General features: G+C 60.3%; 43 protein-coding genes and 1 other RNA gene. 24 read left to right on the plus strand and 20 right to left on the minus strand.

What is annotated here, in order from left to right; all coding sequences use genetic code 11:
- Positions 1 to 61: 61 nt before the first annotated feature.
- Positions 62 to 1,129, minus strand: a complete 1,068-nt coding sequence (gene rlmM / locus B3I26_RS22615; RefSeq protein ID WP_296260972.1) for a 23S rRNA (cytidine(2498)-2'-O)-methyltransferase RlmM — start codon at positions 1,127 to 1,129, stop codon at positions 62 to 64.
- Positions 1,130 to 1,364: 235 nt separating this feature from the next.
- Between rlmM and acnA the strand changes: the two genes are divergently transcribed.
- The 4 genes from acnA to B3I26_RS22635 all read left to right on the plus strand — a co-directional run bounded on the left by acnA (position 1,365) and on the right by B3I26_RS22635 (position 8,276).
- The gene (acnA, locus tag B3I26_RS22620; protein ID WP_296260975.1) at positions 1,365 to 4,106 is read left to right on the plus strand and encodes an aconitate hydratase AcnA; all 2,742 of its coding nucleotides are present in this window, start codon (positions 1,365 to 1,367) and stop codon (positions 4,104 to 4,106) included.
- Between the two features lie 219 nt (positions 4,107 to 4,325).
- On the plus strand, positions 4,326 to 5,117 hold the full coding sequence (locus tag B3I26_RS22625; RefSeq protein WP_296260976.1) for a CPBP family intramembrane glutamic endopeptidase: 792 nt from the start codon (positions 4,326 to 4,328) through the stop codon (positions 5,115 to 5,117).
- A gap of 104 nt (positions 5,118 to 5,221) precedes the next feature.
- Positions 5,222 to 6,787, plus strand: a complete 1,566-nt coding sequence (locus tag B3I26_RS22630; RefSeq protein WP_296260978.1) for a methyl-accepting chemotaxis protein — start codon at positions 5,222 to 5,224, stop codon at positions 6,785 to 6,787.
- Between the two features lie 1,012 nt (positions 6,788 to 7,799).
- Positions 7,800 to 8,276 carry a hypothetical protein gene (locus tag B3I26_RS22635; protein WP_296260980.1) on the plus strand — a complete coding sequence of 159 codons (477 nt, stop codon included), beginning with the start codon at positions 7,800 to 7,802 and terminating at the stop codon, positions 8,274 to 8,276.
- A 338-nt stretch (positions 8,277 to 8,614) separates the two neighbouring features.
- On the opposite strand, the gene B3I26_RS22640 is transcribed toward B3I26_RS22635, so the two are convergent.
- Positions 8,615 to 9,292, minus strand: a complete 678-nt coding sequence (locus tag B3I26_RS22640) for an alpha/beta family hydrolase (RefSeq protein ID WP_296260981.1) — start codon at positions 9,290 to 9,292, stop codon at positions 8,615 to 8,617.
- A gap of 907 nt (positions 9,293 to 10,199) precedes the next feature.
- Between B3I26_RS22640 and ccoN the strand changes: the two genes are divergently transcribed.
- From ccoN to B3I26_RS22700, 12 genes are all read left to right on the plus strand, one after another.
- Positions 10,200 to 11,642, plus strand: coding sequence for a cytochrome-c oxidase, cbb3-type subunit I (gene ccoN, locus B3I26_RS22645; RefSeq protein WP_296260985.1), 1,443 nt, complete (start codon positions 10,200 to 10,202; stop codon positions 11,640 to 11,642).
- The gene (gene ccoO, locus B3I26_RS22650; protein WP_296260987.1) at positions 11,642 to 12,253 is read left to right on the plus strand and encodes a cytochrome-c oxidase, cbb3-type subunit II; all 612 of its coding nucleotides are present in this window, start codon (positions 11,642 to 11,644) and stop codon (positions 12,251 to 12,253) included. The genes ccoN and ccoO overlap by 1 nt, the downstream gene beginning before the upstream one ends.
- A gap of 3 nt (positions 12,254 to 12,256) precedes the next feature.
- Positions 12,257 to 12,448, plus strand: coding sequence for a cbb3-type cytochrome oxidase subunit 3 (locus B3I26_RS22655; protein WP_296260988.1), 192 nt, complete (start codon positions 12,257 to 12,259; stop codon positions 12,446 to 12,448).
- Complete coding sequence (gene ccoP, locus B3I26_RS22660; RefSeq protein ID WP_296260990.1) at positions 12,445 to 13,425, plus strand: cytochrome-c oxidase, cbb3-type subunit III; 981 nt, start codon at positions 12,445 to 12,447, stop codon at positions 13,423 to 13,425. Before B3I26_RS22655 ends, ccoP begins: the two co-directional genes overlap by 4 nt.
- Before the next feature lie 405 nt (positions 13,426 to 13,830).
- Entirely contained in the window at positions 13,831 to 15,246 is a 1,416-nt protein-coding gene (gene ccoG, locus B3I26_RS22665; RefSeq protein WP_296260992.1) for a cytochrome c oxidase accessory protein CcoG, read from the plus strand.
- A 12-nt stretch (positions 15,247 to 15,258) separates the two neighbouring features.
- Positions 15,259 to 15,798, plus strand: coding sequence for a FixH family protein (locus B3I26_RS22670; protein WP_296260993.1), 540 nt, complete (start codon positions 15,259 to 15,261; stop codon positions 15,796 to 15,798).
- Between the two features lie 4 nt (positions 15,799 to 15,802).
- The gene (locus B3I26_RS22675; protein WP_296260995.1) at positions 15,803 to 18,292 is read left to right on the plus strand and encodes a heavy metal translocating P-type ATPase; all 2,490 of its coding nucleotides are present in this window, start codon (positions 15,803 to 15,805) and stop codon (positions 18,290 to 18,292) included.
- Positions 18,271 to 18,510: a cbb3-type cytochrome oxidase assembly protein CcoS gene (gene ccoS, locus B3I26_RS22680; protein ID WP_296260996.1), complete on the plus strand. Its 240-nt coding sequence runs from the start codon at positions 18,271 to 18,273 to the stop codon at positions 18,508 to 18,510. Before B3I26_RS22675 ends, ccoS begins: the two co-directional genes overlap by 22 nt.
- Positions 18,503 to 19,198, plus strand: a complete 696-nt coding sequence (locus B3I26_RS22685) for a sulfite exporter TauE/SafE family protein (protein ID WP_296260998.1) — start codon at positions 18,503 to 18,505, stop codon at positions 19,196 to 19,198. Before ccoS ends, B3I26_RS22685 begins: the two co-directional genes overlap by 8 nt.
- 202 nt (positions 19,199 to 19,400) lie before the next feature.
- Positions 19,401 to 20,783 carry an oxygen-independent coproporphyrinogen III oxidase gene (gene hemN, locus B3I26_RS22690; RefSeq protein WP_296261000.1) on the plus strand — a complete coding sequence of 461 codons (1,383 nt, stop codon included), beginning with the start codon at positions 19,401 to 19,403 and terminating at the stop codon, positions 20,781 to 20,783.
- A 121-nt stretch (positions 20,784 to 20,904) separates the two neighbouring features.
- Positions 20,905 to 21,639 carry a fumarate/nitrate reduction transcriptional regulator Fnr gene (gene fnr, locus B3I26_RS22695; protein ID WP_296261002.1) on the plus strand — a complete coding sequence of 245 codons (735 nt, stop codon included), beginning with the start codon at positions 20,905 to 20,907 and terminating at the stop codon, positions 21,637 to 21,639.
- 66 nt (positions 21,640 to 21,705) lie between these two features.
- A complete protein-coding gene (locus B3I26_RS22700) occupies positions 21,706 to 22,254 on the plus strand; it encodes an adenine phosphoribosyltransferase (RefSeq protein ID WP_296261004.1) in 549 nt (182 codons plus the stop codon).
- Positions 22,255 to 22,334: 80 nt separating this feature from the next.
- Here B3I26_RS22700 and recR read toward each other — a convergent pair whose 3' ends face one another.
- From recR to dnaX, 4 genes are all read right to left on the minus strand, one after another.
- Positions 22,335 to 22,937 (minus strand): recombination mediator RecR, encoded by a 603-nt coding sequence (recR, locus tag B3I26_RS22705; protein ID WP_296261006.1) that lies wholly within the window; start codon positions 22,935 to 22,937, stop codon positions 22,335 to 22,337.
- 69 nt (positions 22,938 to 23,006) lie between these two features.
- Positions 23,007 to 24,035 carry an NADP-dependent oxidoreductase gene (locus B3I26_RS22710; protein WP_296261008.1) on the minus strand — a complete coding sequence of 343 codons (1,029 nt, stop codon included), beginning with the start codon at positions 24,033 to 24,035 and terminating at the stop codon, positions 23,007 to 23,009.
- A 219-nt stretch (positions 24,036 to 24,254) separates the two neighbouring features.
- Entirely contained in the window at positions 24,255 to 24,581 is a 327-nt protein-coding gene (locus B3I26_RS22715; RefSeq protein ID WP_296261010.1) for a YbaB/EbfC family nucleoid-associated protein, read from the minus strand.
- 66 nt (positions 24,582 to 24,647) lie between these two features.
- On the minus strand, positions 24,648 to 26,762 hold the full coding sequence (dnaX, locus tag B3I26_RS22720) for a DNA polymerase III subunit gamma/tau (protein WP_296261012.1): 2,115 nt from the start codon (positions 26,760 to 26,762) through the stop codon (positions 24,648 to 24,650).
- A gap of 255 nt (positions 26,763 to 27,017) precedes the next feature.
- On the opposite strand from dnaX, the gene B3I26_RS22725 reads away from it, so the two are divergent.
- The 3 genes from B3I26_RS22725 to B3I26_RS22735 all read left to right on the plus strand — a co-directional run bounded on the left by B3I26_RS22725 (position 27,018) and on the right by B3I26_RS22735 (position 30,306).
- On the plus strand, positions 27,018 to 28,739 hold the full coding sequence (locus tag B3I26_RS22725; protein ID WP_296261013.1) for an acid phosphatase: 1,722 nt from the start codon (positions 27,018 to 27,020) through the stop codon (positions 28,737 to 28,739).
- Between the two features lie 116 nt (positions 28,740 to 28,855).
- On the plus strand, positions 28,856 to 29,341 hold the full coding sequence (locus B3I26_RS22730) for an N-acetylmuramoyl-L-alanine amidase (protein WP_296261015.1): 486 nt from the start codon (positions 28,856 to 28,858) through the stop codon (positions 29,339 to 29,341).
- 125 nt (positions 29,342 to 29,466) lie between these two features.
- Entirely contained in the window at positions 29,467 to 30,306 is an 840-nt protein-coding gene (locus B3I26_RS22735) for a PhzF family phenazine biosynthesis protein (RefSeq protein WP_296261017.1), read from the plus strand.
- A gap of 84 nt (positions 30,307 to 30,390) precedes the next feature.
- Here B3I26_RS22735 and B3I26_RS22740 read toward each other — a convergent pair whose 3' ends face one another.
- From B3I26_RS22740 to ffs, 8 genes are all read right to left on the minus strand, one after another.
- Positions 30,391 to 31,614 (minus strand): MFS transporter, encoded by a 1,224-nt coding sequence (locus tag B3I26_RS22740; RefSeq protein ID WP_296261018.1) that lies wholly within the window; start codon positions 31,612 to 31,614, stop codon positions 30,391 to 30,393.
- 135 nt (positions 31,615 to 31,749) lie between these two features.
- Complete coding sequence (locus B3I26_RS22745; RefSeq protein ID WP_296261020.1) at positions 31,750 to 32,115, minus strand: Rap1a/Tai family immunity protein; 366 nt, start codon at positions 32,113 to 32,115, stop codon at positions 31,750 to 31,752.
- Between the two features lie 129 nt (positions 32,116 to 32,244).
- The gene (coaA, locus tag B3I26_RS22750) at positions 32,245 to 33,171 is read right to left on the minus strand and encodes a type I pantothenate kinase (protein WP_296261021.1); all 927 of its coding nucleotides are present in this window, start codon (positions 33,169 to 33,171) and stop codon (positions 32,245 to 32,247) included.
- 46 nt (positions 33,172 to 33,217) lie between these two features.
- Positions 33,218 to 33,433: a hypothetical protein gene (locus B3I26_RS22755; RefSeq protein WP_414707655.1), complete on the minus strand. Its 216-nt coding sequence runs from the start codon at positions 33,431 to 33,433 to the stop codon at positions 33,218 to 33,220.
- A 431-nt stretch (positions 33,434 to 33,864) separates the two neighbouring features.
- Positions 33,865 to 35,823, minus strand: a complete 1,959-nt coding sequence (locus tag B3I26_RS22760; RefSeq protein ID WP_296261022.1) for a hypothetical protein — start codon at positions 35,821 to 35,823, stop codon at positions 33,865 to 33,867.
- A gap of 35 nt (positions 35,824 to 35,858) precedes the next feature.
- Positions 35,859 to 36,233, minus strand: coding sequence for a hypothetical protein (locus tag B3I26_RS22765; protein ID WP_296261023.1), 375 nt, complete (start codon positions 36,231 to 36,233; stop codon positions 35,859 to 35,861).
- Positions 36,226 to 36,687: a hypothetical protein gene (locus B3I26_RS22770; protein WP_296261025.1), complete on the minus strand. Its 462-nt coding sequence runs from the start codon at positions 36,685 to 36,687 to the stop codon at positions 36,226 to 36,228. The genes B3I26_RS22765 and B3I26_RS22770 overlap by 8 nt, the downstream gene beginning before the upstream one ends.
- A gap of 154 nt (positions 36,688 to 36,841) precedes the next feature.
- An RNA gene (gene ffs, locus B3I26_RS22775) (signal recognition particle sRNA small type) lies at positions 36,842 to 36,938 on the minus strand.
- A gap of 231 nt (positions 36,939 to 37,169) precedes the next feature.
- Here ffs and B3I26_RS22780 point away from each other — a divergent pair.
- Entirely contained in the window at positions 37,170 to 37,658 is a 489-nt protein-coding gene (locus tag B3I26_RS22780) for a GNAT family N-acetyltransferase (protein ID WP_296261027.1), read from the plus strand.
- A gap of 22 nt (positions 37,659 to 37,680) precedes the next feature.
- Here B3I26_RS22780 and B3I26_RS22785 read toward each other — a convergent pair whose 3' ends face one another.
- From B3I26_RS22785 to B3I26_RS22810, 6 genes are all read right to left on the minus strand, one after another.
- Positions 37,681 to 39,486 carry a putative bifunctional diguanylate cyclase/phosphodiesterase gene (locus tag B3I26_RS22785; protein WP_296261028.1) on the minus strand — a complete coding sequence of 602 codons (1,806 nt, stop codon included), beginning with the start codon at positions 39,484 to 39,486 and terminating at the stop codon, positions 37,681 to 37,683.
- A 164-nt stretch (positions 39,487 to 39,650) separates the two neighbouring features.
- On the minus strand, positions 39,651 to 40,817 hold the full coding sequence (locus B3I26_RS22790) for a zinc-binding metallopeptidase family protein (RefSeq protein ID WP_296261030.1): 1,167 nt from the start codon (positions 40,815 to 40,817) through the stop codon (positions 39,651 to 39,653).
- Positions 40,818 to 41,077: 260 nt separating this feature from the next.
- A complete protein-coding gene (gene ligA, locus B3I26_RS22795; RefSeq protein WP_296261032.1) occupies positions 41,078 to 43,438 on the minus strand; it encodes an NAD-dependent DNA ligase LigA in 2,361 nt (786 codons plus the stop codon).
- A gap of 82 nt (positions 43,439 to 43,520) precedes the next feature.
- On the minus strand, positions 43,521 to 44,378 hold the full coding sequence (zipA, locus tag B3I26_RS22800) for a cell division protein ZipA (RefSeq protein WP_296261034.1): 858 nt from the start codon (positions 44,376 to 44,378) through the stop codon (positions 43,521 to 43,523).
- A 264-nt stretch (positions 44,379 to 44,642) separates the two neighbouring features.
- A complete protein-coding gene (gene smc / locus B3I26_RS22805; protein WP_296261035.1) occupies positions 44,643 to 48,131 on the minus strand; it encodes a chromosome segregation protein SMC in 3,489 nt (1,162 codons plus the stop codon).
- A 3-nt stretch (positions 48,132 to 48,134) separates the two neighbouring features.
- The gene (locus B3I26_RS22810) at positions 48,135 to 48,794 is read right to left on the minus strand and encodes a GntR family transcriptional regulator (protein WP_296261038.1); all 660 of its coding nucleotides are present in this window, start codon (positions 48,792 to 48,794) and stop codon (positions 48,135 to 48,137) included.
- Between the two features lie 282 nt (positions 48,795 to 49,076).
- Between B3I26_RS22810 and xdhA the strand changes: the two genes are divergently transcribed.
- The 4 genes from xdhA to guaD all read left to right on the plus strand — a co-directional run bounded on the left by xdhA (position 49,077) and on the right by guaD (position 55,262).
- Positions 49,077 to 50,549, plus strand: a complete 1,473-nt coding sequence (gene xdhA, locus B3I26_RS22815; RefSeq protein WP_296261039.1) for a xanthine dehydrogenase small subunit — start codon at positions 49,077 to 49,079, stop codon at positions 50,547 to 50,549.
- Entirely contained in the window at positions 50,542 to 52,962 is a 2,421-nt protein-coding gene (gene xdhB / locus B3I26_RS22820; protein WP_296261040.1) for a xanthine dehydrogenase molybdopterin binding subunit, read from the plus strand. The genes xdhA and xdhB overlap by 8 nt, the downstream gene beginning before the upstream one ends.
- Positions 52,963 to 53,080: 118 nt before the next feature.
- A complete protein-coding gene (gene xdhC, locus B3I26_RS22825; RefSeq protein WP_296261041.1) occupies positions 53,081 to 53,932 on the plus strand; it encodes a xanthine dehydrogenase accessory protein XdhC in 852 nt (283 codons plus the stop codon).
- Positions 53,933 to 53,957: 25 nt separating this feature from the next.
- Positions 53,958 to 55,262, plus strand: coding sequence for a guanine deaminase (gene guaD, locus B3I26_RS22830; protein WP_296261043.1), 1,305 nt, complete (start codon positions 53,958 to 53,960; stop codon positions 55,260 to 55,262).
- The last annotated feature ends 238 nt before the right edge of the window (positions 55,263 to 55,500 follow it).

Consider the following 55,500-nt stretch of genomic DNA (forward strand, 5'->3'; position numbering starts at 1 on the left):
ACCGACTTTCGTGCCCTGCGCGCCCCTCACATCGCAGCAGTAACATCGCTTCCCACCACCATCATCCCTTGCGCTTTACATCCAGCCGACGCAAATGGCAGGTCACTTCCTCACGATCGTGGTACAGCTGCTTGCAACCGATCGAAACCTTAACGCCCCGGGCCTTGAAGCCTTCCTCGATGCGCGCTAGCAGACGTCGCACTTCGGCGTAGCGCTGCTTCATCGGCAACTTAAGGTTGACCACTGCCTCGCGGCACAACCCCTCGCCCAGCCAGGTTTCCAGCAGTGCCGCATTGCGTGCGGGCTTTTCGACGATGTCACAGACCATCCAGTCCACCGGTTGACGCGGCTTGTAGGTAAAACCGTCGGCCATCAAATGCTGCACCAGGCCGGTGTCCATCAGACTTTCGGCCATCGGGCCATTATCGATCGCGGTGACGAGCATTCCCCGCCGGACCAGCTGATAGGTCCAGCCGCCGGGTGCCGCCCCCAGGTCAACGCCGGTCATGTCACCGGACAGACGCTCATCCCACTGGTCGCGGGGAATGAAGTGATGCCAGGCTTCCTCCAACTTGAGCGTCGAACGGCTTGGCGCCTCACGGGGGAACTTGAGCCGGGGAATGCCCATCGGCCACATCGCCGAATTACCGCCATCAGCCAAGCCCAGAAACACCTCGCGTCCGCTTTTGAAGGTCAGCAGCAGACGTGGCAGGCTCGGATTGTCCAGCAGCTTGCCCGACTTTTCCAAGGCCTTGCGCAGCGGTCCTTCGAATTTGCGGCAGAAGGTCGAAAGCTCCTTGCCGTCGTTGGTGTCGACCACTTCCAGCCACAGGCTGCCACACGCCCCGAAGCCGGCCATGTGCTCAAGGATGATGCTGATGCGATCGGTCTCGGGCAACTGCACGAACACCCCGCGAGCCCACTGCCTTGGGAAGATCAGATCGCAAAAGCGCACACCACTCATCAGACGTTCGGCACCGTCCGGCTCAGTGCAGACGAATTCGGCACAGGCCGCTCCGGGCTTGGCTTTGGCATAGCCCGCCACGCCAAGCAGCGCGGCGTGCTCGCTGATTTCCGAGCAGACCTCACCTTCGAAACCGGGACGGCAATGCATGAAAAGGGTATTCACTGGGAGGTCTCCTCGGGCGCCGGAGGGTCTCACGGCGCGCTCTATACTTGAGGCTGTACCTCAATGACTCGAAAACCGCGCATGATAGCGGAATCAGGAACCACTGGCGCAGGCCAAAGGTCCAGTACTACTCAATGACCGTTAAGAGCCGCCTGTCAGAGGGCCTATCAAGTCGTCTTACCGTTTCGCGTGTTTCACCCGTCCGTACCGTGCGGACTCGTCAAGGAGTTAGTTCATGCCCTCCCTCGATAGCCTGAAAAGCCTCAAGACACTCGACGTCAACCACAAGACCTACCACTACTTCAGCCTGCCCGATGCCGCCAAATCCCTGGGTGACCTGGACAAGCTGCCGATGTCGCTCAAAGTGCTGCTGGAAAACCTGCTGCGCTGGGAAGACGACAAAACCGTCACCGGCGAGGACCTGAAGTCCCTGGCGGCCTGGCTTACCGAACGCAAGTCCGAGCGGGAAATCCAGTACCGCCCTGCCCGGGTGTTGATGCAGGACTTCACCGGCGTTCCAGCGGTGGTCGATCTTGCCGCGATGCGCGCCGCCGTGGCCAAGGCAGGTGGCGATCCGCAACGCATCAACCCGCTGTCGCCGGTGGATCTGGTGATCGACCACTCGGTGATGGTCGACAAGTTCGGCGACAAACAGGCCTTTGGCGAGAACGTGGACATCGAAATGCAGCGCAACGGCGAGCGTTATGCCTTCCTGCGTTGGGGCCAAAGTGCATTCGATAATTTCAGCGTGGTGCCACCGGGCACCGGCATCTGCCATCAGGTCAACCTTGAATACCTGGGCCGCACGGTGTGGACCAAGGAAGAAGATGGCCGCACCTATGCCTTCCCGGATACGCTGGTGGGTACCGATTCCCACACCACCATGATCAACGGCCTGGGCGTACTGGGCTGGGGCGTGGGCGGGATCGAGGCCGAAGCCGCGATGCTCGGCCAGCCGGTGTCGATGCTGATTCCCGAAGTGATCGGGTTCAAACTCACCGGCAAGCTCAAGGAAGGCATCACCGCCACTGATCTGGTGCTGACCGTGACCCAGATGCTGCGCAAAAAAGGCGTGGTCGGCAAATTCGTCGAGTTTTACGGCGACGGCCTGGCAGACCTTCCCCTGGCGGATCGCGCGACCATTGCCAACATGGCCCCTGAGTACGGCGCGACCTGCGGCTTCTTCCCGGTCGATGACGTGACACTGCAATACCTGCGCCTGTCGGGCCGCCCGGACGACACCGTGCAACTGGTCGAAGCCTATTGCAAGGCCCAGGGTCTGTGGCGCCTGCCAAGCAAAGAGCCAGTATTCACCGACGCGCTGGAGCTGGACATGGGCTCGGTGGTCGCCAGCCTCGCAGGCCCCAAGCGGCCGCAGGACCGCGTCGCCTTGCCGGATGTCTCGCAAGCGTTTACCGACTTTCTCGGTCTGGCACTCAAACCCAGCAAACATGAGGAAAGCCGCCTCGAAAGCGAGGGCGGCGGCGGTGTGGCAGTGGGCAATGCCGAACAGGTCGCAGAGGCGGAATACGAATACCTGGGCAACACCTATCGCCTGAAAAATGGCGCCGTGGTCATTGCTGCGATCACTTCCTGCACCAACACCTCGAACCCTAGCGTCATGATGGCGGCCGGTCTGTTGGCGAAAAAGGCCGTGGAAAAAGGCCTGCAACGCAAACCCTGGGTGAAAAGCTCGCTGGCACCCGGCTCGAAGGTGGTGACTGACTACTACAACGCGGCGGGCCTGACCGAGTACCTGGACAAGCTGGGCTTCGACCTGGTCGGTTATGGCTGCACCACCTGTATCGGCAACTCAGGGCCATTGCCCGACCCTATCGAAAAAGCCATCCAGCAGTCGGACCTGACCGTCGCATCGGTGTTGTCCGGCAACCGCAACTTCGAGGGCCGCGTGCACCCGCTGGTCAAGACCAACTGGCTGGCGTCGCCGCCGCTGGTGGTCGCTTATGCCCTGGCAGGCAGCGTACGGGTGGATTTGAGCAGTGAACCATTGGGCGAAGGCAATGATGGCCAGCCGGTCTACCTGCGCGACATCTGGCCGACACAGCAGGAAATAGCCGACGCGGTGTTGAACGTCAGCACCGGCATGTTCCATAAGGAATACGCCGAAGTGTTCGCCGGCGATGAGCAGTGGCAGGCGATTGAAGTGCCGCAAGCCGCGACTTACGTGTGGCAGGACGATTCCACCTATATCCAGCACCCACCGTTCTTCGATGACGTCGCAGGTCCGTTGCCCGTGATCGTGGATGTGCAGAAGGCCCGCGTGCTGGCAATTCTGGGCGACTCGGTGACCACCGACCACATCTCGCCAGCTGGCAACATCAAGGCCGACAGCCCTGCAGGTCGCTACCTGCGCAGCAAGGGCGTGGAACCCAAGGACTTCAACTCCTACGGATCGCGCCGCGGCAACCATGAAGTGATGATGCGCGGCACGTTTGCCAACATCCGCATTCGCAACGAAATGCTCGGCAACGAAGAAGGCGGTTACACCCTGCATGTACCAACCGACGAAAAACTGCCGATCTACGACGCGGCCATGCGTTATCAACAGGAAGGTACGCCGCTGGTGGTCATTGCCGGGCAGGAATACGGCACCGGCTCCAGCCGCGACTGGGCGGCCAAGGGCACCAATCTGCTAGGGGTCAAAGCGGTTATCGCCGAGAGCTTCGAACGTATTCACCGTTCCAATCTGGTGGGCATGGGGGTGCTGCCGCTGCAGTTCAAAAACGCTCAGAGCCGCAAAACCCTGGAACTGACCGGGACAGAAGTGGTGAACATTACCGGGCTGACGGGCGCAAACCTGCAACCGGGCATGAACCTGACCCTGCAAATTACCCGGGAAAACGGCCAGCAGGAAAACGTCGATGTTCTGTGTCGGATCGACACCTTGAACGAAGTGGAATATTTCAAGGCCGGAGGGATTTTGCACTATGTATTGCGCCAGCTGATTGCGGCGTAACTTGATGTTCTGTAGCCGTACCACGTGCGGCTACAGATCCTGTGCTGTGCACAGGCCTGGTCAACCACCGGACGATCGACGCCCCTCGTGAGAAAAGACCTACACCATCGCGCAGAAATCCTCACCCGATTTTCAGACGCCTTTCATCCTCTTTGCACATACACACCCGTTTAATCAACGTTAAACTCGCCGCCCTTACCCCACCTTCAAGGACCACCCATGCTGGCGCAGCGCTGGAGCACGATCACGCTCCTGACTCTCGGCTACTGCATCGCGCTGGCGTATGGCCAACTGAGTATTCCGGTCGCGGTCATCGTCGGGCTGCTGATCATGGCCGGGATCTGCGTCAGTCATTTCAAGCACTGGGCGGTTCGCGCCTTCGGTCACCTGCTGTTTATCGCCCTGGCTGCGGGGCTGGCGAGCCACTGGCTTCCCGGCTTCATCAGTACCCGGGTTATCGCGGCCGTACGTTTCACCCCGGAAGCGGCACCGTTCTCGATGTACATGCATCTGGACAAACCCCTGATCGGCTTCTGGATTGCCCTGGCATGTCCTTGGGTGTTCACGGCCATGACGCTGCGCCGTGCCCTGATCACCGTCAGCTTCACATTGCCGATTACCGTTGTGCTGTGCCTGACCTCCGCCTTGTCGATGCGGCTGATGGGCTGGGTACCGAAATGGTCCGAGCAAGGCGTCATCTGGGTGCTGAACAATCTGCTGCTGGTGACCCTTACAGAAGAACTGATTTTCCGCGGCTATCTCCAGGGTGGCCTGAGCCGGCTATTACAGCGAGTGCCATACCACCAGGCGCTGGCCCTGCTCGTCGCATCGCTGCTGTTCGGCCTCGCCCACATTGGTGCCGGATGGCAATGGATGGTCCTGGCAGCAATGGCCGGTGTCGGCTACGGCATCGCCTACCGTTTTGGCGGGCTGGCTGCCTCCGTAATCACCCATTTCGGACTCAATCTCGCGCATTTCGCCCTGTTCACCTACCCGATGTTCAATCGCTGACCATTGACCTGCCGCAATGTGCATCATGACGCACTCCACAAAGCGCTTAATTTTCTGGCAGGCGGGCCGATAACTCGTCAAAGCCTTCCCGGATAGAACAGCTTATGCGTAATAACCAGCCCGTCACCCAACGCGAACGGACCTTCCCGGCGCAGCAACGGTTGATCTCGACCACCGATGCGAGGGGGGTGATCACCTACTGCAACGACGCGTTTGTCGAGATCAGCGGTTTCTCCCGCGCCGAACTGCTCCAGGCACCGCACAACACCGTGCGCCACCCTGACGTTCCTGCAGCCGTGTTCGAACACATGTGGGGGACCCTCAAGCAGGGTCTGCCGTGGATGGGCATCGTCAAGAACCGTTGTAAGAACGGCGATCATTACTGGGTCAACGCCTACGTCACGCCGATTTACGACGGCCAGCAACTGGTGGGCTTCGAGTCGGTGCGGATCAAACCCACTGCCGAGCAGATCCGCCGTGCCGAGGCACTTTATAAACGCCTCAACAGCGGTAAATCCGCAGTGCCCACCCGCGACACCTGGCTGCCGGTGCTGCAGGACTGGTTACCGTTCATTCTGGTCAGCCAACTGAGCTTTCTGATCGGTGCGTGGCTCAACTCCCATTGGGGTTTTGCGCTGGCGGCCGCCCTGTCCGTGCCGCTGGGCCTGCTCGGCCTGACCTGGCAGCAGCGCGGCATCAAGCGCCTGTTGCGCCTGGCCGAACAAACCACTTCAGACCCGCTGATCGCGCAGATGTACACCGACAGTCGTGGCCCGCAGGCGCGTCTGGAAATGTCCATCCTCAGCCAGGAAGCCCGTTTGAAAACCTGCCTGACCCGCCTGCAGGACACGGCCGAACACCTGAATTCGCAAGCGCGACAATCCGACAGCCTGGCGCAAGCCAGCTCCAATGCGCTGGATCGTCAACGCGTGGAAACCGAACAGGTTGCCACCGCCATCAACCAGATGGCGTCCACGACGCAGGACGTCGCCAACCACGTGCAACGCACAGCCGAGGCCACGCAGCAAGCCAATGCCCTGACCCGCCGCGGTCGTGACATCGCTAGCGAGACCCGCGAAGCCATTCAGCGCCTTTCGTCCTCCGTGGGCGAAACCGGCGCGACTGTCACCCAACTGGCCAAGGACAGTGACGAAATCGGTGGCGTGGTGGACGTGATCAAAGGCATTGCCGACCAGACCAACCTGCTAGCGCTGAACGCTGCCATCGAAGCCGCTCGCGCAGGTGAAATGGGCCGTGGTTTTGCGGTCGTAGCCGATGAAGTCCGGCAGCTGGCACAACGCACTACCGAATCCACCGGACAGATCCACTCCCTGATTGCCAAGCTGCAGGCGACCGCCAACAATGCCGTGCAGACCATGAACACCGGTCGCCGTCAGGCCGAAGAAGGCGTCGAACAGGTCATGGAAGCCGACAAGGCGCTGATGGGCATCAGCGATGCGGTCGCGAACATTACCGACATGACCACACAAATCGCCGCCGCCACCGAAGAACAAAGCTCAGTCGCCGAGGAGGTCAGCCGCAACATCAGCACCATCGCCCACCTGGCCGATCAAACCTCCGACGAGGCCCGCCGCTCCGCTACCCTGAGTGCCGAGCTGACCAACACTGCCAACACTCAGTATTCGCTGGTGGAGCGCTTCAACCGCTGATAACCGAAACGCTCTACGCGAGGCCCCGGTAATCAAGCGCGGGGCTTTTTTATGCGTGGTGCAGTCGTAGGAAATTTTTGAAGTGACAGGTCGACATTGTTGGGATGTGTAGGAAAGTGCAGGGTTCACGTGGGGTGTAGATCGCCATTAGTTGAATTCAGATAGCGATAAACAACTCTACCAATGTGCGTGCGCTGACCTAGAACCATGGACGCTCTGGTCCGCGGCACGACTTGCACAGTGCAGCCCACGATCTGACCCTGCGCCCCACCGAAATCGTGGTCGAACGCTACGTTCTGCAGAACTTGCAGCCCAAACCGTGGCCATCGACCACTCGCTCATCGACCGCGCCGGCAATGAACCGAGTCACTCCTGACCGGGCACCCGCTCCTAAACTTTGTAACAAGATAGTTTTAATAGGCGTTCGAATATTTGACGCATGGCACTCCATGCAGATGCGTGTAAGTCAGCGTGAAAGGTGCACAATTCGTCGGGTCCGAAATTATTTTTTGCGCGCTTATTTCCCTAAAGCCTACAGCTATCTACGAAAGCTCTCGAGTGCAAACACAATTCGGAAGAGCGAGTGCAGTACATATGTAATTACAACACCCTTAAAAGAGCAGAAACATGCTGAAATTCATAGTTCTGCGTGCTCTTCAATAGGTACGATCGAGCGTGAAAAGCCATGTAAACCTCTGCAAGCCACCTGATTGACAGTCGCTTTCGTCGAATCGAACATATGCCTCCTAGATACTCATGTCCTACAAATCAGACTGTCATCGTCTGAGTTTCTAAACACCCGCTACAACTCTCTGATCTAGGAGCCTCCATGGAAGACGAAACGGACATCCAACCGCCCGTTAACCCGAAACACACCGCCCCGGATAACATTCAAACACCAGCAAAGCATCAGTTAATAAAAAAAAACCAACCATCTGATGGATCAACTCTGCGCAAGGCGTCAGTCCCCCACTACGAGGAACTGCACGCGACGCCAATGCCCGGCGTCTCGGTGAATGAAACTGCCAATTGCTACTCCGAGCACCTGCAGGATGCACTGGGCGTACCTTGGGAAGTTGCTCAGCAGGCCACGAAAGCCGCCCCTACGCTCCCCGCCCCGTTCCTCACCGGCGTCAACGATGGCGTCGTCACCGAGGAGCAGCTTATTACCGGTGTGTATATCAACATCCCGCGCACGCCGAGAATCTGGGCAGGCGACCAACTGAAGATGCGTTGGGGCAACAGCACCTTCTACACCACCATTGGCGAAGCCAACGGACGCACCGGGCCACGACTGATCCAGTACCTGAACGCCGAGAAACTGGGCAGCTACAAAACCGGCGCAGTGGAAATTCGTTACGAAGTGGTCCGTCGCGCGCGGCTGGTGGGGGTATCGGAAACCTTGCAGATCGTGCTGCGCAGCGACGGCAAAACCCATCCGAAGACCCTGCGCGGTCGGGCAATTCGACGACGCAAACTGCAGGAGTAGTACGAGGCGGCGTCCAGGTGTTCGGGACCCTAATGCGACCGGGCTGAACTCCACCGTGAACGAAAGCCCCCTGCTGCCTTGCCGCATTGGGGGCTTGTCGAACGACAGAACGAACCGGCGCCAAGCCCTGACCTTGCGGACAACCGATCACGCCTGACAGGTATTGGCCTTGTCGCTGTCGCTTCCGCGACTTCAGAAAGGCGTGCGTCACGTTGCTCGCCTGCAACATTCAAACCGCCCGACGGCGCGGAGCAATCGAGTTATCGATGTCAGCGATCGATTTCACCGTACCGGAGGGTGTTCGGTCGACGCTGCCGTCTCGAAAAGTACTGGCCGACTCAGCCGATGACTCGTTTGGCGACCTGTTCGGCCGTGGCCTGCATACAGTCCTGATAGCTGACGCCCGCCGCCTTCAGCGGCTTGAGGTCATGGTTGGCGGTGGGCAACCAATGCACACGAATGTGCTTGGAGAGCGTATAGCCTTCAACGGCTTCGCGATTACCAAGGGTGTCGCGTTCGCCCTGAACAATAAGGGTGGGGGTAAGCAAATCGGCCAGATGCGCAACTCTGGGTTTTTCCGGTTTGCCCACGGCGTAGAACGGGTAGCCCAGGCAGACCAAGGCATCAGCCTTGAGCTCGTCGGCGAGAAGGCTCGCCATGCGCCCGCCCATGGACTTGCCACCGATGGCCAGACGACCGCTGACATGGGGGCGTAATGTCGCGTAGACCTGGCGCCAGCAGTCGAGCAATTTCGCCTGAGGATTGGGGGGCCGTTTGCCGCCGTCGATGCGACGCTGCGCCATGTAGGGGAATTCGAAACGCATCACACCGATGCCCAGTGCGGCGAGACGTTCAGCCATGTCATTGATGAACTGACTGTCCATGGGCGCACCTGCACCGTGGGCGAGAATCAGCGTTGCAGGCTTGCCGTGACCTACGGCTGCAGCGGCGTTCCACAACCAGCCTTGGGTGTGGGCCAATTGTGCACAAGGGTCTGCATCGTGTTTTCTACTCATGCTTGCGGGGTATCCAGAACTCTACGGCGAGGGCGACATTATGCCAGCCACGGGCACAGCAGTCCGGCTTGCCATCGGGCGTGGGTCTTGCTTGCGTCAGGTCGTGGGAACAAGGGTTTGCCAGGAGGGAGGAGTAAATGAAGATCCTGCCCGAGACAGCCGCGGTTCAGCTTCGGGCACTTAACCTGCCAGCACACTTGGGCAGAAAACCCTCGTCAACATGAGCGCCCCAACCCACACGCAACCGGGCGGCTTCATGGACGGGGCAGCATTTCCTGTCCGGTGCCGGTCGATCCACCGCGACGGTCGCCGGCCATGTCTGCCAGCTCGGGCCAAAATATTTTGGGCAGTAACAAAGTGCAAATGTCAGCGTCTTTTGTATACAACTTTCGATACAGACATGGTCAACCCAGATGCATGGAATGCAGGGAGAGAACCGTTTCAGCGACTATCGAAACCAGGTAAAGGCCGCGTCCCGCATAGGGCGCGGCAACTTGCCCCATTCGCGCGACCAAGTGTCGCAGCGCTCGTTGCTACGGCTTCCATCGCCGGCCAAACGCGTCTAAGCTAAGGCCCACAGTGGTCCGGCAACAGCTGGCCACAGGCTCAGTGAAAGGATTGTGCACGACCCCTCAGCCCTCTTGCAGACAGACAGCGCAGCCATGTCAGTCACCCGCAGGGTTGTATCCAATTTCCCATCCACGGGCGCTGCCTCACCGACCTGTTCCCCGTCCCATCGGCCCACTTGGGCAGACCGCCTTGGCGCACCTTCGCCCAGGCATCTGCCGTAGTTCCACAGCAGTCGACCCTGACCTGCCCCAGCTTGGCCAAGCGAAAGGTTTAAGCTCAGCTCGACGTTGCGGCCGTTACCCACACTAATAAAATACTCAAACCGTGGAACCTGAGAATGAGCACTGCAATCACTCCGACTGCTTATAACTATAAGGTAGTCCGCCAGTTCGCCATCATGACGGTGGTCTGGGGGATCCTTGGCATGGGGCTCGGTGTCTTCATCGCCTCACAGCTCGTGTGGCCCGACCTGAACTTTGGTCTCGAGTGGACCACGTTCGGACGCTTGCGCCCGCTGCACACTAACCTGGTGATCTTCGCCTTCGGCGGCTGCGCGCTGTTTGGCACCTCCTATTACGTGGTGCAGCGTACCTGTCAGACGCGCCTGGTCTCCGACCGCCTGGCCGCCTTCCACTTCTGGGGCTGGCAGGCAGTGATCGTCGGCGCCATCGTCACACTGCCGATGGGGTACACCACCACCAAGGAATACGCCGAGCTCGAATGGCCGATCGCGATTCTGCTGGCCATCGTCTGGATGGCCTACGCGGCGGTTTTTTTCGGCACCCTCGTCCAGCGCAAGACCAAACACATTTATGTCGGCAACTGGTTCTACGGCGCCTTCATCCTGGTCACCGCCATGCTGCATATCGTCAACCACATGTCACTGCCGGTGAGCCTGTTCAAATCCTATTCGGCGTACTCGGGTGCCACCGATGCGATGATCCAATGGTGGTACGGGCACAATGCCGTCGGCTTTATCCTGACCACCGGTTTTCTCGGCATGATGTACTACTTCGTGCCCAAACAAGCCGAACGCCCGATCTATTCATACCGCCTGTCCATCGTGCATTTCTGGGCGTTGATCACCCTCTATATCTGGGCCGGCCCACACCACCTGCACTACACCGCCCTGCCCGACTGGGCGCAGTCGCTGGGCATGGTGATGTCGATCATCCTGCTGGCGCCAAGCTGGGGCGGCATGATCAACGGCATGATGACCCTCTCCGGCGCCTGGCATAAATTGCGCACCGATCCGATCCTGCGTTTCCTGGTGGTCTCACTGGCGTTCTACGGCATGTCCACGTTCGAAGGGCCGATGATGGCGATCAAGACCGTCAACTCGCTCTCACACTACACCGACTGGACCATCGGCCACGTTCACGCCGGGGCACTGGGCTGGGTGGCGATGATTTCCATCGGTTCGGTTTATCACATGATCCCGCGCCTATACGGCCGGGCGCAGATGCACAGCATTGCATTGATCAATGCGCACTTCTGGCTGGCCACCATCGGCACCGTGCTGTACATCGCCTCGATGTGGGTCAACGGCATCACCCAGGGCCTGATGTGGCGTGCGATCAACGATGACGGCACGCTCACTTACTCCTTCGTCGAAGCGCTGCAAGCCAGCCACCCGGGTTACATCGTGCGCGCAGTGGGCGGCGCAATCTTTGCCAGCGGCATGCTGTTTATGGCCTACAACGTGTTCCGCACCGTGCGCGCCTCGAATGCACAGGAAGCCGACGCTGCCACCCGGATCGCTGTCGTGGGAGCCCACTGATGATCAAACACGAAACCCTTGAGAAGAACATCGGCCTGTTGGCCATCTTTATGGTCGTCGCCGTGGCGGTGGGCGGCTTGACGCAGATCGTCCCGCTGTTCTTCGAGGACGTCACCACCCAGCCGGTGGAGGGCATGAAGCCGCGCCCGGCCCTGGAAGTTGAAGGGCGCGATGTGTTTATCGCTAACGGCTGCGTCGGCTGCCACTCGCAGATGATCCGACCGTTTCGCGCCGAAACCGAACGCTACGGACACTACTCGGTGGCGGGTGAAAGCGTCTGGGACCATCCGTTCCTGTGGGGCTCCAAGCGCACCGGCCCGGACCTGGCCCGGGTTGGCGGTCGCTATTCCGACGACTGGCACCGCACGCACTTGTACAACCCGCGCGACGTCGTGCCCGAATCGATCATGCCGGCTTATCCGTTCCTGGTGGATAACAAGCTCGACGGCCAACTGACCGGCCGTAAGCTCCAAGTGCTGCGCAGCCTTGGCGTGCCCTACACCGATGCGGACATCGCCGGCGCCGCGGACGCCGTTAAGGGCAAGACCGAAATGGATGCGCTGGTGGCCTATCTGCAGGGCCTTGGCACCCTCATCAAGAGCAAACGGTGATCTATGGATATCGGAATGATTCGAGGCCTGGGCACCGTCGTGGTGATGGTGGCCTTCATCGGTCTGGCGCTCTGGGTGTTCAGCCCCCGACGCAAGGCCGAATTCGACGACGCGACGCTGCTGCCTTTTGCCGATGACCCCGAGGCCATCAAGCAGCTCGAGCAAGCGAAAACCGCCAGGAGCCCTAAAGAATGAGTACGTTTTGGAGCCTGTACGTCAGCGTGCTGTCGTTAGGGACACTTGTGTGCGTGACCTGGCTGCTGCTGGCCACCCGTAAGGGCCAGCGGGCCGATACCACCGAAGAAACCGTAGGCCACGCCTTCGACGGCATCGAGGAGTATGACAACCCGCTGCCCAAATGGTGGTTCATGCTCTTCATCGGCACCATCCTCTTCGCTTTGGGTTACCTGGCGCTGTACCCGGGGCTGGGCAACTGGCAAGGTCTGCTGCCCGGTTACGACTACGCCGATAATGACAAGAAAATCGCTTTCTCCGATGGCAAGCAAGGCTGGAGCGGCGTGCACGAATGGGAAAAGGAAATGGCCCGGGCCGAAGCGCGTTTTGGCCCGATCTTCGCCAGGTTCGCGGCGATGCCGATCGAGGACGTCGCCAAGGACCCGCAAGCACTGAAAATGGGTGGTCGGCTGTTCGCCTCCAACTGCTCGGTCTGCCACGGCTCCGATGCCAAAGGCGCATACGGCTTTCCCAACCTGACCGATGACGACTGGCGTTGGGGCGGCGATGCGCAAACCATCAAGGCTACCATCATGGGCGGTCGCCACGCGGTGATGCCCGCTTGGGGTCAAGTGATCGGCGAGCAAGGCGTGAGCGACGTGTCGGCCTATGTGCTGACCCAACTGGCCGGTCGTAAGCTACCGGAGGATGCCCAGGCCGATCCCGTAGCCGGACAGAAAATTTACGCCACTAACTGCGTCGCCTGCCACGGCCCCGAGGGCAAAGGAACCCCTGCCCTGGGCGCGCCCAACCTGACACATGCCGACGGGTTCATCTACGGCGCAAGCTTCGCGCAACTGCAGCAAACCATACGCTACGGTCGCCAGGGCCAGATGCCTGCGCAAGAGTTGCTGCAGGGCAACGACCGGGTGCACTTGCTGGCGGCGTATGTGTACAGCTTGTCCCATGGGGATAAGGCCACGCAGGTGCAGGAGTGAAGAGGCTGCGCACTTGAGTTCGCCGGACAGGCCGCGCGTAGATACCGCGCTTCTGGAGCAAGCGTCGCTGGAGGTCTGCAGGGGACTCAGCGCACGGCTGCATCAGCAGAATCAGTCACTGCGGTGTAAGACCCCGCCCCAGGTGTGGGGTTGCACGACTGCTTTCGCAGCTACGCCTCAGTCAGCCGGACTCCTGCGCCCTTCGGGCAACGGCAGGTTCGCGACAGGCACCGGGTGTCCCGCGCGCCACTGCCGGCCAGAATCAAAAACAACTGGCACACCGTGGCGACGCTGCGGCCCGAGTGTCGGGCGACCCTATGACACGCCCCTGGACTAAAATCCCAGGGGTAACATGTGCGGCATTGCACATACCAATACCCGGGACCTTTCGGTGAGCACGCTTCGATGAGTAACCAGATTCCGGTTCACAACGTCACGCCACCTGCCAACACGGAGGGTGACAGTGTCGACCTCTATGCCTCCCGGCGAAAGATCTACACCCGCGCCTTCACGGGTCTATTTCGCAATCTGCGAATCGGCGGCGGTGTGCTGCTGTTTCTCCTGTACTTCGGCACGGTCTGGCTCAACTGGGGCGGGCATCAGGCAGTCTGGTGGGATCTGCCGGAGCGCAAGTTCTACATCTTCGGGGCGACGTTCTGGCCCCAGGATTTCATCCTGCTGTCCGGCATCCTGATCGTCAGCGCGTTCGGGTTGTTTTTCATCACCGTTTTCGCCGGCCGGGTGTGGTGCGGCTACACCTGCCCGCAGAGCGTCTGGACCTGGATCTTCATGTGGTGCGAGAAGGTCACCGAGGGCGACCGCAACCAACGCATCAAGCTCGACCGCGCGCCGATGAGCGCCGGCAAGTTCGGGCGTAAATTTGCCAAACACGGCCTGTGGCTGCTGATCGGCCTGGTTACCGGATTGACCTTCGTTGGCTACTTCGCCCCCATCCGTGAACTGACTTCGGCATTTTTTACCGGCCAGGCCGATGGCTGGTCATATTTCTGGGTCGGGTTCTTCACCCTGGCCACCTATGCCAATGCAGGCTGGTTGCGCGAGCAAGTGTGCATTTACATGTGCCCTTATGCGCGCTTTCAAAGCGTGATGTTCGATAAGGACACCCTGATCGTTTCCTACGACCCCCGTCGCGGCGAGAAACGTGGGCCGCGCAAGAAAGACATGGACTACCAGGCTCAAGGACTGGGCGATTGCATCGACTGCACCTTGTGCGTGCAAGTCTGCCCCACCGGCATCGACATTCGCGACGGCCTGCAGATCGAGTGCATCGGCTGCGCGGCGTGCATAGACGCCTGTGACACCGTCATGGACAAGATGAACTACCCGCGCGGGCTGATCAGCTACACCACCGAGCACAACCTTTCCGGCCAGGTCACGCGCAAGCTGCGGCCTCGCCTGGTCGGTTACGCGGTGGTGCTGCTGGTGATGATCGGGGTACTGACCGGGGCCTTTCTCACGCGTTCGCTGGTGGGCCTGGACGTCAGCAAGGACCGCATGCTGTATCGCGAAACGGCCGAGGGCCGGATCCAGAATGTCTACAGCCTGAAAGTCATGAACAAGGATCAGGTCGAACACACCTACGTGCTCGACGCCACCGGCTTGCCCGACCTGAAACTGCAAGGCCTGCGCGAGATCAAGGTGCCCGCCGGCGACATATTCACCATGCCGTTGGGGTTGTCGGTTGCCCCCCAAGCGCTGCCTTCGGCCACCAACGAGGTCAGGTTCATCCTCAGGGACGTTCAAAACGGCGACATCCAAGTGCAAGCCAAGAGCCGGTTCATCGGCCCACACGTTCGTTGAGAGAAGCCGGACATGACCCTAGCAACGCCTGCAAGCCCCTGGTACAAGCATCGCTGGCCGTGGATCATTATCGGCATTCTGGCCTGCTCGGTGACCCTGACCCTGACGATGGTGACAATCGCCGTAACGCACCCGGACAATCTGGTGAGCGACAACTATTACGAAGCGGGCAAAGGCATCAACCGCTCGCTGGACCGCGAATTGCTCGCCCAGTCCCTGAAACTGCGCGCCGTTGTGAGCCTGGACGATGTCACCGGTGAAGCGAACCTGCACCTGACCGGTGACAGCCTTCCGGAAACGCTGGTGCTGAACCTGATCTCGCCGACCCAGCCGGAAAAGGATCGCAAGGTGGTCATGGCGCGCGCCCCGGCGCAACCAGGACGCTATGTCGGGCAGTTGAGCGAGCGGGTCGAAGGGCGTCGCTTCGTCGAATTGCTCGGTGTGGAAAACGGCCAGACCTGGCGCCTGTTCGAAGAGGAATCCATCGTGCGCGACAAGGACCTGATTCTGGGCGACGAGCCGATTCAGGGCGCCGAAGCCCGTATGAAGTGATGACGTGAACGCACCCGATTCCTGTTACCACTGCGCCCTGCCCGTTCCCCGTGGTGGCCGTTTTACCGCCGTCGTGCTCGGTGAACCGCGGGATTTCTGCTGTCCGGGCTGCCAGGCGGTGGCGCAGGCAATAGTCGAGGGCGGCCTGGAAAGCTATTACAGCCATCGCAGCGAGGCATCGACCAATCCCCACACGCTGCCTGTGCAGCTGGCGGACGAACAAGCGCTGTACGACCGCCCCGATGTACAGGCACCGTTCGTGCGTCACGACGACAACCTGGCTGAAATCACACTGCTGATCGAAGGCATCAGCTGCGCAGCGTGCGGCTGGCTGATCGAGCGTCATTTGCGCACCTTGCCGGCGGTGGTCGAGGCTCGGCTGAACCTGTCCAACCATCGGCTGCACCTGCGCTGGGACGACGCAACACTGTCGCTGAGCCAGGCGTTGAACGAGGTGCGCCATATCGGCTATGCCGCGCACCCCTATCAAGCCGATGTGGCCACCGAGCAGCTGGCACAAGAAAACCGCCGCAGCCTGCGCCAATTGGGTCTCGCGGGGTTGCTATGGTTTCAGGCGATGATGGCGACCATGGCCACGTGGCCGGAATTCAACATTGATCTGAGCCCGGACATGCACACCATCCTGCGCTGGGTGGCGATGCTTCTGACGACCCCCATCGTGCTCTACAGCTGCGTGCCGTTCTTTAAAGGTGCGTTGCGGGATCTGCGCACTTGCCACCTGACCATGGACCTGTCGGTGTCGCTGGCCATCGGCATGGCGTATCTGGCCGGTGTCTGGACGGCGATGACCGGCAACGGCGAGTTGTACTTCGACGCAGTGGGCATGTTCGCGCTGTTTCTGCTAAGCGGGCGCTATCTTGAACGTCGCGCGCGCGAGCGCACCGCAGCGGCGACGGCACAGTTGGTCAGTCTGTTGCCAGCGTCCTGCCTGCGCCTGATTGAAAACGGCCAGAGCGAGCGCATTTTGCTTAGCGAACTGCGCGTCAAAGACCGGGTGCTGGTACACCCCGGCGCGGTAGTGCCCGCCGATGGACGCATCGTGATCGGCCAGTCGAGCATCGATGAATCGCTGTTGACCGGGGAATACTTGCCTCAGCCACGCACCCCTGGCGATGCGGTCACCGCTGGCACGTTGAATGTCGATAGCGCAATCACGGTAGAGGTTCTGGCCCTCGGCCATGAGACTCGCCTTTCGGCCATCGTCAGGCTGCTGGAGCGGGCACAATCGGAAAAGCCACGGGTGGCGCAGATCGCTGACAGCGCGGCGCAATGGTTCTTGCTGATATCGCTGATTTTTGCGGCAGGTATCGGGCTGGTGTGGTGGCAACTGGACCCTGCCCGCGCCTTGTGGATCGTGCTGGCGATGCTGGTTGCCACCTGCCCTTGTGCGCTGTCGCTGGCAACCCCGACGGCGCTGACCACGGCCACTGGCACGCTGCACTCGCTGGGCCTGTTGCTGACCCGGGGGCACGTACTGGAAGGGCTGAATCAGATCGACACGGTCATTTTCGACAAGACCGGTACCTTGACCGAAGGTCGCCTGACGCTACGGGGCATCCGCGGTCTGGGTACGCTAAGCAGCGACGAGTGCCTGAGCCTGGCGGCAGCGCTGGAAAGCCATTCGGCACACCCCATCGCCCGGGCCTTCGGCAGCACACCCTTGAACGCTGATCAGGTGACCAGCGTGCCGGGCCGCGGCCTGGAAGGTCGCATTGGCGACCGCTGGCTGCGCATCGGCCAACCGGCGTTCGTCTGCGCCTTGAGTAACGCCACGCAGCCAGCGATGCCGGATGAGCCAGGGCAGTGGCTGCTGCTGGGCGATGAGCAGCAAGCGCTGGCCTGGTTGGTACTCGACGATCACCTGCGCGATGACGCCGCGTCGTTGGTCCAGGCCTGCAGGCAGCGGGGATGGAAAACGCTGCTGTTGTCGGGGGACAGTTCGCCGATGGTGGCCCGTGTCGCCACGCAACTGGGCATCGACGAGGCCCGTGGCAGCCTGCAGCCGGATGAAAAACTTAAAATGCTCCAGCAACTCAGGGCCCAGGGACGCAAGGTCCTGGTGCTTGGCGACGGCATTAACGACGTACCTGTGCTGGCGGCGGCCGACATCAGCGTGGCGATGGGTTCGGCCACTGACCTGGCCAAAACCAGCGCTGATGCCGTGTTGCTGTCCAATCGCTTGCAGACATTGGTAAAGGCATTCGAGCTGGCCCGGCGCACCCGGCGCATCATCATCGAGAACCTGCTGTGGGCGGGGCTGTACAATGGCCTCATGCTGCCCTTCGCCGCGCTCGGCTGGATCACGCCGCTGTGGGCAGCGGCGGGCATGTCGTTCAGCTCACTGATCGTCGTGCTCAACGCATTGCGTCTTACCCGGGTCAAGCCCAACGATGCCTCAGCCGCTTCGACGGGCCAACGCCCGCTCACCGCAGAACCGACTCCGGAGGCACAATGGCCGCGCTCTACATCATGATTCCGGTGGCCCTGCTGATCGTGGCAGTGGCGATCTATGTGTTCTTCTGGGCGGTGGACAGCGGCCAGTACGACGATCTGGATGGGCCGGCGCACAGCATTCTGTTCGATGACCAAGACCCGAAACACCAGGCAGGGGTAGATGAGGCGTCGAGTAAGGATGTGCACAAGCCTGAAGCGAAGCATACCGGGTGCGCGATAGGCCGATTTGATGAGTGAAACCCTCTACCACCTGCTCCCCCAACTCCTCTCGGCGCTGATCCTTGGGCTGCTTGGCGGTGGCCATTGCCTGGGCATGTGCGGCGGGTTGATGGGAGCACTGACACTGGCGATTCCCAGGGAGCAACGCAGTCGACGCTTCCACCTGCTGCTGGCCTACAACCTGGGGCGAATTTGCAGCTATGCCTGTGCCGGGCTGCTCATCGGAATGGCAGGCTGGGCAGTGGCCAATAGCCCGGGGGCCATGCTGATGCGTGTGCTCGCCGCGCTGCTGTTGATCTGCATGGGGTTGTATCTAGCGGGCTGGTGGAGCGGGCTGACGCGCATCGAAGGGCTGGGACGCTGGTTATGGCGCTCTATACAGCCGCTGGCCAGCCGGATGCTGCCAGTGTCGAACCTGCCACGGGCGCTGTTGCTCGGCGCGCTATGGGGCTGGCTGCCGTGCGGGCTGGTTTATAGCACGCTGCTGTGGGCGGCCAGCCAGGGCAACGCGCTGTCCAGCGCGCTATTGATGCTGGCATTTGGCATCGGCACCTGGCCCGTGCTGCTGGCCACGGGCCTCGCCGCCGAGCGCACCACCGCTTTGCTGCGCAGGCGCGGGGTGCGCATCGCCGCAGGGTTGCTGGTGATGATTTTTGGCCTATGGACCCTGCCGGGACCACATCAGCACTGGTTAATGGGGCATTGAAACGCTTTTGCTTCAGACCGAAGAGCGCGGTAATTAGGCGCCAGCTGACGGCTGCTGCGGCCTGCAAGTAGGTTCAAACGCACCGGGCGCGGTGGTCTTATAAACACCGTCCCCGGTTAATAAACACTGACCCCGATCAATAAACACCACCCGTTCACTGCCTAGACTGCCTTTACCGCCAGCCCTTTCGAGAATACCCCCCATGCTCGACGACCTTCGTTGGGATTCTGAACTCATCCGCCGCCACGATCTGACAGGACCGCGTTATACGTCCTACCCTACCGCGGTGCAGTTTCACAATCAGGTGGGGCCTTTCGACCTGCTGCATGCACTGCGCGAAAGCCGCAAGGCGCTGCGCCCATTGTCGCTGTACGTGCACATCCCGTTCTGCGCCAACATTTGCTACTACTGCGCTTGCAACAAAGTCATCACCAAGGACCGCGGCCGCGCCCAGGCCTATCTGCAGCGTCTGGAACAGGAAATCCAGATGATCGCCTGCCACGTGGACGGCCGTCAGGTGGTTGAGCAACTGCACTTCGGGGGCGGCACGCCGACGTTTCTCAGCCACGTCGAACTGCGTCAATTGATGGCGCATCTGCGCAAGCATTTCACGCTGCTGGATGACCACTGCGGCGATTACGGCATTGAAATCGACCCGCGCGAGGCTGACTGGTCAACCATGGGGCTGCTGCGTGAACTGGGCTTCAACCGGGTCAGTCTCGGTGTCCAGGACCTCGATCCGCTGGTGCAGCGAGCCATCAACCGCCTGCAAAGCCTGCAAGAGACACGCGCCATCGTTGAAGCGGCCCGTACCCTGCAGTTCCGCTCGGTGAACATCGACCTGATCTACGGCCTGCCGTTGCAGACCCCGGATGGTTTCGCGCGTACCGTGGACGAAGTTATTGCCCTGCAGCCCGACCGTCTCTCGGTGTTCAATTACGCGCACCTGCCCGAGCGCTTCATGCCACAGCGTCGCATCGACACCGCACAGCTGCCCAGCGCCGAGCACAAATTGCAGATGCTTGAGCGCACCATCGACCAACTGACCAGCGCCGGCTACCGCTATATCGGCATGGACCACTTCGCCCTGCCCGATGACGACCTGGCCATCGCTCAGGAAGAAGGCACGCTGCAACGCAATTTCCAAGGCTATACCACCCACGGCCACTGCGACCTGATCGGTCTGGGCGTGTCGGCCATCAGCCAGGTGGGCGATCTCTACGCGCAGAACAGCAGCGACCTTGCCGACTATCAGACCCTGCTCGGCAACGATCAACTGGCCACCAAGCGCGGGCTGGTGTGCAACGTCGACGACCACATCCGGCGAGCGGTCATCGCGCAGCTGATCTGCCATTTTTCGCTGGACTTCGCTTGCGTCGAAGACCGCTTCGGCATCGATTTTCGCGGCTATTTCAACGATGTGTGGCCCAGATTACTGACATTGGCCCGGGACGGGCTGATCCATCTGGACGCCAACGGCATTCGCGTAACGGCGGCCGGGCGCCTGCTGGTGCGCTCGATCTGCATGGTCTTCGACGCCTACCTCGATCTACAAAACCGCCAAAGATTTTCCAAGGTCATCTAGGCAAATCTACACAGAAGCGGCAGTCATCATTTTCACGTCACACAGGACACATGCTGGCCTGAGCGGGAACCCTTGGGTTACCCTTGCGGTCAATGTGTGTTTTCTTACAAGGAATTACCCGATGTCTGAGCCAGTCAAGTTGCGTGCTCATGCCCAGGCTCACTGCAAGGATTGCAGCCTGGCCCCGTTGTGCCTTCCACTTTCGTTAAACCTGGAAGACATGGATGCCTTGGATGACATCGTCAAGCGTGGCCGTCCCTTGAAGAAAGGCGAATTTCTGTTTCGCCAGGGCGATGCCTTCGATTCAGTGTACGCCGTGCGCTCCGGTGCCCTGAAAACCTTCAGCCTAAGCGACAGCGGCGAAGAACAGCTCACCGGTTTTCATTTGCCCAGTGAGCTGGTGGGCCTGTCGGGCATGGATGCCGAAGCGTATCCGGTATCCGCTCAAGCCATGGAAACCACCTCGGTGTGCGAAATTCCCTTCGAGCGACTGGATGAATTGTCGGTGCAACTGCCGCAGTTACGTCGCCAGCTGATGCGAGTGATGAGCCGGGAAATTCGCGACGATCAGCAAATGATGCTGCTGTTGTCGAAAAAAACCGCCGACGAGCGCATCGCCACGTTCCTGGTCAACCTGTCCGCACGCTTTCGCGCGCGGGGCTTTTCCGCCAACCAGTTCCGACTGAGCATGTCGCGCAACGAGATCGGTAACTACCTGGGGCTGGCCGTGGAAACCGTTTCTCGGGTGTTCACCCGCTTTCAGCAAAACGAATTAATCGCCGCCGAGGGCAAGGAAATCCACATTCTGGACCCCATCCAGCTGTGCGCGTTGGCCGGCGGTTCGCTGGATAGCTGATGGCAGTCCGGGTCGGGCAGGCTTAAACTACGCGCTTTGCGCATGTTTCCTGCCCAGGACCTTTTGATGATTTTCGATGAATTGAGCTTTAAATCCCTGATCCGTCCGGTGGTGGACTTCCCCAAGCCGGGCGTTGTCTTTCGCGATATCACCCCACTGTTCCAGTCGCCCAAGGCACTGCGCCTGGTGATCGACAGCTTCGTACAGCGTTATATCGAGTCGGATTTCACCCATGTGGGAGCGATGGATGCGCGGGGTTTTCTGATCGGATCGATCATCGCCTATGAACTGAACAAGCCTTTGGTGCTGTTTCGCAAGCAGGGCAAGCTGCCGGCGGATGTGCTGGCCGAGGCTTATCAGACTGAATATGGCGAGGCGTTTCTGGAAGTCCACGCCGACAGCCTGTGTGAGGGCGACTCGGTGGTGATGTTCGATGACTTGATCGCGACCGGCGGCACGCTGATCGCCGCTGCCAGCCTGATTCGCCGCATGGGCGCCAGGGTCCATGAGGCCGCTGCGATCATCGATTTGCCGGAACTGGGCGGCTCGGATCGCCTGGAGGACATGGAAATTCCCACGTTCTGCCTGACCCGGTTTGCCCTGACGGACAAATAATAACGCTGGTGTGATTTAACTGATGGCCTCGTCGGTTTTTGATTCCGGCCCTGGATCGCAGGAGCAAAAGCGGGGCATTCTTACAGCTTGATTGGCTTGCGCCCCGCAAACGAATGCGCCAGCGTGCCGCCGTCCACCAACTCCAGTTCGCCCCCCAGGGGCACACCATGGGCGATGCGCGAGGCGACCAAGCCCTTGTTACTGAGCAACTGTGCAATGTAATGCGCAGTGGCCTCCCCCTCCACCGTCGGGTTAGTGGCCAGGATCACTTCGCTAAACGTGCCCTGTTCTTCGATCCGCGACATCAATTGCGGAATGCCGATTGCTTCAGGCCCCAGGCCATCGAGCGGCGACAGGTGCCCCTTGAGCACGAAGTAGCGCCCACGATATCCGGTCTGTTCTACCGCATAGACGTCCATTGGCCCTTCCACCACGCACAGCAATGCGTCGTCACGACGGATATCCGCACACTGCGGGCAAAGCTCGTCTTCGGTGAGGGTGCGACATTGCTTGCAATGACCAACGCCCTCCATGGCCTGTCTCAGCGCTTGAGCCAGCCGTGCGCCACCGCTGCGGTCACGCTCGAGCAACTGCAACGCCATGCGCTGTGCGGTTTTCTGACCGACCCCGGGCAAAATGCGCAAGGCGTCGATCAATTGGCGAATCAGAGGGCTGAAGCTCATTGAGGAAAAGTCTCACAAAAACACGAGACGCGGTTTATACCCGCGCCTCTGGCAAGCGTCAAATCACCCTTAAGACACCTTGACGACCAGCTTGCCGAAGTTCTTGCCCTCCAGCATGCCAATGAACGCATCCGGGGCCTGCTCCAGCCCCTGTACCACATCCTCGCGGAACTTGACCTTGCCGTCCTTGACCAAAGGCAGCATGGCGTGCACGAACTCTTCCAGGCGATGGTAATACTCTTCGTAAACGATAAAACCTTGAATCCGTGCGCGTTTGGTCAGCAGCGTGCGCATCAGCAGTGGCAAGTGATTCGGGCCCTCCGGCACGCGTTGAGCGTTGTACTGGGCGATCAGGCCGCATAAAGGAATCCGTGCGTGCTGATTGAGCAGCGGCAGGACCGCTTCGAAAACCTTGCCGCCTACCAGCTCGAAATAGATATCGATGCCGCTGGGACAGGCCTCGCCGAGCTGTTCGGCGAAATGCTCGCTCTTGTGATCGATGCATGCGTCGAACCCCAGTTCGTCCATCACGTAGCGGCACTTGTCGATTCCGCCAGCGATGCCGACTACCCGCAACCCATGCAGCTTGGCCACTTGTCCGACCACCGAGCCCACGGCCCCGGACGCGGCCGCCACCACCAGGGTTTCTCCGGCCTTGGGCTTGCCGATGTCCATCAAACCCATGTAGCCAGTGATGCCCGGCATACCTAGCACGCCCACGGCCATCGACGGACTTGGCAGATCCTTGGGCACGGCCAACAGATTATTGCCATCGGAAATACTATGGGTTTGCCAACCGGTCTGGCCGACCACCCAATCGCCCTCCTTGAACGACGGATTGCGCGACTGCTCGACCACACTGACCGCCCCGCCCTCCATCACCGCATCAATTTCCACCGGCGGCGCGTAGGACGGCGCATCACTCATGCGACCGCGCATATAGGGGTCAAGAGACAGGTAAAGCGTGCGTAGCTGCACCTGGCCATCTTCCAGATCGGGCAACGTTTTGCGCTCAAGCCGAAAATTCTCGGGCGTCGGCGCACCGTCCGGCCGGGAAGCAAGGACCACACGCTGGTTGAGGATCAATTCTTGCGACATCGGGATTAACTCCTTGAATGATCGATTCGGGACTATAGAAAGCAGACCGTTGGTGCCGGATGGGGTTCGCACGGATGTGGGGTTGATAGGACGCCGGAAATACGGTGATGGGACGCGATCACTGCCCAAAGGCGAATCACGAGGGCATCAAAACCCAACCATGAGCCACAAACAAAAATGCCAGGCACTGGGCCTGGCATCCGTTACAACGCACGCCTATCAGAACGGCAGTTTCATGCCCGGCGGCAGTTGCATGCCAGCGGTCATGCTCGCGGTCTTTTCCTGGCTTGCGGCTTCGATCTTGCGCACCGCGTCGTTGACGGCAGCAGCGATCAGGTCCTCAAGGATGTCCTTGTCTTCCTGCATCAGGCTGTCGTCCAGGGTGACGCGCTTGACATCGTGGCGACCGGTCATCACCACGCTGACCAAACCTGCGCCCGATTGGCCGGTCACTTCGGCATTGGCCAGTTCTTCCTGCATCTTGGCCATTTTTTCCTGCATTTGCTGAGCCTGCTTCATCAGGCCAGCCATGCCACCTTTCATCATGGGAGTTCTCCTCGAAAGTCGATGGGTCTTTGCGCAGCGCCAAACCAGGTTGACGCCTCGCGGTCATTAAGGGGTTACCGGAGCATCCACGGGTGCGATGGTATCTTCGCGGATGCTCGCGCCAAACTGCTCCATCATCTGCTGGATGAACGGATCGCCGTGGATCGCCGCCTCAGCCTGGCGCTGACGATCGGCACGCCGACGGGCAGCGGCCTGGGCCGGGGTTTCCTGCTCGGGCTTGATCAGCTCGATACTCAGGTTGATGGTGCGTTCATGGTATTGGTTCAGCGCGTCGTTCAAACGACGCTGCTGCGTCGAGTTAAACAGCGCACTGTGCGCCGGATCCAGATGCAACAGCCAGTTATCGCCGTTAACCGAAATCAGCGTGCAGTTGGCGGCGATGCTACCGGTCATGCCGGAGATCGGCAGTTTAGGGAACAGCTCCAGCCAGTCAGCGGCCAGCCCGGTCGCGGGTGCGGCGGCAGGTAATAGCTCAGGCTCCTTCTCCACCGCCTCAACGGTTTCGACGGTCTCGTGGGCCAGGTCGTCGAGATAGGCGAACGAGGCCGGATCAATGTCGACATCCGGTTCGTAATAGTCGTCATCCGGCGGCGGCTCGTCATCGCGCTCCATCGGTGCAGGCACGTAAGGAGCAGCATCGGGCACGTGTTCAAGCATGACCGGGGTAACCACATCCGCCGCTGCTTGCAGTTGCTCCGCGGATTCGACCTCCGGTGCATCCGGCACCGGGCTGGCGGGTGCCGGCGCTGGCATCGGCGTGAGTTCGGGCTGCTCGGCCACGGTATCAAGCATCGGTTCCGGGATTTCTTCGGCAGCGGGCGCCGCGACCGGCTCGGACAGGGGCTCGCTGACCGGCGGCGCGGCCTTGGATTCGTTCCAGGGCAGGTCGATTTCTTCGGTAGGCGCGACCGCAGGCTCAGGTGCTGCTGAGGATGCGGGGGCCGATGCAGCCGCCACCGGAACATATGCGGGTGCCGACGCAACAGGCGCTGCACCGGCCACCGTTGCCTGGGAATCAACCGTGGCCGGATTGATCCCCGCCGACTTTAACGGCTGCCTCGGCGCGTTCTCGGTATCGGCCGGGCGGAAGGCCAACATGCGCAACAGCACCATCTCGAAGCCCCCACGCGGCTCGGGCGCCAAGGGCAGGTCTCGACGACCGATCAGCCCCATCTGGTAGTAGAACTGCACGTCTTCAGCGGGCAAAGCCTGAGCCAGCGCCAGCACACGTTCGCGATCACCGTGGCCGTTGTCGACGCCTTCTGGGAGTGCCTGGGCGATGGCCACCCGATGCAGCACGTTGAGAATCTCCGACAGCACACCGCCCCAATCCGGCCCCTGCTCTGCCAAGTGACGCACGGCTTCAAGCAGGGAGCGCGCGTCGCCATCGATCAGTGCAGTTAGCACATCGTAGACCTGGCCGTGGTCCAGGGTACCGAGCATGGCACGCACATCGGTGGCCAGCACCTTGCCTTCGCCAAACGCGATGGCCTGATCGGTCAGGCTCATGGCGTCTCGCATCGAGCCATCGGCAGCGCGACCGAGCAGCCACAGCGCATCGTCTTCGAACGGTATGTTTTCCGCACCCAATACGTGGCTTAGGTGCTCAACCACACGCTCGGGGGTCATGTTCTTGAGGGAGAATTGCAGGCAGCGCGACAGAATGGTCGCTGGCAATTTCTGCGGATCGGTGGTTGCGAGGATGAACTTGACGTAGGGGGGCGGCTCTTCCAGCGTCTTGAGCAAGGCATTGAACGAGTGGCTGGAGAGCATGTGCACTTCGTCGATCAGGTAGACCTTGAAGCGCCCGCGACTTGGCGCGTATTGCACGTTATCCAGTAGCTCGCGGGTGTCTTCGACCTTGGTGCGGCTGGCGGCGTCGATCTCGATCAGGTCGACGAAACGGCCCTCGTCGATCTCCCGGCACACCGAGCATTCGCCACAGGGGGTAGACGTGATCCCCGTTTCGCAGTTCAGACACTTGGCGATGATCCGCGCGATGGTGGTCTTGCCGACCCCCCGTGTGCCGGTGAACAAATAGGCGTGGTGCAGGCGCTGGCTGTCGAGCGCGTTGATCAAGGCCTTGAGCACATGGGTCTGGCCGACCATTTCGCGGAACGAGCGCGGACGCCATTTACGTGCAAGAACCTGATAACTCATTGAAAACCGTCGCGACTGGGTTGCGGAAGACCGCTAATGCTAGCGGAGCGGGGGCAAAATTGCATCCGGGCAATAGGCGTGCACGCATATAAACCCTCTCTCGCCAGGCGCCCGCCCCTGCCCGGCGCGGGTTGTTGCCACGCCACAGGCCGGCTCGGGTGCAACACCGCAAGCTGTAGCAAGACCGTCACACTCGCGGATTAGGCTCGCTCGACATGTGTGTTAACACCTTCAGCCGAGCGAGCAGGAACCGTGATGAGCGATACACCCGACTACCCCGCCAAACCGCCCGTCAGCGAAATCTCCAACAATATGCCCACCGATACCAGCCGACGTCGTTTCCTGGGCGGGGTTGCGCTGCTGGGCGCAGGCGCGACGCTCAGCAGTGTCGTCGCGGCCAGCGATCCAGGCGGCGATGGCAACATCGCTGCTCCACCGTCCACGCTCAGCGGTGCCGAACTGGACAAGGCGCTGCAGGACAACGTCAAGACCATCGTGGTGATCTACGCCGAGAACCGCAGCTTCAACAACCTGTTCGCCAACTTTCCCGGCGTGGAAAAGCCGCTGTCGGCGGTCCGACCGGACGCCTACCGGCAGCGCGACCGCGACGGCAGCCTGCTGCAAGGCCTGCCCTCGTGCTGGGGTGGGGTGTGCCAGACCGGACCGCAGACCCTCGATGGTGTGACCTACCCTAGCGGCGTGCAGTATCAGGAGCACCTGCCAAACGCACCTTTCGCCCTCAAGGGCCCAAGCGGCGAAGACCTGCCGCTGGGTGTGGTCACCCGCGACCTGTGGCACGTCTTCTATCAAAACCAGATGCAGATCAACGGTGGGAACAATGACGCCTTCGTCGCCTGGGCCGACGCCGGTGGTCTGCCGATGGGTTACTACAACCAGAGCCAGTACTCACTGCGCTTGTGGGACGTTGCCCGGGAGTTTGTGCTGTGCGACAACTTCTTTCAGGGTGCCTTCGGCGGCTCGTTTCTCAATCATCACTATCTGATTTCGGCAAGGGCACCGTTTTACCCGAACGCCGCCAGTTCCGCAGCCAAGTCGCAGATCGCCACCCTGCAGAGCAGCGACCCTCTGGACTACCGACTCAAACCGCTGGAAAAATCCCCGGCCAGTGCTATCTCCGGTCCCCCGCAGTTCGGTCCCAGCGCCCTAACCCCGGATGGCTTCGCGGTCAACACCATGGCCCCGCCCTACTGGCCGACCTGGTTGCGCGACAAGGCAAAGCCCGATTACTCGCAACCTGATCTGGCCAACGTGCTGGTGCCGCAAAGCCATGATCACATCGGCGACAAGCTGTCGAAGAAGAACGTCGACTGGGCCTGGTACGCCGGTGCCTGGCAAGTCACGCTCGACGAGTACAAGGACTCGCCAGGCATCCCCAGGATTCCCAACTTCCAGTACCACCACCAACCGTTCAATTACTTCACTCAGCAAGGCCCGGAGAATCCGGCGGAACGTAACAAGCGCCTGCGCGACGGCGGGCTGGGGGACGAGTCCAGCACCAATCGCTTCCTCGCCGACGCCGAAGCGGGCACGCTGCCTGCCGTCACCTTCTACAAACCCCAGGGCAACCTGAACATGCACGCCGGCTACGCCGATGTGGCTGCCGGAGACCGACATATCGATCGCGCCGTGAAAGTGCTGCGCAACAGCCCGCAATGGAAAAACATGGTGGTCGTCGTTACCGTCGATGAGAACGGCGGCTGGTGGGATCACGTCGCGCCGCCCAAGGGCGATCGCTGGGGCCCCGGCACTCGTATTCCGGCCATTGTCATCTCGCCGTTCGCACGCAAGGGAACCGTGGACCACACCGTCTACGACACCGCTTCAATCCTGCGCCTGATCACCCGCGTGCATGGTCTGGAGACGCTCGACGGTCTTGTCGAACGGGACAACGCCATGCTTGCCCGCGGACAGACGCCCATGGGCGATCTGACCGCTGCATTGAAGTTTCCCGCCTGATCCAAGGGTGGCCCTGCATCGCGCGACGAGACCTTCTGCAACGTTTGCGCCGTTGACCTGTCGTCGCGATGCGTATTCCTTTCAGGACTCCAATCACCCTGCAAGGAAGCGACACCATGAATGCATCACACCCTCCTTATGTACCGAGCTATCGCAAGACAACCGAGCTACTGGTCGTGCATTGCTCGGCCACGCGCCCCACGCAAGACATCGGCGTGCGAGAAATCACCCACTGGCATCGCCAGCGCGGGTTCGACACGGTCGGTTACCACTACGTCATCCGCCGCAACGGCGAGATGGAAACGGGCCGACCGGAAAAGGCCATCGGTGCCCACGTTAAAGGGCACAACGCCAACTCCATCGGCGTGTGCCTGGTCGGCGGAATAGACGCAGCGGGCAAACCGGCGAACAACTTCACGGCAGCGCAGTTCGTGACCTTGCACCGGTTGCTTGGGCAACTGCGTGAGCACTACCCAGAAGCTCGTGTTCTGGGGCATCGGGACTTGTCCCCGGACCGCAATGGTGACGGCATCATCACACCCAACGAGTTCATCAAGGCCTGCCCCTCGTTCGATGTCGCAGCCTTGCTGAAACCGCGTTGACGCGGGCTTGATCAGGCTCCGGCCGACCACACACATCTGCCCTGAATGACTGCGAAACTGTGCATATACGGCGCGGTTGCTCCTCACTAGAGTGACCGTGCCCTACCGCATATCAGGAGAGTGCTATGCCCCAGACACTGAGTTTCCAGCAGGTTGACGTCTTTTCCAGCGCCGCTACCCAAGGTAATCCGCTCGCCGTGGTGCTTGCCGCCGATGACGTGTCCGACGCGCAGATGGCCGCTTTCGCACGCTGGACCAACCTCAGCGAAACCACTTTTCTGCTGCGCCCTGCACACCCGGAAGCCGACTACCGGGTGCGTATTTTCACCACCACCCGCGAGCTGCCATTTGCCGGTCATCCGACACTGGGCAGCTGCTTCGTCTGGCTGGACAACGGCGGCACGCCCAAGGCCGAAGAGATCGTGCAGGAATGCGGCGTCGGGTTGGTGCGCATTCGTCGCAATGGTTCGCGCCTGGCGTTCGCCGCGCCACCGTTGCTGCGCAGCGGTCCGGTCCAAGCGCAGGTGCTGCACGACATCGCCGCAGGCCTGCGCGTGGCACCTGAGCGCATCGTCGCCAGCCAGTGGGCCGATAACGGGCCGGGGTGGGTCGCGGTCATGCTCGAAAGTCGCGAAGAACTGCTGACAATCCGTCCTGATTATCCGGCGTTCAATGGCCTGAAGGTCGGTGTCGTCGCACCGTGGACGGGGCCTGACGCCGAGGCCGATTTCGAAGTGCGCGCCTTGATAGGCAGCGACAACGGCGTCGAAGATCCGGTCACCGGCAGCCTCAACGCCAGCCTCGCCCAATGGTTGATCGGCGCAGGCCTGGCGCCGAGCAAGTACACCGCACGGCAAGGGACAGTCATGGGTCATCGCGGACAGATCAGCATCGAGCGCATTGGCGAGCAGATCTGGGTAGCGGGTGATGTGCAGCAGTGTGTAGTGGGAAGCGTGCGCCTGTAGCCGTGAAAAAGCCGACCTGCGTAAGGTCGGCGTTTTGCCGATCGCCTGACCCTTGGTTCAAGCACTCTGTCGCTGAATATTCCCTCAAGCTTCGCTGCAGAGGCAGGCTGCCTCGCCAGACACCTCGCAGCCCTCCCGGGGCAGCCGCGCCGTCAGCAAAGCCAGCAGCACCGCAACCAGCGCAATCGCTGCATACACCCCCACGAACGAGCCGTTGAAACCGGCCAATACCCCACCGCTGAAGTTGCCGATCATCCCGCCCACGCCTTGCAGAATATTGGCGACGCCGAAGATGGTGACGGCTAACGTCGCGCTGCCGGCCATCTTCGAAACATACGCGGGAATCAGGCCGAAGATGGGATAGAACGCCAGGGCAAACAGCACTCCCGCCACCAGCGGCCAGTAGCTGGCAGGATGGATGACGAGTATGACTGCCGCGAGGGCCACGCAACTGTAGACCAGCATCATGGCAATGCGCAGACCTATGCGGTCTGACAGCCAGCCGACGGCAAGCCCGGCGAACATGCCGACAAAACCAATGCTGGCCCAGATGTGCGCGGTGTAGGTCACGTCGAAACCCAGCTCGCTGCGCAGGTAAGAAGACAGGTAGTTTTGGAAAGGAAAGGTAGAGAAGCCCAGCAGGAAATTCATCGCCCATACCGTCAGCACCCAGGGCTGCATGAGTGCGGCTTTGCCGACCTTGGTTGTCGGATCAGTCGCCGACGCGACTTCTGCCCTGATGACGAACAACTGCGCCCGTTTGAACACCAACGCCACGCCGATCGCCATGACCACGGTGATCAGGCCAACGATCCACCAGACCACACGCCACTGACCCTGGGGCGCGTACAGCGGTACTAACAGGCTATTGATGAACACGCCATAACTGGTGCCACTGGACACCAGCCCCATCGCCATGCCGCGGTACTTGAAGGCCACCGTGCGCGAAATGACATCGACCATCGGCACGAACACCGTGGCAGCCGTGCCAGCCAGTACCGTCAGCAGTGCACCGATCAGCAGAATATTCTGCGCCAGCGGTATCAACAGCAAGGCTGCTGCGCACACCACCCCTGAGCCGAAGATGACCCAGCCGCCTCCAACGCGAGGTGTTATCCAGGCTGCCAGCAACGCGCACAGCAGGAACCCGAACTGCCCTGCCGCGGTGATGGTCCCGACATACGAGATGTCAAAACCGAGGCTGGCACGCATGTCCGGCACCAGCTGCGCAAACAGGTAGATCCCGAATCCGAACGTGGCGGCGACCAGCCCGGTGAGCAACAGCACAATCAATCCATTGACGCGCATCGTCAGCATCCTTACCTGAGAAGAATAGGCAAAAGCCTAGTGCAAGTTACGCTGCGTCGATCAGCAGCGCAGCCGCAATCCGCTCTTTAACCGAATGGTGGCTTAGCGGTCGGCGCGCATGGCGAGGGTTGAGCGCTATCGGCAGGGAAAGGCGTTCTTCAGCGCCGAGACGACCAGTACGGACTCATTCAAATGCAGGCTCTGCGGATGGGCTTCGAGAGACTGAACCACGATGCGCATCGACTGGATCATCGGGATCCCGCCTTCGGGCACGCACACAAGCTCCGGCGTACCGCCGGCTTCGTGGATCAGATCCAGGGTATCGATGGTGGCTTGCAGCACGCCGACGCAGTGGCCGATGCCCACTGGGTTCCTGGCCACACCACCGCTCATGCTGCTGATACCGTCCTGGCATTCCTGCAACAGCTTGTTACCGTCAGCCTCGGCGACAGCACTGAAACACAGGACGAAAGCGATCGAGCACAGAACTCTCCTGACCATTTATCCCTACTCCTCATCCTGCATAACCCTCGTAGCGGTCCGGCTTGCCGGCGGCAACGTCGCTGATTTCACCAGGCAGCCGTGCTGTCGCACATTATGTGAGTGGATATCCAGCGCCTGGCCCAACCCCTAGCGGAGCCACAACTCCTTGACCGAGTGATCCGCCGCCTTGCGCACCACCAGGCTTGCGCGCTCGCGGGTCGGCAGGATGTTTTCCAACAGGTTCGGGCGATTGATATCACGCCAGATCTTGCGCGCGGCGTCCGGGGATTTTTCCGGCGGCAGGTCGGCCAGCTCGCGAAAGTATGCGCCACGGGCGCGAAACGCAGTGCGTTGCAGCATCAGGAAACGCTCGACGTACCAGCGCTCGATGTCGCCTTCGTCGGCGTCAAGGTAGATCGAGAAATCGAAAAAGTCCGAGACGATACTGCCCGGCTTCTGACCATCGTTGCCTTCGGTCTGCAGCACGTTCAAGCCCTCGAATATGAGGATGTCCGGCTGGCTGATCTGCAAAAACTTATCCGGCACGATGTCGTAGCTGATGTGCGAATAGACCGGCGCACTGATATCGGCAACGCCAGCCTTCAGGTCGGAAAGAAATTTGACCATGCGCTTGCGATCGTAACTTTCCGGGAAGCCTTTGCGATGCATGATGCCGTTGCCATCGAGCCTGGCATTGGGGTGCAGAAAACCGTCGGTGGTGATCAGGTCGACTCGCGGATGGTCCGGCCAGCGAGCCATCAGCGCCTGCAACACGCGGGCGAAGGTGCTTTTACCCACGGCAACACTGCCCGCAACGGCAACTACATAGGTCTGTTTTTTGGCAGGACGGCCAAGGAAGGTGTCCTTGATGCTGGACAGACTTCGCGCGGCGCTGACGTGCAGATTGATCAGGCGCGACAAGGGAAGATAGATATTGACGACATCTTCCAGGGAAATATCTTCGTTTACGCCTCGTAACGCTGCCAGGTCTTCTTCGGACAAAGTCAGTGGCGTGCTGGCACGCAGCCCCGCCCACTCTGCGCTGGTCATTACGAGATAGTCATCAGGCGCCATCTATAGCCTTCCAATCCAGGTGTCCATTTCGACAATGGTGCGAAGACTATCGTATTGCCCCAAACGGGGGGCATATTTCTTTGATTTCAAGCGATTCGACGCCAATCCCCAGCGCCCACAACATCAAGATTGAAGCCGAAAGGAACCCGGCCAGCTCGTCCACCTTGCCCGTTGCGAAACTGAACCGGCGGGTGCTGGCGTTACCTCGGGCGAACGAATAAGCCGTGGCCGTAATGCCCAGCGTGCCTGCATGGGCGGCCATGTGCCACCCCGCCTGCCCTACCGCTCTTGAGGGGCACGTAGCGTCGTTAATACCCGATTAACAGGGGCTGCAGCCCGCTTGAAAATAAAATGGAACTCCGCCCTGCCCGATACTGACAAATAGCCACTACCCAACCTGGACATAGGTGCTGTTACCCATGCGGCTTGAATCCATGGCGCTTACACTGCTCGCCACACTGACCGATGACGCCGCATCCAGAATCAATCCGCTGGACTTCACGGCGTTGCTCTATCTGCGCGACCAGGGCTATGCCGCCGTATCGATAAGGGACGGCTGTGTGGTCGCCGAGCGCACGCCTGCCGGGCGGCAGTTTGCGCATGAGCGTGCGGGGGGCAACGCGGGCCTTCGCTACCATGTAGGCCCTGGCCTGCCTGGCAACACAGCCCTACCGGGAGACGGAAGAAACGCCGTCAGTAGCCATGAGATTCCCGGTATTTTTGATGCCCGTGGTAGTCAATCCATTGCACCACATCGTAAGGAACGTAGAGCTGCCGCTTTGCGCGAGAAATGGCTATATATACGGCGCAAATACGCTGGTCGAACTCGTAAGCGTCCTTGAATTTCACGTTGGTCAGTAACTCAGTCGTCAGCAGCACCTGATCGAACTCCATCCCCCCCGCCTCTTGCGCCAGTACCAGAATGCAGCGCTTACCAGCAACGCCCGGCATCCTGCTCAAGCGAGACACGCTGGCCATATTAAAGTCGTTCTCAAGCTGGGCCTCGACCCACAGAAACGACTCATCGAACCGGTTGGCGTCACGTACCTGCTGCCAGTCGGTCAGATCGCTGAAGAAAGGGTGCACTCCTTGTGCGCTGCGTTCCGGGGCGTAAAAGTCAGGTTTGAACAAACCGACGGCGGTGGTCATGAAGTGTTCTAGGTCTTGCTGCGCTGCCTTGTCCAGATAGCCGAATGCACAATGAGCGGCCTGCAATTCGATGGCCCATTTCATGCTATCCCACCGCGAGGCGGTCAACACGACGCAGCCTTGCGGTGGCACGAAGCCTTGCGGATACTCTTCGATACCGATGTCCGCATCGCGCGAACCTTCAAACGGCACTTTGCCTTTCTCCGAGTGCTGAAAGATCAACGGATTAACCAGGCGCTCGATATTACGCCCGGACCGGACGGAATAACTGATATCGGTCTGCCGGATTTCCCGCTTGCGCTTGGCCGTTACACCGCTGGCTTTCTGATATTCGTCTCCCAAGGTAATCAGCACCTGGCGACCGCGCTCGATGATCTGCAGCAGCGACGGCGGGATGTCCTGGCTTTCGTCGATCAGAATGTGCGTATAACGCGCCGGGATCACACAGCCTGCCAGGCTGGCACGCTTTATCATCGACAAGGCTTCGAATCCGGTGCGGGCATTCCATTGCGGATGGGCATCAAGATAGACCCACAGTCGGCTCGTGTACTCCAGGATTACCTGGGCATCCACCGCGGCCAATGGCAGCTTGAAGTGCGGCAGATGGTTGCCTGACAAGCTATGGTCGCGAGACTGGCAGTAGCGCTCCAGCACCTTCAGACAGATCTCCAGCGTCGCCAGCGCGCCGTGATCGCGAAAGCCGAAGATGTTCAACGCCTGCGCCAATGCCTGTTTGCTCAGCCCTTTGTCCGGCGCGCGCTCGGGCTGCAACCGAGTGCCGCCCAATAGTGCCCGGGCAAAAGCCAGGAACGTCGAGCCAGGCTGTTTTTCCTTGTCATGCGCCCCGTTCAGACGCTTGCGCAAGGCACCCAGCTTGCCCGGCGTACGCGCCAGCAACAGCGTTCTCTCGGGCCTCAGGCACTCCAGCAGCACCCCCAGCAAATGGCTTTTGCCGATACCGGCATAACCCTGAACATGCAGGTCTTCATCCAGATTGGCACGAAAGGTCCTGACCAGCTTGTCCTGCGCACCGCTCAGCCAGCGCTCACGGTGCCGCGGCGTAACCATTTGCTCACTAAACGGGTCGTTGTTGCGGTGATGTCGAGTCTTGTAGCTAGCGTCCCATTTCCCGTCGGGCAGCAGGTAATCTCGGGCCGCCACTTCTTCGGCCAACAGCAAACGCACGTTTAGCTCTTTTATCGCGTTGAGGCCAAAGTACAACTTGCGTGCGTCGAACAAGCGGCGCGCTTCCGATAATAGGGTTGCGGATGAAGATCGGGAGTCGACAGACCACGCAATCAGCCTGCTCAGAATCTTCTCTGCTGCGTCGCAGCTCAGGTCTGCTTGCGTTGCCTGGGCCAGATTCTGAATGACCAGTACCGCTGCGAGCTCTGCTTGCGTCAGCGCCTCAAGGGCTGTGGTACCGGCCTTGAGGTTTTCGCAGGTTTCAGCGGTGACGGGCAGAAACACCGGGCAGGAAAAATTAAAGTGTTCCGGGCGCATACTGCCTCACAGCCATGAAAAAGCTCGCGACTGGCTCAGTCGTGAACCGGGTCGTCATTTTGTCGAACGTCATCATGTTCATACTCGTCCTCCCAGGAAGGCGAACGGGAAGTCGACTCGTCAATCAGGCGCGCGTCCTTATCGCTTGCGAATGAAGCCTGGCGAACGTCATTGAGCCAGCCGAACTCGACCAGCCTTGCCCTGACCTGATCGATGGGCACGTTCAGCCTTGAACTCAGATCGGCAACGATCCGGTAGGCCGTGTGAATGTTGTAATCCTCGTGGTCGACATAGATGACCCCGTGCCCGCGCCATTTGACGTCGTAAAGCTCAAGCAACGGAGCCAACTGCCTTGCCAGCGTTTCACGCACCTTCCACGCTGCCACCTGACCTTCACTCGCGTCACTCATGCTCGGCCTCGTCATCGATGCCCAGTTCGAAGTGGTAGTGACCGAGGGTGCCTGACATGGCTCCAGGGTATTTCCGACGTTCCGCGAGGACCTCGCCCGCCGCAATATCGATCTGCGTGCTCATCTCGTGGACAGCCATCTCGAGCAACTTAAGCAGGTCTTGAGGATTGTTTGCCGTAACCTTCAGTTGAAGATCCAGAGTGCCTGTCCTCCGGCGGCATGAAGGCTGTGGCAATTCGGCCGACACGTTCGGCATGCTTGGCTCGGGTGCGTCCGGCGCCTTGCCGCGCACCGCGGCCGCCAGAATCGCTGCATGCTCGTCATCCATCAGGTCCAACACCCTGGACAGCTCCAGGATCTGGTCAGGGTGCGACTGCATCCGCTCCTTGATCTCCAGGCGCCGCATCTGCCACTCCCTGATTCTTTCCCGGGTGACGTCGTCAATTTCGTGCACTGGCCTCACCTCGCGATGTCAGGCACGCGAGTATGCCATTGTTCAACGATCACGCTGAATGGTCGGGAAGGATCGAGCTGAAAAAGGCTGTCATGCACAGGAAGTTTGTTGCGTCAGAATCCGTGTAGCACAAGGATCCAAAGATAGGAGGCAACCCCACCAGCCACACCCCGGCACACAATGTTCCCGCTGTGGCTGCTTCCTTCCGGATCTGACCAGGTTCACGGGTAATCGTTGCGGGGGGACCGATGGGGTCACCATAACGACACTCGCCAGTCGGCGAGCCGCGCCATTGTACCGGTCTGGCGCGAAGTTACAACCTCTGGTTTCAGATAAAAAATCCGATAGCGCTCAAGCACTTGAGCAATGCCCGTGAATACGTGGGCAAAGGGGTCGGTTACCGGCCTGACGCTGAAATAACAGCACCAACCTCCCCACCCAGCTATGGACTTATCGACCAAGGCCTTGGCAAGGTAGCGCCCATGAAAATCACATTGATCAAATACCAAGCGTTGTCTGCCTTGCAGGGCCAGCAGGTGCTGCAGATCGGCTTGCCGGACACCCAAAAAAAGATGGTCGGGGATATTCATGGGGGGCTGCATGTCCTCAGCGCTCGGCCTTCCTCCGACATCCAGGGCTGCGTGCTGCTGGTTGATGAGGTGCCGAGGGGCTTCTTTGTGCTCAAACGGCGTTCATTGTTGCCCCCCTGGGCACAAGGCCGGACAGCGACCCTGCATGCGCTGATGATCGATCAGCATTACCAAGGGTTGGGCTTAGGCAAAGCGTGCTTGCACAGGTTGCCGCAATGGGTATCGGAGCTGTGGCCGGAGATCGAGCAATTGAAGCTGGCGGTCCATCCGGCCAACCAAACGGCACTTGGGCTTTATCAGGCCCTGGGCTGGACATTGATTGATCATCCCGCCACCCCTGCTGAAGGATCCGAACTGCAAATGCTGCTGCGATTGCGTTGACGCTTGCGATTGCCGCTCTGCCTCAATTGCCTATCGCCAGCAATCGCCTGATTTTGTTGCTGCGCTCACTGTTTATCCAGTGTTCCAGCGCGTCGATGGTCATCGGTCGAGCCACGAGGTAACCCTGCACTTCATGGCAACCCAGCTCGCAAAGGATCCGATAGACACCTTCGGTCTCCGCCCCTTCGGCGACAACGCGGTAGCCAAGACGGCGCGCCAGGTGGACGATCGCTTCGACCAGACGACGATCCTTTTCATCGGCTTCCAGATTCTCCACCAGTGATTTGTCGAGTTTAACGGTGGTCGCCGGCAGTTGTCGCAAGTAGGTCCAGTTGCTGTAACCGGTGCCGAAGTCGTCGATGGCGATATCGATGTTCAGCGCGCGCAGGCGTTCAAGCTGCTGGCGCGTGAGCTCGGGGTTGTCGCAGAGTGCGCTTTCAGTGAATTCGAGTTCAAAGTGCGCAGGGTTCAGTCCGCTGATTGCCAGTTGCTCGAACAGCGCGCCGCTGAATTGCGAATTGGCAAGGTCAATGGCGGACACGTTCATGGCCACTTTGAACGTGTAGCCCTGCTGTTGCCAGACGCGCGCCTGCGCGACCGCATGGCGCAGCACCCACAGGCTCAACGAGCGAATCAACGCGGTTTTTTCCGCCAGTGGAATAAACTCGGCGGGGCTGATCGGCCCGAGAACCGGATGATGCCAGCGCAACAGCGCCTCGACGGTAACGATGCGACCGGTGCTCACTTCCAGCCTCGGTTGAAAGACCAGCGAGAGTTGATCGGAGCTGCACACAGCGTCGGCCAGCGAGGCCAGCAACAGGAACGCGCGCTGCTGAGCGAAGTCCAGGTGTGGCTCGTACCAGCGCCAGCCGGTGGCCTTGCCCCGCGCTTCATCGGCAGCGCTGACCACCAGGCGAATCCAGTCCCTCTCCTCCCTGCGCCCCAGCCCCAAGGGCAGCACACCAATGCCCAGGTCCATCTGGATAGGGATGTTGCGGCAGGTAAGCGGGCGCTGGAAACGGGAAAGCAGTTGGCAGAACAGCTGCTCGGCCTGTTCCGGTCCGTCGTAGCGCATGAGCAGGGCAATACGGGTAGGGCTGACTTTATATAACGAGGTCTCGGCAGGCAGTTGCTCGCGGCAAGCCTGGATCATGCACCGCACCAGCTCCTGGGCGAAGCTGTAGCCCAGGGCCTTGACGATGCTGTCGAGAAACACCGGATCAACCATGTCCAACGCCACCAGCGCGTGATCTTCGAGGTGGGCCAGCGCGATGATGTCTTGCTCCAGGCGCAGGCGGTTGAACAGTCCTGTGGGTTGGTCCACATAACTGGCTTTGCGCAAGTTGTTCAGGCGTTTCATCACCAGTTGGCCGTACATCTGCAGCATCGTGATATCGCGTGCGTCGAGCGGCGCGCGAGCATTGCTGTCGATGATGCACAACGTGCCCAGCGCCAGGCCCTCGACGGTCACCAACGGTACGCCTGCATAGAAACGAATGTGCGGCTCGCCCACGACCAACGGGTGGTCCATGAAACGCTCGTCATGCCGCGCGTCGGCAACCTGCAGCACCTCACGGCTGAGAATCGAATAGGCGCCAAAGAAGATTTCCGCTGGCGCCTCTGGCTCGCCAAGCCCGGTGCCGGCACGAAACCACTGGCGATGTTCACTGCTGATCGAGACCAGTGCTGTGGGCACGTCGAAGTAATGGACGACCATGTCAACGATGTGATCCAGCACCTCGTCGCGGGCCGAGGCGAGCATTCCAGTGCGGGCGACGCAGGCAAGCCGCGAGGTCTCGTTCAACGGAGTTGGAGCGCTATTGGCCATTTGCGAATCCCTATGCAACTGCTTTTCGCCAGTAGTATCAAAACGACATTCACGGAGAAAGTAGCATCGGTTCCAAGCCCACGCAGGCACTCGCAGACCAGCGGCGATCAGGCAAATGCCGCAGAGAAATGGCGGCCTTGGCCTCTACCCTTCAACCGAATGGCTCACTGCACCTGCAACACTTCATCTGCCTTGCCGCCGGCCCCCTGAATGACCAGATGAATGAAATGCAGTTTGGTAATCACCGCAGAGGGCAACACGAACGGATAAAAATCCGGTTGGCCCATCGCGCGCGACAGTTCGTTGAGCATGCCGGCCAGTTCGATCCAGGCATTGACGAAAGCAAGGAAGGCCGGTCCGCCGGGATGCTGCGGGTCGTACAGTGCGTTGAGTTCGAACGGTTGATAGTCCAGGTCCATCTCCCGAGCGCTCATGCCCAGGCTCAGGGCGGTATCCACCGCATCCATCATGTGCAGGTAGTGCGCCCAGGTTTCGGCCCAGTCTTCCCAAGGGTGCATGGTGGCATAAGCGCTGACGTAGCTGGCCTGCCAGTCTGCCGGAGCACCGTTGCGATAGTGCTGGTCGAGGGCGTCGGCATAGCTGGCGCGGTCATCGCCGAACAGGTGACGAAAACCATCCTGCCAGTAAGTGTTGGCTACCAACCGATCCCAATAGTAATGACCGACTTCGTGACGGAAATGTCCGAGCAGCGTGCGATAGGGTTCATGCATCTGCACACGAACCTTCTCACGAAAGGCATCGTCCGCCTCTTCAACGTTGAGCGTGATCAGGCCATTGGCGTGGCCGGTGGTGGGCAGGTTGCCTTGCAGATCGACACCTAAAAACTCGAACGCCAGGCCGTGCGCTTCATCCACGCTCTTAGGCACGACAGCCAGCCCGAGGGTGATGAGTTGCGCAACCATGCGGCGTTTGGCGGTTTCGATCTTGAGCCAGCGTTCAGGGTTCTCCGGAACGGACAGGTCGGGAATGGTGCGATTAAGGCTGCAGGCGACACAGAACGCTGCGCCATTGTGCTCCGGGAAAATCCAGTTGCAGCCAGCCGGGGTGTCCAGGTTGGCGCAACGACGGTAGGCACCGGCCTGCGGTTCATCGCTCAAACGCCAGGTGTTGAGGGTCGGACCGGGTTCCAGGGCGACAATCCTGCTCTGTTCAGGCAGATAACCCAGCGCCGCCGAGCATGCCAGGCATTGGCTGTTGCGGAAGAACACCGATTGCCCGCAGCGGCATTGCCAGACTTTGCTATTGCGCTTGCTTTCACCGACGAAGGGCGCCGAGATTCTTGTGCTGAGTTGCTCGAAGAACTGGAACATGGCGATATCCTCAATGCCTGCAAGCACTAGATCATGGGGGTTTACGGGGGTTCCGGATATTTTTTGCAGCGCCGGATCTGTGCTGGAAAGCGATTAACAGCTGTTGGCAAACGGCCGCCCGGCAAGAACCGGTGTGAAGGCTGGATATCGATTTCAGGATCGTTTCGGTTACGGCCAGGCCAGCCGACGGCAGCGATTTCGAGGACGCTACTGCCGGCAGGCCGCGCTAGGACAGGTTACGCAGGGAGCGCCAGAATCGGTCAGTCCACCGCCACGCCGTGCTTTTTCAGGAACGTCACGAACGCTTCTTCGTCCAGCACCTTCAGGCCCAGCTCATTGGCCTTGGTCAGCTTTGACCCCGCGCCCGGACCTGCGACAACAGTGTGCGTCTTGGCCGAGACAGAGCCTGACACCTTGGCGCCGAGGCTTTCGAGCTTGTCCTTGGCGACGTCACGGCTCATCAGCTCCAGCGAGCCGGTGAGCACCCAGGTCTGTCCAGTAAGCGGCAAACCCTCGACGACCTTTTTCTCGCTCTGCCAGTGCATGCCAAAAGCCTTAAGCTGTTGCTCGATGGCGCGCGCACGGTTCGCATTGTCATCAGTTTTGAAAAACTCACTGACAGCCTTGGCCTGCCGCTCAGGGAGCGCCTGGCGCAGATCCAGCCAATCGTCCTTGAGAATGTTCTCAAGCGTGCCGAATTTGTCCGCCAGTTTCTGCGCCGCTCCCGGACCCACCGACGGAATATCGAGTTTGTCGAGCATGCCGCCCAGCGTCGCGCTTGCGGCGAATTCAGCCCCCAGCTCGCCAACGTCCTGCAGCTGCATACCGCACTCGCCCAACAACGCACCGATGACGTTCTGGTTGTGTTCGTCTTCGAAGAAGCTGTGAATCTCGTGCGCGACTTCCAGGCCGATGTCCGGCAGGTAGGTCAGCACTTCCGGTAGGGCGACCTTCACCCGGTCCAATGAACCCAGCGAACGCGCCAGCACCTTGGCCGTCTCCTCGCCAACATCTGGAATGCCCAATGCATAGATAAACCGTGCCAGGGTGGGCGTTCTGCTGTCGTCGATGGCCTTGAGCAACTTCCTGCTGGAAATTTCCGCAAAGCCTTCCAGCGCGATGATGTCGTCGAACTGCAGTTTGTAGAGGTCGGCGGGTGAGCCGATCAGCTTTTCGTCCACCAGTTGCTCGATGGTTTTGTCGCCCAGGCCTTCGATGTCCATCGCCCGACGAGAGACGTAGTGGATGATCGCCTGCTTGAGTTGCGCACCACAGGCCAGGCGCCCCACACAGCGATACACCGCGCCCTCGCTGACCGTCTCCTTGCCTTTGCTGCGTTTGATCAGCTGCGTGCGCTCGACCTGCGAACCACACACCGGGCAGGTCTGTGGAATCTCGACCTGGCGCGCGTGTTCGGTGCGGCGCTCCTGCACCACCTGCACCACCTGCGGAATCACGTCCCCGGCGCGGCGGATGATCACGGTGTCACCGATCATCAGGCCCAACCGCGCGACTTCATCCATGTTGTGCAGCGTCGCATTGGCCACCGTAACGCCTGCCACCTTGACCGGCTTCAAACGCGCGACGGGTGTCACCGCACCGGTACGGCCGACCTGGAATTCCACATCCAGCAGTTCGGTCAGCTCTTCCATGGCCGGGAATTTGTGTGCGATGGCCCATCGTGGCTCGCGGGCGCGGAAGCCCAGTTCACGCTGCGCGGCAATGCTGTTGACCTTGAACACCACGCCGTCGATTTCATAAGGCAACGACAGGCGCCGCTCGCCGATGTCGTGGTAGTACTTAAGGCAATCCTTGATGCCTTCGGCGACCTTCAGCTCGCGGCTGACGGGCATGCCCCAGGCTTTCAGTTGCTGCAGGTTGCCAATGTGAGTATCGGAAATGTCATGGGACACCTGGCCAATGCCATAGCAGCAGAATTCCAGCGGGCGATTGGCGGTGATCTTCGAATCGAGTTGACGCAAGCTGCCGGCGGCGGCATTACGCGGGTTAGCGAAGGTCTTGCCGCCGATTTCAAGCTGGCTGGCATTGAGCCGCTCGAAGCCGGCCTTGGACATGAAGACTTCGCCGCGCACTTCCAGGGTTTGCGGCCAGCCTTTGCCGTGAAGCTTAAGGGGGATGTTGCGCACGGTGCGTACGTTAACGCTGATGTCTTCGCCGGTGGTCCCGTCGCCTCGGGTTGCCCCGCGCACCAGCGCGCCGTTCTGATACAGCAGGCTCACAGCCAGGCCGTCTAGCTTGGGCTCGCAACTGTATTGCACCTTCGCGCCGTCGAGCAGGCCACCCACGGGCAGATCGAGCCCCTCGCTCACCCGACGGTCGAACTCGTGCATGTCGGTTTCTTCGAAGGCGTTGCCCAGGCTGAGCATCGGGATTTCGTGCCGCACCTGAGTGAAAGCCGACAGCGCCGCGCTGCCGACCCGCTGCGTAGGCGAATCCGGGGTCACCAGGTGCGGGTTTTCCGCCTCAAGGGCCTTGAGTTCATGGAACAGGCGATCGTACTCGACATCCGGAATGCTCGGCTCGTCGAGAACGTGATAGCGGTAATTGTGTTGATCCAGCTCTGCGCGCAATTCCAGGATTCGTTGTTCGGCGGCGTTCATAGATAGGTTCTCGAAAAAGCAAAAGAGCAGCCGAAGCTGCTCAATTCATGGTGCGGTCCGGCGCACGGGCACCGGATTTCAATCAACGACGCTGAGTCAGCGCGCGGCGTTCGAATTCGACGATGCGCTGACGATAATGCTCGATGGTCTGTGCGGTCATGACACTGCGCTGATCATCCTTGAGCTCACCATTGAGTTCATGAGCCAGCTTGCGTGCAGCGGCCACCATGACGTCAAAGGCCTGCTTGGGATGACGCGGCCCTGGCAGACCCAGAAAGAAGCTCACGGCACGGGTGCTGAAGTGGTCGATGTCATCAAGATCGAACACGCCCGGCTTGACCGCGTTGGCCATGGAGAACAGCACTTCGCCATTGCCCGCCATGCTCTCGTGGCGATGAAAGATATCCATTTCGCCGAACCGCAACCCGCTTTCCAGGATGTTCTGCAGCAACGCCGGGCCTTTGAAACCGCTTTCGTCACGGGAAATGACGCTGATCACCAGCACCTCTTCAACCGGTGGCAGGTCCTTGTCTTCGGTAATGCGCTGAGGCGCCTTTTCGTCCGGGAAATCGTCATCACGAGCGCCGAACAGGCTTGGACCGTCCGCTTCCAGATTCAGATCGCCCTGTTGAGGCTGATCCTTGCGTTTAGTGCGTTTGCTTTCGCGCTCCGGGCGCTCTGGCCGGTCGCGTGCGGCACTCATGGTCGGCAGGTCGTGCTCGTCGAGTTGGGGTTCTTTATGGGTGTCAAGGACGCGCGCAGGACCCAGAACCTCGGCAGATGACGGTTCTTCATCGTCTGGAAGATTGGAAAAGCTGCGGTCCAGCCTGAATTTCAGCTTGCCTTTACCGCCGCGCATCCGGCGCCAGCCGTCAAAAAGAATACCGGCAATGACAATAATGCCGATGACGATCAGCCACTCTCGCAGACCGATTTCCATGTAATCCCGTGCCTCTAATGAAAAATTCTAAAAATTAAGGGCCTAAACCCCTTTAAAACGTGGAGCCAACTCTATGTTCTGAATGGCCTTTTACCCACGCGAAATGAAAAAGTGGACATTAAGCTAGCACGACCAAAGGCAACTTTACACCGTCTGTTACATCTGCCATGCCGGGGGCATCTGTACGACTGCAGCTGTCATCACTGTGCCGGGCACTCATCACGCCACTTTTGCGCTCAATCAATGCGCCGACATGGCAGCGCGCTACGCATCCACCAACGCCATCGCCTCCTCGACGTCCACGGCCACAAGGCGCGAACACCCCGGCTCATGCATTGTGACGCCCATCAACTGGTCGGCCATCTCCATGGCGATCTTGTTATGCGTGATGTAGATGAACTGCACGGTCTGCGACATCTCCTTGACCAGTCGGGCATAACGGCCCACGTTGGCGTCGTCCAGCGGTGCGTCGACTTCGTCGAGCATGCAGAAAGGCGCCGGGTTGAGTTTGAAAATGGCAAAAACCAAAGCCAGTGCGGTCAAGGCTTTTTCGCCGCCGGACAGCAAATGGATCGTGCTGTTTTTCTTGCCGGGCGGACGCGCCATGATCGTCACCCCTGTATCGAGTAAATCTTCGCCCGTCAGTTCCAAGTAAGCGCTACCACCACCGAAAACTTTTGGAAAAAGTGCCTGAATTCCGCCATTTATCTGATCAAAGGTCTCTTTGAATCGATTTCGCGTTTCCTTATCGATCTTGCGGATTACGTTTTCCAGGGTGTCCAGCGCTTCCACGAGGTCGGCGTCCTGGGCATCCAGATAGCGCTTGCGCTCGGACTGTTGCTGGTACTCGTCGATGGCCGCGAGGTTGATTGCACCCAACCGCTGAATGCGCGCATCGATGCGACCCAGCTCTTCTTCGGCGTCTTTCTCGTTGGCCTCTGGGGTCAACGTGGCGAGCACCCCGTTCAGATCGTAGCCGTCTTCGTGCAATTGCTCCTGCAGCGCTTTGCGGCGCACGGTCAGCGATTGCCACTCCAGCCGCTGCTGCTCCAGTTGGCCACGCAAGAGCTGCGATTGTTGCTCGGCTTGGGTCCGACGCTTCTCGGCTTCGCGCAGTTCGCGGTCGGCATCTTCCAGAGCGCTTTTTGCGGTGCGCATTTCGTCGTCGACGAGCATGCGTTTTTCCAGCAATTCTTCGAGCTTCAGACGCAGTTCTTCCAGTGGTGCGGCGCCCTCCTCCAGACCAAGGCTCAACTGCTCACGCTTTTCGGTCAGGCGTTCGGACTGCATCTGCAGTCGCTCCAGGGCCTGACGCGTTGAATCATGCTGTGCCCGCAACGAACTCAAACGCACCGCCAATTGGTTGCCGTGGTCCTTGTGCTGACGGGCTTCCTGGCGCACCCGATCCAGACGTTCACGCAGACTGTCGCGTTGAACCAGCAGCAATTCGCGCTGTTCGGTGTCCAGCGCCATGCTGTCCAGAGCATCCTGCAATTGCAGGCGCGACTCGCCCAGGCTTTCGTGCTCCAGCGCACGCTGTTCGGCCAGCTCGGTCAGCTCTTCGTCCAACCGCGTGCGCCGCAGTGTCAGTTGCTCGGCCTTGGCTCTGGCGGCCGACAGCTGCGCCTTAAGCTCGCTCTGCTGACGGGCCTCATCCTGCAGACGGCGACGCAACTGCTCGCGGCTGTCTTCTTGAATGCGCTGCTGCTCGCGTTGGTTCAACAGCTGCTCTTCAAGTGCAGCAAGGGTCGCTTCGCGCTCTTGGCGTTCGGCTTCCAGGCGCTGCAATTCCTGCCCGCGGGCCAGCACGCCACTCTCGGCTTCGCTGGCCCGCCGCACGCGCAGGAAGTCGCGACCAAGCCAGTAGCCGTCGCGACTGATCAGGCTTTGCCCTGCGCTTAGCCCTGCTCTGAGCGACAGCGCATCGTCAAGGGTTTCCACCGGCTTGACCTGCCCCAGCCAACTGCCGAGATCGACAGCGGACTCCACCTTATCCAGCAAACTGCCGGGAATGCGTGTGACATCCGCAACCGCGGTCACCAAGCGCAGATCACCTTGGCTGAAGCCCTGCAAATCCAGCCCAGCAAAACTGTCGATCAGGACCGCCTGCAGATCGGAGCCGAGCACGGTTTCCACCGCCAGTTCCCAGCCGGCTTCGACGCGCAAGCCTTCGGCCAGACGCGGGCGCTCGCTCAAGTGTTGAGCATGCAACCATTCGGCGGTGCCCGTTCCGGGATCAAGCGCGGCTTGTTGCAAGGCCTCAAGCGAGGCAATGCGACCGTTCAAGCGCTGCAGATCGCCTTGAGCCTGCTGCTGCGATTGCATGGCTTGCTGCAATTGCAGGCGCAGCTGTTCGAGGTGCTCGATGAGCTGTTCTTCTTCGGCAGTCAGCTCTTCAAAGGCCATCTCCCGTGTGGCGAGGTCTTCGCTGAGGTCCAGAATTGCGGCGTCTTCAGGATCCGCCGCCAGCAACTGACGTTCCTCGCCCAGTCGGCGTTGCCGCTCCGCCAGACGCTCCAGGCCGGTTTCCAGCTGCTGAATGCGCGCTTGCTGGACTTCGGCCTGACGACGAGGCTCTGCCGAAGACAGGTTGAAGGCGTCCCAATTCTCTTGCCAGCCCTGCATGGCGGCTTCGGCCTCCTCCAGCGCGGCGGCGGATTCTTCAGCGGCCGCCAGGGTCATCTCCTGCTCGGGCTCGAGCATTTCCAGCTCTTCGCCAAGGGTCGCGAGCAAGGTGCGGTCGTGGCCCAGATGCGATTCGGTTTCCTGCCGGGCGCGCTCGGCCTCACGCAGGTCGTCCTGCAACTGACGCAGGCGCTGCTGGCCGTGCTGGATACTTTGCTCGTTACGAGCAATGTCGCCGCCCACCGAATAGAAACGGCCCTGCACCAGATTGAAGCGCTCGGACAGGTCATGATGCCCATCACGCAAGCGTTCGATAGCGGCGTCGGCGTTGCGCTGCTCGGCGACCAGGGCTTCGAAGCTGACTTCCTGCGTGCCGATGACCGACTCGCGCTGTGCCACTTGATCGTTCAACGCCTGCCAACGCAAGGCGGATAGTTGTGCCTTGAGCTGACGCTCTTCGGCCTTGTGTTGCTGATACTTTTCGGCAGCCTGGGCTTGGCGCTGCAGGCGTTCCAGCTGGCGCTCCAGTTCTTCACGCAGGTCGGTCAAGCGCGCCAGGTTTTCGTGGGTGCGGCGAATGCGGTTTTCGGTTTCACGACGGCGCTCCTTGTATTTGGAGATGCCGGCCGCTTCCTCGATGAAGTTGCGCAAATCCTCAGGCTTGGCTTCGATCAGCTTGGAAATCATGCCCTGCTCGATGATCGAGTAGCTACGCGGACCCAGGCCGGTGCCGAGGAAAATATCGGTGATATCGCGACGGCGGCATTTGGTGCCGTTCAGGTAGTAGCTGTTCTGGCTGTCGCGGGTGACTTTGCGGCGAATGGAGATTTCCGCATAGCTGGCGTATTCGCCGACCAGTGTGCTGTCCGAGTTGTCGAACACCAGCTCGATGCTGGCCTGACTCACCGGCTTGCGGCTGGTGGAGCCGTTGAAGATGACGTCGGTCATCGACTCGCCACGCAGATTCTTGGCCGAACTTTCGCCCATGACCCAGCGCACCGCATCGATGATGTTGGATTTGCCGCATCCATTGGGGCCGACAACGGCCGCCATGTTGCTGGGGAAGTTCACGGTCGTCGGGTCGACGAACGACTTGAACCCGGCCAGCCTGATGCATTTGAGGCGCATGGATCAGCAGGCCGCCAAGGCAGACAGGATCGACTGGCAGCTGCGCTCGGCGTAGCACGTCAGGACTGCGCGAATGCGCGCCAGATCACGGGCGATCACTGCTTCGAGCAACTGACCGAACAGGGTCAGGTATTCGCTCATCTGCGCCTGGCGCTGTTCCAGGGCCAAATAATAGAAACGGCTCATGGACGGTTGCAGGTTCTCGACGGTCTCTTCCAGATAAGGGTTGTTTGCGAACGGATAGGCCGAGCGCATCACGTTGAAGCTGTCTTCGACGAAGCTTTTTATATCACCGCGCTCGTAACTGGCGCTCAGGCGCTGCTGAATTCGTAAAAAAGGCGCCAGATCGAGGTCTTCCTGCCAGCCTTTGGCCACGGCAAGGCCCAACAGAATGTACAGCTCGCTCATCAAGGCGCACAGGCTTTGGATGTTGTGCGCAGTGAGGACCGAGACCTGGGCCCCCCGGCGCGGGAGGATCGCAATCAGGTGGCGGCGTTCGAGGATCAGCAACGCTTCACGGACCGATCCGCGGCTGACATTGAGCGCGGCAGTGACCTTCTGCTCCTGAATCCGCTCTCCAGGCTTGAGCTCGCCGCGAATGATCCGCTCGGCGAGGTGATGAGCGATCTGCTCAGCGAGGCTGTCCGGTGCCTTGAACGTCATTTCTTTCCTTTAAACCAATTGCTGTAAACAAGCGGCGAAGTGTATCGCACTGGGTCTCTGTGGCGCAGGGCCATGTCACGCAAACTGGCATGAAATAAGCAAAGTTTTGAGCGTTTCCACTGCGCTTTATTGCTACCTCATGCTGCCGTTGATCGGCAACGCTCCGCAAAACTCAATTTCTTGACTTTTAGGTCAGATTTTCGTTGACCCAATAGTTTTAACTGATAGATTCATCGACAGGTTCGATGACCATGTCTAATAAAAGAAAACGAGGCGCAACCGGTGATCCAGTTTCTACTGAACCATACGCTTACAACCGAGCATGCTCTGGACCCCAACATGACAGTGCTCAATTACCTGCGCGAGCATCTGCATAAGTCCGGCACCAAGGAAGGCTGCGCCAGCGGCGACTGTGGCGCGTGCACGGTGGTGGTCGGCGAACTGCACACCGATGCCGATGGCCTGGATCACCTGAGCTATCGCAGCCTCAATTCGTGCCTGACCTTCGTTGCGTCCCTGCACGGCAAACAACTGATCAGCGTGGAAGACCTTAAGCACCAAGGCCAACTGCACAGCGTGCAAAGAGCGATGGTCGAGTGCCACGGCTCGCAGTGCGGTTTCTGCACGCCGGGCTTTGTGATGTCGCTGTTCGCGCTGCAGAAGAACAGCAACGAAAAGGACTCCTCCCGTGTGAAGCACGCGCTGGCCCATGAGGCGCTGGCGGGTAACCTGTGCCGCTGCACCGGCTACCGCCCGATTCTCGCCGCCGCTGAACAGGCTTGCGCCCGGACACGTGAGCCCGACCAGTTCGATATGCGCACATCAGAGACCATTGCTCGCCTGAAAGCCATCAAGCCCTCGGAAACTGCAGAGTTGAACAGCGGCGACAAACGCTGCCTGGTGCCGCTGACCGTGGCTGATCTGGCCGGCTTGTACGAGGCCAACCCGCAAGCGCGTCTGCTGGCCGGTGGCACTGACCTGGCGCTGGAAGTCACGCAGTTTCATCGCACGCTGCCGGTGATGATCTACGTCGGCAATGTCACTGAGATGAAGAACATCGAGCACTTCGACGACCGCGTCGAAATCGGTGCAGCGGTGGCACTGACCGACTGCTATGCAGTGCTTAGCAACGAATATCCCGATTTCGGGGACCTACTGCACCGTTTTGCGTCACTGCAGATCCGCAACCAGGGCACGCTGGGCGGCAATATCGGTAATGCCTCGCCCATTGGCGACTCGCCTCCCCTGCTCATTGCACTGGGCGCGAAGATCGTGCTGCGCAAAGGCGAGCAGACCCGCACCCTGGCGCTGGAAGATTACTTCATCGATTACCGCGTCACCGCGCGCCAGGAAAGCGAGTTCATCGAGAAGATCATTGTGCCCAAAGCCAGTGCCAGACAGGTATTTCGCGCTTACAAGGTATCCAAACGGCTAGACGACGACATCTCGGCGGTCTGCGCCGCCTTCCGGGTGCAGGTGGAAAACGGCGCGGTTGTCCAAGTCTGCGCAGCGTTCGGCGGCATGGCTGCAATTCCCAAGCGCGCCGCTCACTGCGAGCAAGCCTTGGTCGGCCAGCCCTGGAACTCGGCCACGGTGGAACGCGCCTGCGCTGCGCTGGAAGAGGATTTCACGCCGCTCTCGGACTTCCGCGCCAGCAAGGAGTACCGTCTGCTCAGCGCGCAGAATCTGTTGCGAAAATACTTCATCGAACTGCAGATGCCACACATCCAGACGCGGGTGACTGATTATGTCTAACCATCAGCAGATCAAGACTCAGGAAGAGCTGGTGGCCCTGTTCCAGCAGGATCTTGCTACCGGCGTCGGGCGCAGCGTCAAGCACGACAGCGCCGACAAGCACGTGTCCGGCGAGGCGATCTATATCGACGACCGCCTGGAATTCCCCAATCAACTGCACGTGTACGCACGCATGTCCGATCGGGCCCATGCGCGGATCGTTAACGTCGATGTGTCGCCCTGCTACGCCTTCGAGGGCGTGCGCATCGCTATCACCCACGAAGACATTCCGGGCCTCAAGGACATTGGTCCATTGCTGCCGGGTGATCCGCTGCTGGCCATCGACAAGGTCGAGTTCGTCGGCCAGCCGGTGATTGCCGTCGCGGCCCGGGACCTTGCGACCGCACGCAAGGCTGCCATGGCTGCGATTATCGAATACGCAGATCTGGAGCCGGTGCTGGACGTGGTCGAGGCTTACCGCAAGCAGCATTTCGTGCTCGACAGCCACACCCACAAACGCGGCGACTCGGCGGCCGCGCTGGGTTCGGCGCCGAACCGTATCCAGGGCACGCTGCACATTGGCGGCCAGGAGCACTTTTATCTGGAGACGCAGATTTCGTCGGTGATGCCCACCGAGGATGGCGGCATGATCGTCTACTGCTCGACCCAGAATCCGACCGAAGTGCAGAAGCTGGTCGCCGAAGTGCTTGATGTGTCGATGAACAAGGTGGTGGTCGACATGCGCCGCATGGGTGGCGGATTCGGCGGCAAGGAAACCCAGGCGGCCAGCCCGGCGTGCCTGTGCGCAGTGATCGCGCGCCTGACCGGTCAGCCGACCAAGATGCGCCTGCCTCGGGTCGAAGACATGCTCATGACCGGCAAGCGCCACCCGTTCTATGTCGAATACGACGTAGGGTTCGACGACGAGGGTCGCTTGCACGGCATTCAGCTGGAGCTGGCCGGCAACTGCGGCTACTCGCCGGACCTTTCGGCCTCGATTGTCGACCGCGCGATGTTTCACGCCGACAACTCGTATTACTTGGGCGATGCGACCATCAACGGCCATCGCTGCAAGACCAATACGGCGTCAAACACGGCGTATCGCGGCTTCGGCGGCCCGCAAGGCATGGTCGCCATCGAAGAAGTGATGGACGCCATTGCCCGGCACCTGGGCAAGGACCCGCTGGCGGTGCGCAAGATGAATTACTACGGCAAGACCGAGCGCAACGTCACCCACTACTACCAGGAAGTCGAACACAACCTGCTCGAAGAAATGACCGCCGAGCTGGAAGAAAGCAGCCAGTACGTCGAGCGGCGCAAAGCCATCGAAGCCTACAACGCCAATAGCCCGATTCTGAAGAAAGGCCTGGCATTGACGCCGGTGAAATTCGGTATTTCCTTCACCGCCAGTTTCCTTAATCAGGCCGGCGCGCTGATTCATATCTACACCGACGGCAGCATCCACTTGAACCACGGTGGCACGGAGATGGGCCAAGGCTTGAATACCAAGGTCGCGCAGGTGGTGGCCGAAGTGTTTCAGGTGGACATCGACCGCGTGCAGATTACCGCGACCAACACCGATAAGGTTCCGAACACGTCACCTACCGCGGCCTCCAGCGGCGCGGATCTGAACGGTAAGGCAGCGCAAAACGCGGCCGAAACCATCAAGCAGCGGCTGATCGAATTCGCCGCCCGGCACTACACCTGCGAGCAATCGCAGGTTGAATTCCGCAACGGCCACGTGCGTGTCGGTGAGCAGGTGATCAGTTTCAATACCCTGGCGCAGCAGGCGTGGATGGGCCAGGTGTCGCTGTCCAGCACCGGCTATTACAAGACACCGAAAATCTTCTACGACCGTAGTCAGGCTCGCGGTCGGCCGTTTTACTATTTCGCGTTCGGCGCGGCTTGCAGCGAAGTGATCGTCGACACCCTGACCGGCGAATACAAGATGCTACGCACCGACATCCTGCACGACGTCGGCGCCTCGCTGAACCCGGCTATCGACATCGGCCAGGTCGAGGGCGGCTACATTCAAGGCGTGGGCTGGCTGACCACCGAAGAGTTGGTGTGGAACGCCAAGGGCAAGCTGATGACCAACGGACCGGCTGGTTACAAGATCCCGGCGGTGGCGGATATGCCCGCCGACCTGCGGGTCAGGCTGGTGGAGAATCGCAAGAACCCGGAAGACACCGTCTTCCATTCCAAAGCGGTGGGCGAACCTCCGTTCATGCTCGGAATTGCGGCGTGGTGCGCGATCAAGGACGCGGTGGCGAGCCTCGCAGACTATCGGCATCAGCCGAAGATCGACGCGCCAGCCACGCCGGAGCGGGTGCTGTGGGGTTGCGAGCAGATGCGCGCGTTGAGGCGTGAGCAGGCGGTCGTTCCCACGCCGCTACGCGCGGACACGCAGTTGCAAGCGCTGCGCGTCGATTGATCGCCCGTGTATGGAGTGACGCAGCAGACGTGCCCACCCGGACGATTCTACGGGGGTACGATCATGCAATGGGCGATGAAGATGTTCGATCTGCCACCCCGGTGATCAGGAGACACACATGAACAACTGGATCAGCGCCCTCGCCGAGTTGCAAAACCTGGGTCAAGCCTGCGTGCTGGTCACCATCATCGAGGAGCGTGGCTCGACGCCACGCAATGCCGGCTCGAAGATGGTGGTCAGCGCCGAGCGGATTTACGACACCATCGGCGGTGGGCATCTGGAATACAAGGCCATGGAAATCGCCCGTCAAATGCTCATTAGCGGCAGCCAGCAGACCCGTCTGGAGCGCTTCAGCCTCGGCGCCAGCCTGGGTCAGTGCTGCGGCGGGGTGAACGTGCTGCTGTTCGAACCCATGGGCACGCCTCAGGCGCAGATTGCGGTGTTTGGCGCCGGCCACGTCGGGCGTGCTTTGGTGCCGCTGCTCGCCAGCCTGCCCTGCCGGGTGCGCTGGATCGACTCACGGGAAGCGGAATTCCCCACGCAGTTACCCGAAGGGGTGGCGAAGATCGTCAATGAAGAAGTGGTCGATGAGGTGAATAACCTGCCGACAGGCTGCTATTGCATCGTGATGACTCATAATCATCAGTTGGATCTGGAACTTAGCGCTGCAATCCTCAAGCGCGGTGACTTTACCTGGTTCGGCCTGATCGGCTCGAAGACCAAGCGCGCGAAGTTCGAACACCGCTTGCGCGATCGCGGTTTTGAGCCGGCACTGCTACAGCGGATGCGCTGCCCGATGGGCCTTTCGGAAGTGAAAGGCAAGCTGCCTATGGAAATCGCCGTGTCTGTGGCCGCCGAAGTAATTGCCACCTATAACGCCTTTTTTGGAATGGAAAGCGGCGAACAGCGTTCGACGTCCGAACCCATTGCCAAGCTGCTGCCGGTGTCTCGCCGCAGCCAGGCTCAATGAACTTTAGAAGAACGAACTGTAAAACATGAAGAGTGTAAAGAAAGCCTACCGTGCCGCCATTGTCCACAGCATTGCCGACCCTGCCGAAGTGGCGGTCGAGGCCTCATACGAGTATTTCGAAGACGGCTTGATGGTGGTCGAAAACGGCAGGATTTGCGCCGTCGGCCATGCCAGGGATTTGCTGGACACCCTGGACAGCGACGTCGAAGTGGCGACCTACACCGACGCCCTGATAACGGCCGGCTTTATCGACACGCATATCCATCTGCCACAAACCGGCATGGTCGGCTCCTACGGCGAGCAGTTGCTGGACTGGCTCAATACGTATGTGTTTCCTGTCGAGCGCCAGTTCGCCGATCCTGCCCACGCCGCTGAAGTGTCCGACATCTTCATCAAGGAGTTGCTGCGTAACGGCACGACTACCGCGCTGGTGTTCGGCAGTCGCCACAAGGAATCTGTGGACGCATTCTTTACGGCCGCCGAGAAGCTTAACCTGCGCATGATCGCGGGAAAGGTGATGATGGACCGCAACGCGCCGGATTATCTGGTGGACACTGCCGAGTCGAGCTATGTCGACAGCAAAACGCTGATCGAGCGCTGGCATGGCAAGGGTCGCCTGCATTACGCGGTCACGCCACGCTTCGCGCCGACCAGCACGCCGCAGCAACTCGCCCTCGCCGGTAAACTGCTGACCGAGTACCCGGACCTGTACATGCAGACCCACATCAGCGAAAACCTTAAGGAAGTCGAGTGGGTCAAGGCGCTGTTCCCGGAGCGCAAAAACTATCTGGATGTCTACGATCACTTCAAGCTGCTGGGCGAGCGTTCGGTGTTCGCCCACGGGGTGCATCTGTGTGATCAGGAATGTGAGCGTCTGGCCGAAACCGGGTCAGCCATTGCCTTCTGTCCCACCTCCAACTTCTTCCTTGGCAGTGGGCTGTTCAACCTGCCAATGACCGAACGGCACAAGGTCAACGTGGGATTGGGCACTGACGTCGGCGGTGGCACCAGCTTCTCGCTTTTACAGACGCTGAACGAGGCCTACAAGGTCATGCAACTGCAAGGCGCCAAGCTCAGCCCGTTCAAATCGCTGTACCTGGCGACTTTGGGGGGCGCGCGGGCGCTGCGTCTGCAGGACAGCATCGGCAATCTGCATCAGGGCACCGAAGCGGATTTCGTGGTTCTGGATTTCAATGCTACGCCGCTGCTCTCCTACCGCATGAAACAGGCAACCGGGATTGAAGAGAAGCTGTTCGTGCTGATGACGCTAGGGGACGACAGGACGGTCAGCGAGACCTATTCAGCGGGGGTTTTGGTGCATAAACGCTGAGGCTCCAGCTCGGTATAGTGGAGTGATCGTTCCTATGCTCCGCGTGGAGATGCTGCGCCGAGTGTAGACAGGCTTTCTGGGTACCGGCAGGAGACTCAACCTACGTCGTGGGTCAGACACGCGTAGGGAGGCTTACTAATGACTGATCGTTCCCACGCTCCGGGGAACGCATACCCGGACGCTGCGCGTCCAAAACCAACGCAGAGCGTCAAGCGCGGCATTCCCACGCAGAGCGTCA

It is taken from the genome of Pseudomonas sp. UBA5706, assembly GCF_002419965.1.
GTDB lineage: Bacteria > Pseudomonadota > Gammaproteobacteria > Pseudomonadales > Pseudomonadaceae > Aquipseudomonas.

What these genes read in the sequence shown, in the direction of transcription:
- B3I26_RS22640 (WP_296260981.1), bottom strand. Translation starts at nt 9,292, where the DNA reads ATGAGTAGAAAACACGATGCAGACCCTTGTGCACAATTGGCCCACACC.
- dnaX (WP_296261012.1), bottom strand. Translation starts at nt 26,762, where the DNA reads ATGAGTTATCAGGTTCTTGCACGTAAATGGCGTCCGCGCTCGTTCCGC.
- ccoO (WP_296260987.1), top strand. Translation starts at nt 11,642, where the DNA reads ATGATCAAACACGAAACCCTTGAGAAGAACATCGGCCTGTTGGCCATC.
- ccoS (WP_296260996.1), top strand. Translation starts at nt 18,271, where the DNA reads ATGGCCGCGCTCTACATCATGATTCCGGTGGCCCTGCTGATCGTGGCA.
- B3I26_RS22700 (WP_296261004.1), top strand. Translation starts at nt 21,706, where the DNA reads ATGATTTTCGATGAATTGAGCTTTAAATCCCTGATCCGTCCGGTGGTG.
- B3I26_RS22760 (WP_296261022.1), bottom strand. Translation starts at nt 35,823, where the DNA reads ATGCGCCCGGAACACTTTAATTTTTCCTGCCCGGTGTTTCTGCCCGTC.
- B3I26_RS22780 (WP_296261027.1), top strand. Translation starts at nt 37,170, where the DNA reads ATGAAAATCACATTGATCAAATACCAAGCGTTGTCTGCCTTGCAGGGC.
- B3I26_RS22730 (WP_296261015.1), top strand. Translation starts at nt 28,856, where the DNA reads ATGAATGCATCACACCCTCCTTATGTACCGAGCTATCGCAAGACAACC.
- B3I26_RS22740 (WP_296261018.1), bottom strand. Translation starts at nt 31,614, where the DNA reads ATGCGCGTCAATGGATTGATTGTGCTGTTGCTCACCGGGCTGGTCGCC.
- xdhB (WP_296261040.1), top strand. Translation starts at nt 50,542, where the DNA reads ATGTCTAACCATCAGCAGATCAAGACTCAGGAAGAGCTGGTGGCCCTG.
- B3I26_RS22765 (WP_296261023.1), bottom strand. Translation starts at nt 36,233, where the DNA reads ATGAGTGACGCGAGTGAAGGTCAGGTGGCAGCGTGGAAGGTGCGTGAA.
- B3I26_RS22630 (WP_296260978.1), top strand. Translation starts at nt 5,222, where the DNA reads ATGCGTAATAACCAGCCCGTCACCCAACGCGAACGGACCTTCCCGGCG.
- coaA (WP_296261021.1), bottom strand. Translation starts at nt 33,171, where the DNA reads ATGGCGCCTGATGACTATCTCGTAATGACCAGCGCAGAGTGGGCGGGG.
- smc (WP_296261035.1), bottom strand. Translation starts at nt 48,131, where the DNA reads ATGCGCCTCAAATGCATCAGGCTGGCCGGGTTCAAGTCGTTCGTCGAC.
- B3I26_RS22710 (WP_296261008.1), bottom strand. Translation starts at nt 24,035, where the DNA reads ATGTCGCAAGAATTGATCCTCAACCAGCGTGTGGTCCTTGCTTCCCGG.
- B3I26_RS22715 (WP_296261010.1), bottom strand. Translation starts at nt 24,581, where the DNA reads ATGATGAAAGGTGGCATGGCTGGCCTGATGAAGCAGGCTCAGCAAATG.
- hemN (WP_296261000.1), top strand. Translation starts at nt 19,401, where the DNA reads ATGCTCGACGACCTTCGTTGGGATTCTGAACTCATCCGCCGCCACGAT.
- ccoP (WP_296260990.1), top strand. Translation starts at nt 12,445, where the DNA reads ATGAGTACGTTTTGGAGCCTGTACGTCAGCGTGCTGTCGTTAGGGACA.
- guaD (WP_296261043.1), top strand. Translation starts at nt 53,958, where the DNA reads ATGAAGAGTGTAAAGAAAGCCTACCGTGCCGCCATTGTCCACAGCATT.
- recR (WP_296261006.1), bottom strand. Translation starts at nt 22,937, where the DNA reads ATGAGCTTCAGCCCTCTGATTCGCCAATTGATCGACGCCTTGCGCATT.
- B3I26_RS22785 (WP_296261028.1), bottom strand. Translation starts at nt 39,486, where the DNA reads ATGGCCAATAGCGCTCCAACTCCGTTGAACGAGACCTCGCGGCTTGCC.
- B3I26_RS22810 (WP_296261038.1), bottom strand. Translation starts at nt 48,794, where the DNA reads ATGACGTTCAAGGCACCGGACAGCCTCGCTGAGCAGATCGCTCATCAC.
- xdhC (WP_296261041.1), top strand. Translation starts at nt 53,081, where the DNA reads ATGAACAACTGGATCAGCGCCCTCGCCGAGTTGCAAAACCTGGGTCAA.
- B3I26_RS22735 (WP_296261017.1), top strand. Translation starts at nt 29,467, where the DNA reads ATGCCCCAGACACTGAGTTTCCAGCAGGTTGACGTCTTTTCCAGCGCC.
- B3I26_RS22755 (WP_414707655.1), bottom strand. Translation starts at nt 33,433, where the DNA reads ATGGCCGCCCATGCAGGCACGCTGGGCATTACGGCCACGGCTTATTCG.
- B3I26_RS22745 (WP_296261020.1), bottom strand. Translation starts at nt 32,115, where the DNA reads ATGGTCAGGAGAGTTCTGTGCTCGATCGCTTTCGTCCTGTGTTTCAGT.
- B3I26_RS22670 (WP_296260993.1), top strand. Translation starts at nt 15,259, where the DNA reads ATGACCCTAGCAACGCCTGCAAGCCCCTGGTACAAGCATCGCTGGCCG.
- B3I26_RS22625 (WP_296260976.1), top strand. Translation starts at nt 4,326, where the DNA reads ATGCTGGCGCAGCGCTGGAGCACGATCACGCTCCTGACTCTCGGCTAC.
- B3I26_RS22725 (WP_296261013.1), top strand. Translation starts at nt 27,018, where the DNA reads ATGAGCGATACACCCGACTACCCCGCCAAACCGCCCGTCAGCGAAATC.
- acnA (WP_296260975.1), top strand. Translation starts at nt 1,365, where the DNA reads ATGCCCTCCCTCGATAGCCTGAAAAGCCTCAAGACACTCGACGTCAAC.
- B3I26_RS22790 (WP_296261030.1), bottom strand. Translation starts at nt 40,817, where the DNA reads ATGTTCCAGTTCTTCGAGCAACTCAGCACAAGAATCTCGGCGCCCTTC.
- ccoG (WP_296260992.1), top strand. Translation starts at nt 13,831, where the DNA reads ATGAGTAACCAGATTCCGGTTCACAACGTCACGCCACCTGCCAACACG.
- ccoN (WP_296260985.1), top strand. Translation starts at nt 10,200, where the DNA reads ATGAGCACTGCAATCACTCCGACTGCTTATAACTATAAGGTAGTCCGC.
- zipA (WP_296261034.1), bottom strand. Translation starts at nt 44,378, where the DNA reads ATGGAAATCGGTCTGCGAGAGTGGCTGATCGTCATCGGCATTATTGTC.
- ligA (WP_296261032.1), bottom strand. Translation starts at nt 43,438, where the DNA reads ATGAACGCCGCCGAACAACGAATCCTGGAATTGCGCGCAGAGCTGGAT.
- B3I26_RS22685 (WP_296260998.1), top strand. Translation starts at nt 18,503, where the DNA reads ATGAGTGAAACCCTCTACCACCTGCTCCCCCAACTCCTCTCGGCGCTG.
- B3I26_RS22655 (WP_296260988.1), top strand. Translation starts at nt 12,257, where the DNA reads ATGGATATCGGAATGATTCGAGGCCTGGGCACCGTCGTGGTGATGGTG.
- fnr (WP_296261002.1), top strand. Translation starts at nt 20,905, where the DNA reads ATGTCTGAGCCAGTCAAGTTGCGTGCTCATGCCCAGGCTCACTGCAAG.